Source organism: Rothia sp. 27098_8_161, from assembly GCF_041432905.1.
In the GTDB taxonomy this organism is placed as follows: Bacteria; Actinomycetota; Actinomycetes; order Actinomycetales; family Micrococcaceae; genus Rothia.
In genome coordinates this window covers 1-56,606 of record NZ_JAPWAL010000012.1, presented here as the reverse complement: position 1 = coordinate 56,606, position 56,606 = coordinate 1, and the positions used below count along the sequence as shown (strand labels likewise).

Here is a 56,606-nt window from a genome sequence, read left to right as displayed (position 1 = left end):
ACTTCTGACTCTGGTCTAGGCCTTCCACCTCTATAACAGACATATGAACAAGCTGAAAGGGGCGGTACCCATCGCTTTGATGGGTACCGCCCCTTTCAATGTCTACCGGCCGTTTCAGAGGATAAATCGGGTTCTTAAATATCCTGCAGATCCCGCCCTACCTCTTTAGTTACTACAGAGCGGTAGTATCGTGGGCTACCGTGGGGTACGGACTATGCCTTGCGACGACGTGCTACAAGCACAGTTGCGCCAACGATCAGGGCAAGAACGCCAACTCCAGCTGCAACGACGACGCCCGAAGCACCGGTGTTAGCCAGTGAAGATTTCGAGGGGTTCGAAGAGGTGGAGCCGTTGCTGGAAGAGGTAACATTCTGCGACAAAGAGCCGGAGGTCTTCGGGGCGGTGCTGTCCTTCTTCTGCGCCTCGGACTTCAAAGAATCCGCGGGAGCCTTGGACTGATCATTAGCAGGCTGCTCCTTTGCCTGTTCCTTGGCATCTGCAGGTGCAGACGGAGCATCAGAGGGGTTGGTTACAGGTGCGTTGGCCGACTCGGATGCCTTCGGCTCCGATGCCTCAGGTGCAGGTACCTTATTTTCGGTGCTGAAGGTGTACTCTACAGCAACGCCGCCACGTGCGTTATCGTTCTCTGCCAGGGAACCGGAAAGCAGATAGATAGCAACGCTATCGCCGGTCTTCAGCTCTTCAGACAGGTTAGAGTTCGCTACAGTGGGGCGGTCGATGGTTGCGGTGAAGTTACCGTTTTCATCCGCCTTGATATAAGCCCAGATGCCTGCGCTATTGCCTTCAACACCTTCAAGCTTAGGCTCTTCCTTTGCAGAGATAGCGCCCTTGTTCAGCTTGACAGCGATAATGGAGCCCTTGCCATCCCGAGTCTTGAAGCCTTCACCGCGGAAGGTCAGCTTCTGGCCGTCCCAGGTCTTGGGGAAGTAGACCTTTGCGCCATCCTTGTACTCGTGCACAATCTCGTTGGATTCTGCACTTTCGGAGGGTGCCGGGGTACTCGGTTCGGGCTTAGCAGACTCGCTCGGAGCCGGAGTAGTCGGCTCGGGCTTAGCAGACTCGCTCGGAGCCGGAGTAGTCGGCTCAGGCTTAGCAGACTCACTCGGAGCCGGGGTGGGCTTGTTGCTATCAGGCAGACTCAGCTTAGTACCGACGGGATAAGTGGTAGTCACGCCAGAAGGAGCAGCGGCGACCTGGGTGGTTTCTGCCGGTGCGCAGGTCTCAGTGGTGTCTGCCTTCTTCTCTGCAACAGTTGCGGAGAGCGCTTCACCACCACGTGCGGTATCACCTTCAACCATGGAGCCGGAGAGCAGGAAGACCGATACCTTATCGCCGTTCTTCAGGTTTTCCGTCAGGTTGGAGTTCTCAGTGGTCGGGTACGGCAGTTCAGCAGTGAAGTTACCATTCTCATCTGCCTGAATGTACGCCCAGACACCCGCACTGTTGCCGTCAACGCCGTTGAACTTCGGCTCTTCCTTGGCAGAGATGCGGCCCTTGTTGAGCTTGACTGCAAGTACGGAGCCCTTTGAACCGTCCTGAATCTTGAAACCTTCACCACGCAGCTTCAGAGTTTCACCGGTGGTCCAGTCCTTCACAGCGTAGAGCTTAGCGCCGTCGGCGTAGGTCTTCACCAGTTCTTCAGAAGAAGTCTGCGCGGTAGGCTTCGCGGTAGTTTCAACGGTGGTGTTGATCTTCACCATAACGCCGGGAACGATCGGGGAATCTGCGTTGTCCTTGCCCTTGGGCTCCGTGCTAGAGGTGCGATATTCGCCGGTGGTCTTATCGATGGTGTAGTCGGTTTCTATAGCGGAAGTGCCTTCGATGCTGCGGGCTACAGCGTATGCGCTGCCATCTGCGGTGACCAGAACATCATTTGCACCGCTAGTTGCGCCGGTAGACACCTGAGAAACAACGGTACCAGTTCGTGCATCAATAACACCGACATTGCCGGTACCGTAATCGGTCACGTACAGCAGGTCACGGGCTTCATCGGAGGCGAGGGCGAGGGCCTGGGTACCGAAAGGAATGGTCTTCTTGTAGGCACCGGTTTCCAGGTCGTAGGTGGTGATACCGGAGTTAGTGCCCTTACGGTCACCCTGGGAGCTGACGTAAATTTCCTTCAGGGACTTGTCTACAGTGACGTCCGATGCGTTCAGAGCAGCTTCAGCATTTTCCTTGTGCAGCTGAATGGTCTTCTCGACCTCGTAGCTCTTGGTGTCAATCACCTTCACGGTGCCGGCGCTCAGGGAGGGCACGTAGAGCTTGCCATCGGCGGAGTCCACGTGCATGTTCATTGCGATGTCCGATTCTCCCTTGGCGTCGGTGAACTCAATCTTCTTGACCAGGGTGTGCGAGGTAGTATCGAAGACGCTAATGCCGCCAGAGCCAGATACAAAGACCTTGCCACTAGAGGGGTCGATGCGTACCTCACGCGGGTGATTGACGTCGCCTTCTGCGCTACTCCAAATAATCTTATTGGTCGCGGGATCGAAGATAGATACCTTGTTGACACGGGTCTGGGTCACCCATACGTATCCGGTTGCTTCGTCGTAGGCAATACCGTAGGGAGATTCGATCTGCTTACCGGTCGGTGCAGTAGCACCACGTCCAATAAAGTCCGCGGTCGGGAACTGGTAGACAGTAGAAAGGCTCGGGGTGGATGCAACGTTCCAGGTGCCGACGCCACCAGTCAGAATCGGCGGGCGTCCGGAAGAGAATGAAGTGTAGAGGGAGGAGGTTGCTGCCGAGTATGCCAGCTGGTACTGGCCGGGCAGACCCTGGTACTGGGTAGCGCTCACTGCAATGTGACGGCATTCCTCAGTAGAGGTCTGGGAGTTTCCGCCGGGAACGGATGCGGAAACGTTTGCCGCAAAGGTAGCGGGAACGGTAGCGAAAGAGCCTGCAACAACGGAAAGTGCGCCTGCAATGGCGAGCAGCTTACGTGAGGGCTTGGGCGAAGAAATCATGCTGATCCTCGATAATATGTAGTGGTACTTCTCCAAAGGTCGTGCAACCTCTGGAAGATGCAAAGCCACCCCACTGATTATTGGGCAAGGTTATGCTAAGCAACTATAAAGTTGATATTAAGTGCCTAGTTAGGTTATTTCAAGTGCTTTTCATCAGGTGTCATAGTTCCTAGACACCTTACTCCCGCATTATTCTTCATTTTTTCATCACAATTCCGTCTCCACATGCGCTTTCTTCTCTAGCAGCGTCTACGCATGGATTGCACCATCAAAACAAGAGAAAAATATTGCTCTCTCGTATGACGTATCAAGACATTTATGACAAACATTGTCTTAGCGTCTGTTATTAGCCCATGCCATAGGGCGCGCCCCACCACAGTTCTTCTCGCACGAAGGTTACGAAAAGAACCCCTCTCCTACCTAGGTAGGAGAGGGGTTCTTTTACTGCTCTAACAGAGAATCATGAAAAGGGCTTACTTAGCCTTCTCGATGATCTCCACGATACGCCAGCGCTTGGAAGCGGACAGCGGACGGGTCTCTGCAATCAGAACGAGGTCACCGATGCCAGCAGCGTTCTGCTCATCGTGTGCCTTGATCTTGGAGCTACGGCGAACGACCTTACCGTACAGTGCGTGCTTCACGTGATCCTCGACCTCGACGACAACGGTCTTGTCCATCTTGTCGGAGACAACGTAGCCGCGGCGGGTCTTGCGGTAGCCGCGCTCTTCGTTCTTTACTTCACTCACTTGGACTCACCTTCAGTTGCGGGACGAATACCGAGCTCGCGCTCACGCAGCACGGTGTAGATACGTGCGATGTCGCGCTTGATAGTGCGGCGACGACCTGCGTTAGCCTGACCGGTGACTTCCTGGAAGCGGATGTTGAAGAGTTCCTTCTTCGCTTCGCTCAGCTTTGCAGCCAGCTCTTCGTTGGAGAGCTCTGCGAGCTTATCGATGCTCAGGTCCTTGGATCCTACTGCCATCTCGCTTATTCACCACCTTCGCGGCGACGCACAACACGTGCCTTCATCGGGAGCTTGTGGATTGCAAGGCGCATTGCCTCGCGAGCCACTTCTTCGGACACACCGGAGAGTTCAAACATGACTCGACCCGGCTTGACATTTGCGACCCACCACTCGGGCGAACCCTTACCGGAACCCATACGGGTTTCAGCGGGCTTCTTGGTCAGCGGACGGTCGGGATAAATGTTGATCCAGACCTTACCGCCACGCTTAATGTGACGGGTCATTGCAATACGTGCAGCCTCAATCTGGCGGTTGGTCACGTATGCGGGCGACAGGGCCTGAATGCCCCACTCACCGAAGCTAACCTCGGTGCCGCCCTTTGCGAGACCATTACGCTTGGGGTGGTGCTGCTTGCGGTACTTTACTCGACGGGGAATAAGCATTTATGCCTCACCGTTCTCTGCAGTCTTGGCCTCGACCTTTGCCGAAGCGTTCTCGTTGCGGCGCTCGCGACGAGGACCACGGTTGCCCTGGCGGCGGCGGTCACCATCGCGGCGGTTGCCACGGCGGTTGTTTGCTGCCTGCTGAGCTGCCAGCTCCTTGTCGGTCAGGTCGCCCTTGTAGATCCAGACCTTCACGCCGATGCGACCGAAGGTGGTCTTAGCCTCGAAGAAGCCGTAGTCGATGTTCGCACGCAGGGTGTGCAGGGGCACACGGCCTTCGCGGTAGAACTCGGAACGGGACATTTCAGCGCCACCCAGACGGCCGGAGCACTGGATACGGATACCCTTTGCACCTGCACGCTGTGCGGACTGGATTGCCTTCTTCATGGCACGGCGGAATGCAACACGCGATGCGAGCTGCTCTGCGATGCTCTGTGCAACCAGCTGAGCGGAGAGGTCGGGGTTAGCAACCTCGAGGATGTTCAGCTGAATCTGCTTGTTGGTGAGCTTCTCGAGCTCGCCGCGGATGCGGTCTGCTTCTGCGCCACGTCGGCCAATCACGATACCGGGACGAGCGGTGTGGATGTCCACACGCACGCGGTCACGGGTGCGCTCAATCTCGACCTTTGCAACGCCTGCGCGATCCAGGTTCTTTGCCAGCAGCTCGCGGATCTTTACGTCCTCGCGGACGAAGTCAGCGTAACGCTCGCCGGGCTTATTGGAATCAGCGAACCACTTGGAGACGTGGTCAGTGGTGATGCCCAGTCGGAAACCGTTCGGGTGAATTTTCTGACCCATTTAGCGGCCCTCCTCCTTCTCCGGGGTAGCAACTACCACGGTGATGTGGCTGGTGCGCTTGTTGATTCGGTATGCGCGACCCTGAGCGCGGGGCTGAATGCGCTTCATGGTCGGGCCCTCGTTCACGAATGCTTCGCTGATGAACAGCTCTTCCTCGCGGAAGGGCAGACCCTGCTGGGTTGCCTTCTGACGAGCGTTAGCTACTGCCGAAGCAACGATCTTGTATACCGGCTCCGAAGCTGCCTGGGGGGCGAACTTCAGAATCGCCAGAGCCTCTTCCGCCTGCTTACCACGGATCAGGTTGACGACACGGCGGGCCTTCATAGGCGTAACGCGAACGAAACGCGCTGATGCCTTGGCTTCCATTGCCTATCTCTCTTTCGTCTATTGCCGAAAGGGAAACGTTAGCTTATCGGTGTGAACCGATTAGCGACGCTTGCCCTTACGGTCGTCCTTCACGTGGCTGCGGAAAGTGCGGGTCGGAGCAAACTCACCGAGCTTGTGACCAACCATCGACTCGGTGATGAACACCGGCACGTGCTTGCGACCGTCGTACACTGCGATGGTGTGACCGAGCATGTCGGGGATAATCATCGAGCGACGCGACCAAGTCTTGATTACGTTCTTGGTGCCCTTCTCGTTCTGAGCTGCAACCTTCAGGTAGAGGTGCTGATCAACGAAAGGGCCCTTCTTCAAACTACGAGGCATGTTTCAGGCTCCTTAGCGCTTCTTGCCAGTACGACGGCGACGAACGATGAGCTTGTCGCTTTCCTTGTTGGGACGGCGGGTACGACCCTCGGGCTTACCGTTGGGGTTAACGGGGTGACGACCACCGGAGGTCTTACCCTCACCACCACCGTGCGGGTGGTCAACCGGGTTCATGACCACACCACGGACGGTCGGGCGGATGCCCTTCCAGCGGTTACGGCCTGCCTTACCCCAGTTGATGTTGGACTGCTCAGCGTTGCCAACTTCACCAACGGTTGCGCGGCAACGAACATCCACGTTGCGGATTTCGCCGGAGGGCAGACGGAGCTGACCGTACTTGCCTTCCTTAGCAACCAGCTGTACAGAAGCACCTGCGGAACGAGCCAGCTTTGCGCCGCCACCGGGACGGAGCTCGACACAGTGAATCACGGTACCAACGGGGATGTTGCGCAGGGGCAGGTTGTTACCGGGCTTGATGTCAGCTGCGGGGCCGGACTCGACGATGTCGCCCTGAGCGAGCTTGTTCGGAGCGATGATGTAGCGCTTGGAACCATCGAAGTAGTGCAGCAGCGCGATGCGAGCGGTACGGTTGGGATCGTACTCGATGTGTGCAACGCGTGCGTTAACGCCGTCCTTGTCGTGACGACGGAAGTCGATGAGACGGTACTGGCGCTTGTGGCCGCCACCCTTGTGACGGGTGGTGATGCGGCCGGTGTTGTTACGGCCGCCGGTCTTGTGAAGCGGACGAAGCAGGGACTTTTCCGGGGTGGAGCGGGTGATCTCGGAGAAATCAGCAACGCTCGAACCGCGGCGACCCGGGGTCGTCGGCTTGTACTTACGAATACCCATTTAGATATTTCTTCCTTCGTTAAAGTGGTCTCCGCGGGACTTATGCCTGCGGACCGCCGAAGATGTCGATGGTGCCTTCCTTGAGGGTCACAATCGCACGCTTGGTGTTCTTGCGAGCGCCCCAACCGAAACGGGTGCGCTTGCGCTTGCCCTGACGGTTGATGGTGTTGACGGAAGCAACCTTGACGTCAAAGATCTTCTCGATGGCCTGCTTGATTTCCAGCTTGTTGGAATCGGTTGCGACCTCGAAGGTGTACTTACCTTCGTCGAGCTGACCGTAGCTCTTCTCGGAAACGACGGGAGCGAGGATCACGTCGTATACAGACTTGGTGGAAACGCTCATTACTTAGCGCCCTCCTTCTTCTGAGCTGCAGCAACGAATGCGTCGAATGCTGCCTTGGTGAAGACCACGTCGTCTGAAACCAGCACATCGTAGGTGTTGAGCTGATCTGCGTACAGAACGTGGACGTTCTCCAGGTTACGTGCGGACAGAGCCACAACGTCCTCTGCACGAGCAATCACAAGAAGGATGTTCTTGCGCTCGGTGATAGCTGCGAATGCAGCCTTTGCAGCCTTGGTCGAGGGGGTTTCACCGGAGATGAAGTTCTCGACAACGTGGACGCGGTCGTGACGAGCGCGATCGGAGAGAGCACCGCGCAGTGCAGCGGCAATCATCTTCTTGGGGGTGCGCTGTGCGTAGTTACGCGGGGTCGGACCGTGAACAACGCCACCGCCGGTCATGTGCGGTGCGCGGATGGAGCCCTGACGTGCGTTACCGGTACCCTTCTGCTTGAAGGGCTTACGGCCTGCACCGGAAACCTCGCCGCGGTTCTTGGTCTTGTGGGTGCCCTGGCGTGCAGCAGCGAGCTGTGCAACGACAACCTGGTGCAGCAGGGGCACGGATGCCTGCGCGTCGAAAATCTCTGCGGGCAGGTCTACCTTAAGGGTCTTAACAGCCATGATGTATTAGGCTCCCTTCACAGCGGTACGAACCAGAACAACGCCGCCCTTGGGACCGGGGATCGCGCCCTTGATCAGCAGGACATTGTTCTCTGCGTCCACACCCTGGATAGTCAGGTTCAAGGTAGTGTGACGTGCTGCGCCCATACGGCCAGCCATGCGCATACCCTTGAACACGCGTGCGGGGTAGGATGCGCCACCGATGGAACCGGGCTTACGGTGGTTCTTGTGCTGACCGTGAGACGCGCCAACACCCTTGAAGCCGTGACGCTTCATAACACCTGCGAAGCCCTTACCCTTGGTCTTACCAACGACGTCGACCTTCTGGCCTGCTTCGAAGAGCTCAACGGTCAGTTCCTGACCGAGGGAATACTCAGAAGCATCTGCGGTACGCAGCTCGACGATGTGGCGACGGGGGGTAACACCGGCCTTCTCGAAGTGACCAGCCAGGGGCTTGGTAACCTTGCGAGAGTCGATTGCACCGAAACCAATCTGAACAGCTTCGTAGCCGTCAGTTTCCTGGTTACGGATCTGGGTAACAACGTTAGAATCAGCCTTAACGACGGTGACGGGCACAAACTTGCCGTCCTCGTCCCAGACCTGGGTCATGCCGAGCTTGGTGCCCAACAGGCCCTTCACCTGGCGCTCGAATTTATTAGTCATTAGATGCGATCCTCTACAGCTTGATCTCGATGTTTACGTCTGCCGGCAGGTCGAGACGCATGAGGGCATCAACAGCCTTGGGGGTCGGATCAACAACGTCGATCAGACGCTTGTGCGTACGCATCTCGAAGTGCTCGCGGCTGTCCTTGTACTTGTGGGGAGAACGGATAACACAGTAAACGTTCTTCTCGGTCGGCAGCGGCACGGGGCCAACTACAGTTGCGCCTGCGCCCTTTACCGTTTCGACGATTTTCCGTGCCGAAGAATCGATGACCTCGTGGTCATAGGACTTCAGACGGATGCGGATTTTCTGTCCCGCCATCTGTCGGACTCTCTTTCTTGATGTATTCCCTGTATCGGAGCTTTTGCCCCTTTGTTATAGCGCTTAAGGAACGCGATATATTCATCACGTGCGCCACTCAGAACGGACTGAATCCGGCTTTGCCGGGTTCCTCACCCCGCCTGAGTACCGACCCCCGAACTCGGGCGTGTCGCCTATTTTCTAGACAGACTCATCCCGTCATCCTTCGGACCGGGTCATACGTGGGCCTACCTTTAGTGCAGGTAGACGCTTTGACAACGTCGTCAATTCTCTCAGAGATAGAGCGCTTGCGCAATACAAACACGAGTTAAGTGCTTAAGAACACTTAACTATCTCTATCAGCCGGGGGGGGTGCCCCCCCCCGATGTAGCTCTCAGGGAGCTTTCAATCTATTTTCAGTAAGTTCCATGCGCTTTATTGCCCGCAATAAAGGTTTTAGTGCTGAAAGCTCTCGTATTGTAGAAGTATCACTACAGCCTAAGGAGAAACTATGTCTCAGCCGACACAACCTCATCAGGCGCCCTCTAGCTCTCACTCATCAACCCAGAGCCCTCAGCATGTTCAGCAACCGGCTCTTGGTACGCATACTCCCTCTACGGTAGCGGGCGTATATTCTCAGCCTCCTGTACAACGACGCCGAGTCAATGAAGACATCTTCCTCAATATTGTTCTGTACATTGGCTCGCTCTTGCTTATAGGTGCCGCTGGTCTTTTCGTCACCTCGGTTACCTCTTCTAAGGATGAGACTGCTATTGTCCGCGTCGTCGCATTGGGTCTCGGAGCCGTCCTCTTCTATTCTGCCGGTCTGCTCACCTACCGTTTCGTTGAGCGTTTACGTATCGCCTCCTACTCTTTTGCAGCGACCGGTCTGGCGTTTATCCCTCTGACCGGTATCGCCGTCTATGTCCTTGAGATTTGGACAGAGGGACGTTACATCTGGTTTCTCACCTCCCTAGTTGGCACAGCCGCCATTGTGGGAGCCTGTACTCTCATGCGCAACCGCGTGATGGCGTACCTGCTGATTTCGTTTATCGTTTCGGACTCTCTGTCAGCAACAAAAGTCGCCTACCTGCCTTTTGTCTGGTATTTCGTCTCGTTGACCGTTGTTGCCACCGTACTGGGACTGATTTTGCACTTTGCGCCGAACGCTGCGCCGAAGGGCATCCGCGAAGGTCTCGTTGATTCTTCTCGTATTTTCGTTCCGGCTACGGCCATCGCTATTTTCTTCTTCACTAACGATCTGAGCTACACGGACGCGGGTATTGCTTTTGCGCTTATGTCTGTGCACGCCATTCTGTTCACCTGGCTGAACGGTACAGCGGATAACTACGCTCAGGCTCGTATCTACCCCATTGCTTCAGTCCTGTGCTTCGTTCTGGATTTGAATCACGGCCCATGGTTCCCGAGTATTTTCTTTGTTTCAGTTCTGCTTGTGAACATAATTTCCGTATACGCTTTTGTCCCGCGTTTGCAGCAGAACATTGGTGAGATGGTTGACTCTCACGAGTATTATGTCGCTCCGAATCAGCAGATGCCCCCTATTCCCTGGGCTCAGGATGCTCTTCAGCCTCGTACTGGCAAGAAGGCATGGCTACCTGCCGTTGACGCGTGCATCGGTGTTTTCTTCTCCTTCTTGACGGTCCTGGATGCATTCTACGCAACTTATGCGACTCACAGCTCGGCACATGTAACACGCTGGAGCACTTTCCTTCCCTATGCAGAAGGCCAGCAGGGGCTCTTCCCCGCTCCCTGGGTTATTGGCGTCCTGTGCATTGTGAGTTTCTTGCTCTACCGCAAGGCAGTTCAGCCTCTGGTGCTCATGATTTTTGCGGCAGTCATTCCTGTGATTGCCATGTATCTCTCCCCCAATAGTCAGGGCACCTTCTATCTCTTCTTTGCCGCTGCTATTGTTATCTACCTGCTCAGTGCTAAAGCCCCTGAGATGCGAACTGCTGGAGCTGTGCTCAGCAATATTGGTTATGCCATCGGCATGATTCAGCTCTTCCTTGCTCTCATTCCCGAGATGCAAACTTCTGAATCGCCTCTGATGTTTGCTATGGTCTGCTCAGCTATCGCGCTACTGACCTTTGCGTTCTCTCAGAATGGGGCAGCGCAGAATGCGAGCTACCGACTCAATGAGATGGCGGCATACCTCATCTTGGGCGTCTTCGCGTTGTTTGCAGGATATAGCATCAGCATTATTGACGGTGCCGTACATGACCGCTTCCGGATCATTTTCTCCCTGTTCGCTGGAGCCGTTCTTTTCGTCAGCACTCTGAGCGCTCTTCTGCTGGGTCGGGCCCTGCAACTTCCGGATATTGTTGGTTCTGTCCGCTCCACCGTGGTCAGCGCCGTGCGTATCGCGCTCTACACAGCCCTCGCCATCGCTATGATTGGCTCTCGACACTATCTGCTCTTCGGTCCGCAGAAAGAATATGTTGCAGTAGCTTTGCCTGCCGTTCTGACGGTCATTTACGTGGCACTTGGCCTTTTCATTGCTGCAGGTTCTTCGGTCCGTTCCGAGCTACTCACTATTGCTCGTTTCCCCATCTGCTGGTCTGTTGTTCTGCTCGCCATCAGCGGCAACGTGAAGGATTCTATAGTCAACTTCCTGTTCATTGTTCTGCTGGTTGGTCAAGCTCTGTGTAGCGTACTGCTCTACGCACGTTCCAAGCGAATCTACGAGGCGTACGCAGCAGCGAGCTTCTTCACCCTTGGCGCTGTACTGAGCGCAGTCCACACTATGGCAGATATTGATCAGCTTCTGCTTTCAGTAGCTACTCCGGCTCTCCTGATTGTTCTCTGGGCGGTGGCAATCTTCTTCAAGGCGCCTTACATGCAGATTGGCGCTTCCATCAGCGTTACCATTTTCTGCATTGGCTCCCTGTGGAATCTCTTCCACGCTAAGAAGAGCATCATGGAAGTCACTCTTCTGGGGTACTACACGCTCTTTGCCGTTATTATCCTTTTCGTTCTGAAGGTGATGCTCCCGGTCGAGGTCTCTGGTGCAAAGGCTACTATTCGCCCGTACATCTCTGTCCCGGCCGGTAATAGGACGCTTAAGCTGCCGATGCACGGTCCGCTCGGTTCGCCCTATCCGCGTTTTACGCCGCGCCGCTCCCTGGCCCAAGCGATCTACGCTCCGGTCAATACGTTGCTGATGATTCCGGCGCTGTGCGTGTTGGGATTCATGACGTTCTTCGGCTTGATTTTCGATTACGAGCAGGTGGAGCTCAACGCCCTTCTTTGGGGTTTGTTTGCTCTATCCTTCGTATCGGTCTCTAAGCCTAAGAGTCTGCCAGCTATTGGCACTGTTGCGTTCAGCCTTTTCATTGCCCGTCTGGTCCTTGATTACTTAGACTACAACCCGCTGAGTGTGATTCTTGAGGTTATTCTTCTGGCGCTCCTGGCGTTCACCGCTGCGAAGGTCCTCAGCAACCTCATTGTAAAGAAGCCGTTGGATACGCAGGTATCGGACGCTCCCTTGTACTGGGCTTTGGGTCTGCAGGTATTCCTCACCCTGGTAACGTGGGCAGTTCCTGCTGACGGTCCGGATATCGTGGTCCTGGTACTCGGTATCGCGTTGACTCTTCTGAGCGCTCTGCTGCTCGACCGAGTCTGGACCTATATTGCGGCCGCCCTGGTCACCCTCGACCTAGCGATTTTGCTCACCGGTCTGAACCCGCTCACCCTGTTCATCATCTCTATTCTGCTCATCGCAGGCGTTATCTGGCGTCTGCTGGCTCGACAGAATAAGCAGGATGCTGTCGCATCCCAGCAAGGTCCCGCTCAGGTTGTTGGCTACCCCCAGGAGCCCCAGACTGAAGGTACCTACCCTCAGAACCAGGTGGCTAACGCTCAGGTGCAGCAACGCCAGGTTTCTCCGCAGGGCTACCAGCCTCGTGACGAAGAAAATATCTAGCCTGCTGCAGATATAGGCTATGCTACTGCAGCATTCTGTAGTAGGACTACCTATGTCCCTTCCGAGGGGGCAGTCATTCGAATTGCGGTTCCCAGCCTTCGGGCTGGGAACCGTTTTTCTTTACTCTCAAGCAACCAGCTTTAGTTTTTCTCCGCACCAAGAAATAAGCTTTTGTTCTTCGCTCCTCAGATCCTCTATCTTCACCCTCTCCGTTTGTGCTCGGCAAGAGCGCTTGCATGGTTCCTGAGTGTCACTTATAGGGGGATAGTATTCTTTGCGCGTAGGGCCCTGTGAGGCTTCGCAGTAGGAGGAAAATAAGAAGATTCGGTACGGCTTGTAACTGCAGCCTCGGCGTCGGAGCCAGGGCTGTAGGAGGCCTTTGGTAAGTCCTTAAGAAGAAATATCAGCCGTACAGCATAGATGGCTCTCGCAACCCTTAGCTTTGGCGTTTTCTACCATGGCATTCGGTTTTATTCTCTAGCTCCTCTCAGAGGTTTCTCAGCGGATCCCAGTGGCTTTTAGCGGCCGCTATAAGCCCATAACCGCTGTCGTGTATGGGTTCCACCGCTAAAAATCAGACGGCGCTTCGGCCTCCTTAGTTCTTCAAAAGGGCATAACAAAAGGACCCCCGCAGATGCGGGGGTCCTTGAGTATCGCTACCTGATGGAGAGTTTCCGCTCCGGCAGATCTTTAGCGAATTGTCGTAAATTTACGGCAATTACTTGATGATCTTGGTAACACGACCCGAACCAACGGTGCGGCCACCCTCACGGATAGCGAAGCCGAGGCCCTCTTCCATTGCGATTTCCTGGATCAGGGTAACGGTCATCTCGGTGTTGTCACCGGGCATAACCATCTCGGTGCCCTCGGGGAGGGTGATAACGCCGGTCACGTCAGTGGTACGGAAGTAGAACTGAGGACGGTAGTTGGAGTAGAAGGGGTTGTGACGGCCACCCTCATCCTTGGAGAGGATGTAGACGTTTGCCTCGAACTCGGTGTGGGGGGTGATGGAGCCCGGCTCCACGACAACCTGACCACGCTCAACATCGTCACGCTTCAGACCGCGCAGCAGCAGACCACAGTTCTCGCCTGCCCATGCTTCGTCGAGCTGCTTGTGGAACATCTCGATACCGGTAACGGTGGTCTTCTGGATCGGGCGGATACCGACAATCTCGACCTCGGAGTTGATCTTCAGGGTACCGCGCTCTGCACGACCGGTAACAACGGTGCCACGACCGGTAATGGTGAAGACGTCCTCGATGGGCATGAGGAAGGGCTTGTCCTTCTCACGAACGGGGTCCGGAATGTAGGTGTCGACTGCGTCCATGAGTTCCTCGACCTTAGCAACCCACTCGGGATCGCCTTCGAGAGCCTTCAGTGCGGAAACGCGAACAACGGGAGCATTGTCGCCGTCGAACTCCTGCGAGGAGAGGAGGTCACGGACCTCCATCTCGACGAGGTCGAGGAGCTCTTCGTCGTCAACCATGTCTGCCTTGTTCAGTGCAACCAGCAGGGTGGGGACGCCAACCTGGCGAGCGAGCAGAACGTGCTCGCGGGTCTGTGCCATGGGGCCGTCGGTAGCTGCAACCACGAGGATTGCGCCGTCCATCTGAGCCGCACCGGTGATCATGTTCTTGACGTAGTCAGCGTGGCCGGGAGCATCAACGTGTGCGTAGTGGCGCTTCTCGGTCTGGTACTCGATGTGAGCAATGTTAATGGTAATACCGCGCTGGCGCTCCTCGGGAGCGGAGTCGATCATACCGAAGTCGCGCTTCTCGTTCAGGTCCGGGTACTTGTCAGCCAGAACCTTGGAGATTGCTGCGGTCAGGGTGGTCTTACCGTGGTCAACGTGACCAATGGTACCGACGTTAACGTGAGGCTTGGAGCGCTCGAACTTAGCCTTAGCCAAGAGTGTTCCTCCTAGAACGATTGAAAACATGCACGCGGATCTTCGCTCCGGCGCATCCCGTTATAAAACGGTCTAGCGTCTACAATAGCGGATTACGCCGCAGAGATGAAACTGTTCATGCTCTCAATAATGGATTTAATTGAAAATTTTGGTGTGGGCCACAGGTTTTTAGCCCGTGGCCCACGGATAAGACGCGGAAATTACTCGCCGCGGCTCTTCTGAATGATCTCGTCAGCGACGTTCTTGGGAACCTCGCCATAGCTATCGAATGCCATCGAGAACACTGCACGACCCTGGGTCTTGCCGCGCAGGTCGCCAATGTAACCGAACATTTCGGTCAGGGGCACAATAGCCTTGATAATCTTAACGCCGGATGCGTCCTCCATAGAACGAACCTGGCCACGGCGGGAGTTCAGGTCGCCGATAACGTCGCCCATGTACTCCTCGGGGGTACGAACCTCAACGTCCATCAGCGGCTCGAGCAGGACCGGGTTAGCGCGCTTAGCGCCTTCCTTGAAGACCATCGAACCAGCGATCTTGAACGCCATTTCGGAGGAGTCGACGTCGTGGTACGCACCATCGATCAGGGTTGCCTTCACGCCTACCATCGGGTAGCCAGCGAGGACACCGAACTTCATAGCGTCCTGGATACCAGCGTCGACCGAAGGGATGTACTCGCGAGGAACGCGGCCACCGGTGACCTTGTCCTCGAACAGATACAGCTCTTCGCCATCCAGGGGCAGGGGCTCGAAGGAGACCTGCACCTTTGCGAACTGACCGGAACCGCCAGTCTGCTTCTTGTGGGTGTAGTCGACCTTCTCGACTGCCTTCTTGATGGTCTCGCGGTAAGCAACCTGAGGCTTACCAACGTTAGCCTCAACCTTGAACTCACGCTTCATACGGTCAACGATGATGTCCAGGTGCAGCTCACCCATACCACCAATTTCGGTCTGACCGGTTTCTTCGTTCAGCGAAACGGTGAAGGTGGGGTCCTCAGCGGAAAGCTTCTGGATAGCGGTGGACATCTTCTCCTGGTCACCCTTGGTCTTGGGCTCAATAGCCACGAAGATCACAGGATCGGGGAAGGTCATCGACTCAAGAACAATCGGGTGTGCGGGGTCGCACAGGGTGTCACCAGTAGTGGTGTCCTTCAGACCAATCGCAGCGTAAATGTGACCTGCGGTGATCTCTTCAACAGGGTTCTCCTTGTTGGAGTGCATCTGGAAGAGCTTACCGATGCGCTCCTTCTTACCCTTGGTGGAGTTCAGGACCTGCTGGCCCTGAGCTGCAACACCGGAGTAAACGCGGGTATAGGTTAGCTGACCGTAGAACGGGTGAGCTGCAACCTTGAACGCCAGCGCTGCGAAGGGCTCATCAGCAGATGCCTTACGGGTCAGCTTCTCTTCCTCGTTGGAGGGGTTGGAGCCGACAACGTCCGGAACGTCCAGCGGGGAGGGCAGGTACTCGATCACAGCGTCCAGCATGGGCTGAACACCGCGGTTCTTGAATGCAGAACCGCAGAGAACGGGGAATGCCTCGCCGGCGATAACCAGCTGACGGATACCCGACTTAATCTCGGGGATGGTCAGCTCGCCCTCTTCGAGGTACTTCTCCATGAGCTCTTCGCTGGACTCAGCAACAGCCTCAACCAGCTCAGCTCGGTACTGCTCAGCCTTCTCAACCAGGTCAGCAGGAATGTCCTGAACCTCGTAGGAGGAGCCCATGGTCACGTCGCCCTTGGCGTCGCCGGGCCAGACGTATGCCTTCATTTCGAGCAGGTCGACAACACCAAGGAAGTCGCTCTCAGCACCGATGGGGAGCTGAATAACCAGCGGGCGTGCGCCCAGGCGATCGATGATGGTCTGAACGGTGAAGTAGAAGTCAGCACCCATCTTGTCCATCTTGTTGACGAAGCAGATACGGGGGACATCGTACTTGTCAGCCTGGCGCCAAACGGTCTCAGACTGGGGCTCAACACCTTCCTTGCCGTCGAACACAGCAACTGCGCCGTCGAGGACGCGCAGGGAGCGCTCAACCTCAACGGTGAAGTCGACGTGACCGGGGGTGTCGATAATGTTGATCTGGTTGTCCTTCCAGAAGCAGGTGGTTGCTGCGGAGGTAATGGTAATACCTCGCTCCTGCTCCTGAGCCATCCAGTCCATAGTGGAAGCGCCGTCGTGGGTCTCACCGATCTTGTGGTTAATACCGGTGTAGAACAGAATGCGCTCAGTGGTGGTGGTCTTACCGGCGTCGATGTGCGCCATAATACCGATGTTGCGGACCTTGTTAAGGTCGGTGAACACGTCAAGTGCCACGTTATTCTCCCTAAATGAGATACTCCGAAAGCCTGCCGACTCGAATTGACTCGGCAGGCTCTAAACGGAGAATTACCAGCGGTAGTGTGCGAAGGCCTTGTTGGACTCGGCCATCTTGTGAGTGTCCTCGCGACGCTTCACAGCGGCACCAAGACCATTGGATGCATCCAGGATCTCGTTCATCAGACGCTCAGTCATGGTCTTCTCGCGGCGCTGCTTGGAGAAGCCAACGAGCCAGCGAAGAGCCAGAGCGGTGGAACGGCCGGGGCGAACCTCAACCGGAACCTGGTAGGTTGCACCGCCGACGCGGCGGGAGCGAACCTCGAGAGAAGGCTTGATGTTGTCCATAGCCTTCTTCAGAGTTGCGACCGGGTCAGAACCGGTCTTCTTCTCGACGCCCTCGAGGGCACCGTAGACGATGCGCTCTGCGACGGACTTCTTGCCGTCCAGCAGAACCTTGTTGATCAGCTGGGTGACCAGAGCAGAACCGTAAACAGGATCGTTTACGAGGGGACGCTTGGGAGCGGGACCCTTACGAGGCATTACTTCTTCTCCTTCTTAGCGCCGTAGCGGGAGCGAGCCTGGCCGCGACCCTTAACACCCTGGGTATCCAGAGCGCCACGAACGATCTTGTAGCGAACACCGGGGAGGTCCTTCACACGACCACCGCGAACGAGCACAATCGAGTGCTCCTGCAGGTTGTGACCCTCACCGGGAATGTATGCGGTAACCTCGACGCCGCCGTTGAGCTTGACACGAGCGACCTTACGCAGTGCCGAGTTCGGCTTCTTCGGGGTGGTGGTGTACACACGGGTGCACACGCCACGCTTCATGGGGTTGCCCTTCAGTGCGGGCGCCTTGGTCTTAACGACCTTGGGAGTCCGGCCCTTACGGACCAGCTGCTGAATAGTAGGCACGTTTTCTCCGTTGCTTGATCGGGTTCCTCGTTAGAAAATCCCGTATAAACTTACTGGCCCCCATCACGTTGGATGGGTGCTCTCGGTTATCAGAAACGCTCGGATGCATATCCGGTTGGTTTCTATAGGTTCCTCGACATCTCGGCGAGTTCTCAGGGCTAAAATTCCCCACCTTCAGAGGTGAAAAAGTTTTTGGGCACGCTTAAAAATGGCATTTAGGCGTCAGCAAAAAGCAACACCAAAGGACGGTATCCATACTGCCATTGATTCATCATGCCCGTACCCTCGGGAAATATCCCGCGTAAACCCACCGGGGGTGGATCCTTGTGCACCGAGCTCAAGTACTTCGCATAAGACTATACAGGTTAAATCCCACTTAATCTAGCGCCAGAGCGGGGATTCTTTGCTTTTAAGCCCCTACCTAAGAGCAAAAGCTGATGATTTGCCTCACTTAAATTACATTATTGGGATTTACTGCTCCCCCACTGCCTCTTCGGCTCGCTCTGTTTCTTTTGCCTCCTTGGAGTAAGTTAAAGCAGAAGAGCACCCAGAACCCTCTCGATGATTCTCGGCAGCATCAACAGATGCGGGAGGCGAGCGCGTAGCTACATCCGCCTCCCGCAAGGGAGTATCCAGTTATAGGTCCACCACAGCGGCTGCTGGGCTACGCCACCTGGAAGACTCGAGTCTGGCCCTCAAACAGGGTAATAGTCTTCGAATTTTTATTGGCATTGCCGTAGTAGCGGATGCGGTACTACCCCTTATGAGTATTAGCCGACACCTTCCAGTGAACCGTCACCTGGGACGCCGAAGCTCATAATCTGCACTGGATACTTTTCCTGAATGACCGTTCCATTTTTTGCAGAGAAGAGAATGCCCTTCGGCTGCTGGCAACTCGTCTGCGCTGCACTCGGAGTGAACACCAAAGTAACCAGCATAGAGGGGCAACCAGAGCCTTCCCTATAGGCATCCCAGCCACCACCGCCATCCTCAGTGGAACCAGAACCAAACGAAGTACTCAAGAAACCCTGACAGGTGCGCTCATTATGGCCACCACCGGTGTACTTGGCATCCACGTTCATACCCGAGAAATTGAAGTACGAAATACGCAAATCCAGCCCCTTACCCACCGGAGTACCCGCACTCTTGAGCTGAGAACGCACAGCATTAGACTGCTTCTCACCCTGAATCTTCACATTCTTGAACTGGTCATTAGTGGGACCCTGACCAGGCTTCAACCAAGTATTCGGGGAAACATCACCAGCATTAGCATTGAGCACCTCCTGATGGAAGCCCAGGGTCGTAATGTTGTACAGGCTCTGGTGCGTAATACCACCGGGGGGGGCGTGTGGGTATGAGTCACGGTAATCATAATGTTCGACTCATCGTATGCGAAGCCAAACTATGCACGGATACTCTTGACCAGTTCATCACGCAGCGACTGCCAGCCAGTCAGAGAGTCCAGGACAACAATGAGGTTGCGCTTACCGGAGGCGCGATCCACCGTATGAAAAGCGCAAGCATACTGACGATTATGCACACCGCTGCCCTTCTGGAAAGAGTCGTCATAACCCATGAAGCCGACTTCACTGGGCTCACCGATAACATCCGCCGCACCCGCATCTACCAGGTAGGGGGTAGCACTAGCGCTCTGAGAAACAGGGGCCGCGGTCGCAACCTGACCGGTAGAAGAACTGCGGAAGCCACAATAAGGTATGCTACACCAATGCAAGCAAGAGAGTGGGTGGGCGCCTTAAAACGCGAAAAACAGAGGAGTGCTTTCGCTCCCCTGCAGACATAGAAGAATCCTGTTCAGACATCTGAGATTGAGATGCTCCGGAAAGCAGTCGGGTACCGCGAAAATCACCCGTACGGAAGTGATTGGAGCGATATGCATGCCTTCAAGACTATAACCTAACCAAAAGGCTTTCCAGTTGAATTCGCATTGCTCAAATCAAGAATGTTTATTCTACATAAACTTCAAATAAAAACGAGTCAACATTCTATATATTGCAGTCCTGGTGTGTCTTCTAGGGAGATGGGGAATATTTGACTGACACCTAATTTCTTGCGCAGTCAAGTAATTTTCCCATTATAAAAAATAATGCACTTCAATATTTTTATAAATAAATTCACCCACTAGGCATAGAATATACAACCTCATATTGAAGGATAAAGAGTATTATAGCCACGCTTAAAAGAATCCTCCACCCCTCATAAAACAAAACGCGGATACCCGAGACAAACTCGAGTATCCGCGTTTCTAATGAAGACCAGGCCGGGAGTCTAAACCCTCAACCTGCCCCTCACGGCAGCAGCCTTAGTCCAGACCACGACCGTACTCATCCAGCGAAACAGCCATGAAGCCGCCGTTGCCGTAAGTGTACACCTCGTTATCCATCTGGAACGCACTCTGGTAACCACCGAAAGTGTCCAGAGTCTGCATACGCTCAGCAGTAGCCTGAGCGCTGGGCTCAACCTCAATATTGTTGTAACGTGCCAGACCGGTACCGGCGGGAACCAGCTTACCGATAATCACGTTCTCCTTCAGGCCGAGCAGCGGGTCAGTCTTCGCTTCCATAGCAGCCTGAGTCAGGACGCGGGTGGTCTCCTGGAAGGAGGCCGCCGACAGCCAGGACTCGGTAGCCAGCGAAGCCTTGGTAATACCCATCATTTCCGGACGACCAGCTGCGGGCTTCTTACCCTCAACCAGTGCCTTACGGTTAGCAGTCTGGAAAGCAATGTTATCAACCAGCTCACCAGGCAGCAGATCGGTATCACCGGATTCAATCACGGTCACGCGACGCAGCATCTGGCGAACAATAACCTCAACGTGCTTGTCGTGGATTTCCACACCCTGCGACTTGTACACACCCTGAACCTCGCTCACCAGGTGCTTCTGAGCCTCACGAGGACCACGAATACGCAGAACCTCCTTCGGATCAACAGAACCGGTAGCCAGCTGATTGCCAACCTGAACGTGGTCGCCATTCTGCAGCTTAGAGGCCGCACGACGCAGAACAGTGTAGGACTGAGGCTCAGAACCATCGTCCGGGGTCACCACAATCTTGTAGGACTTCTCGGTATCCTCAATGGTCACGCGACCGGAGACCTCAGAAATCGGGGCAACACCCTTGGGAGTACGAGCCTCGAACAGCTCCTGAATACGGGGCAGACCCTGAGTAATATCATCAGCCGAAGCCACACCACCGGTGTGGAAGGTACGCATGGTCAGCTGGGTACCGGGCTCACCAATCGACTGAGCCGCAATAATACCAACAGCCTCACCAATGTCCACCAGAACGTTCGAAGCCATCGAACGACCGTAGCACAGTGCACACACACCAATAGCAGACTCACAGGTCAGAACCGAACGGACGCGAACTTCCTTCACGCCTGCCTTGAAGAGCTTCTCAATGAGCTCATCAGAGACATCGGAACCCGCGGCAGCCAGAACGTTACCAGACTCATCCTTCACATCCACCGCAAGGGTACGACCGTGAATCGAAGTCTCGACGTCCGGGTGCAGACCGCCGTCCTCATCAATCAGAGGCAGAACCAGACCACGGCGGGTGCCACAGTCGTGCTCACGAACGATAACATCCTGAGAAACGTCCACCAAACGACGGGTCAAGTAACCCGAGTTAGCGGTACGCAGCGCGGTATCAGCCAGACCCTTACGTGCACCGTGGGTTGCGATAAAGTACTCCAGAACCGACAGGCCTTCACGGTACGAGGACTTAATCGGGCGAGGCATAATCTCACCCTTCGGGTTCGACACCAGACCACGGATACCCGCAATCTGACGGACCTGCATCCAGTTACCACGTGCACCGGAGGTCACCATACGGTAAATAGTGTTCAGACCACCGTGAGAGCTCAAGTTCTCACGCATAGCCTCTGCAACCACGTCGGTAGCCTCGGTCCAAACCTTGATCAATTCCTGACGACGCTCTTCGTCATCGATGGTACCGATCTCGAAGTCATCCTGAATTGCAGCAGCCTGCTTCTCGTAGCGCTCCATAATTGCCGGCTTCTCAGAAGGAGTAGCAATATCGGAAACAGCCACGGTCACGCCTGAACGGGAAGCCCAGTAGAAACCGGAGTTCTTCAGGTTGTCTAGCGCACGAGCCACAACATCCATCGGGTAACGCTCAGCCAGATCATTAATCAGGCTACCCAGGCCCTTCTTATCTGCCACGCCAGAGAACCAGGGGTAATCCTTCGGCAGAGCCTGGTTGAACAGAACCTGACCAACGGTGCAGTCCAGCAGCACAGAATCGCCGGGCTGGTAGCCCTCCGGTGCTTCCCAATCCTCGGGGGCAACGAACTGGTCACCATCAAGGCGAATCTTCACCTTGGTGTACAGCTCAATCTCGTGACGATCCATCGCCATCAGAGCCTCAGCCACCGAGGAGAATGCGTGACCCTCGTTCTTCTGACCGTCGCGGGAGCTAGTCAGGTGGTACAGACCAATGATCATATCCTGCGAAGGGACAGCCACAGGGCGGCCATCCGAAGGCTTCAGGATGTTGTTCGAGGACAGCATAAGGATACGAGCCTCAGCCTGAGCCTCGGGAGATAGCGGCAGGTGAACTGCCATCTGGTCACCATCGAAGTCAGCGTTGAACGCGGAGCAAACCAGCGGGTGCAGCTGAATAGCCTTACCCTCAACCAGCTTCGGCTCAAACGCCTGAATACCGAGACGGTGCAGGGTAGGTGCACGGTTCAGCAGAACCGGGTGCTCAGCAATAATCTCTTCCAGAACGTCCCAAACCTGCGGACGGAAACGCTCAACCATACGCTTAGCGCTCTTAATGTTCTGAGCGTGGCTCAGCTCCACCAAACGCTTCATAACGAAGGGTTTGAACAGCTCCAGTGCCATCTGCTTGGGCAGACCACACTGGTGCATCTGCAGCTGAGGACCAACCACAATCACGGAACGACCCGAGTAATCAACACGCTTACCGAGCAGGTTCTGACGGAAACGACCCTGCTTACCCTTCAGCATGTCAGACAGAGACTTCAGGGGGCGGTTACCGGGGCCGGTCACCGGGCGACCACGACGACCGTTATCGAACAGCGAGTCCACAGCTTCCTGCAGCATACGCTTCTCGTTGTTCACGATAATCTCGGGAGCACCCAGCTCCAGCAGACGCTTCAAACGGTTGTTACGGTTAATCACACGACGGTACAGGTCGTTCAGGTCGGAAGTCGCGAAGCGGCCACCGTCCAGCTGAACCATCGGGCGCAGTTCCGGCGGAATAACCGGAACAACATCCAGGACCATACCCAGCGGGGAGTTATTAGTGGTCAGGAAGGCGTTAACAACCTTCAGACGCTTCAGAGCGCGGGTCTTCTTCTGACCCTTACCGGTCTGAATGATCTCCTTCAGAGCCTCAGACTCAGCCTCCAGGTCGAAGGACTCCAGACGCTTCTTAATAGCCTCTGCGCCCATTGCACCCTCAAAGTACAGGCCGTACTTATCAATCATGGAACGGTACAGAGCCTCGTCACCCTCAAGGTCAGCGACCTTCAGGTTCTTGAAGCGATCCCATACACGATCCAGGTGCTCAGCCTCACGCTCGTAACGCTTACGCACCGACGCGAGCTGACGCTCAGCGTTATCACGCAGCTTACGCTTCTCAGCAGCCTTGCCGCCCTCTGCCTCAATACGAGCCAGCTCCGCCTCAACCTCACGGCTAATAGCGTTCACATCAGCGTTCAGAGCAGCCTCAAGCTCTTGCTTCTCGCGGTCGTGAGCAGCCTGCAGCATCGGCAGGTCCTCGTGACGAGCTTCCTCATCAACCTTAGTGATCATGTACGCAGCGAAGTAAATGACCTTCTCCAGGTCCTTCGGAGCCAGATCCAGCAGGTAACCCAGACGGGAAGGAACACCCTTGAAGTACCAAATGTGGGTAACAGGAGCAGCCAGCTCAATGTGACCCATACGCTCACGACGTACCTTAGAGCGGGTCACCTCAACACCACAGCGCTCACACACAATGCCCTTGAAGCGTACGCGCTTATACTTACCGCAGTAGCACTCCCAGTCCTTGGTGGGGCCGAAGATACGCTCGTCGAAGAGACCGTCCTTTTCGGGCTTCAGGGTACGGTAGTTGATGGTCTCGGGCTTCTTAACCTCACCAAAAGACCAACGACGGATGTCGTCGGCGGTGGCGAGGCCAATTCGCATCAAACCAAGCGAAGATTCGTTGGACATATCGGTCCTAATCTCTTTCTGTAAGTTTCTGAAGACTTAGGTTAGCGGGTGGGAACCCCACAACGCACGCGAGCGCATACGGGGTTCCCCACCCTAGAAGGAGGCGGTGCTTATGCCTCGTCGACGGAGCTAGGCTCGTCGTGGGTCAGGCTTACGCCCATATCTTCTGCTGCCCGGAAGCCTTCTTCCTCCGAGTCGCTCATCTCAATAGTCTTGCCGTCGGTGGAGAGCACCTCGACGTTCAGGCACAGAGACTGCATTTCCTTGATAAGAACCTTGAAGGATTCGGGGATACCCGGCTCAGGGATGTTCTCGCCCTTCACAATAGCCTCGTAAACCTTCACACGGCCCGCCACGTCATCGGACTTGACGGTCAGGATTTCCTGCAGGGTGTATGCGGCGCCGTATGCCTCCAGCGCCCACACTTCCATCTCACCGAAGCGCTGACCACCGAACTGCGCCTTACCACCCAGGGGCTGCTGGGTAATCATCGAGTACGGACCGGTGGAACGAGCGTGAATCTTGTCATCCACCAGGTGGTGCAGCTTCAGGATGTACTGGTAACCAACCGAAATCGGGTCCGGGAACGGCTCACCGGAACGGCCGTCAATCAGACGTGCCTTACCGGAGCGGTTGATCAGACGGTCACCATCGCGGTTCGGGTTTGAGTGATCCATGAGGTCAAACAGCTCGTCCTCGTGGGCACCGTCAAACACCGGGGTTGCCAGGCGGGTCGGGCCGGATTCCTTCGGGAAGTTCGGCATGTGCTTGAGCCACTCGGGCTCGCCTTCAATCTTCCAACCCTGCTTAGCCAGCCAACCGGTGTGGACTTCCAGAACCTGACCAATGTTCATACGACCGGGCACACCCAGCGGGTTCAGGATAACGTCCACGGGGGTACCGTCTTCCAGGAAGGGCATATCCTCGATCGGAAGGATCTTGGAAATAACACCCTTGTTACCGTGGCGGCCTGCAAGCTTGTCGCCGTCGGTAATCTTACGCTTCTGAGCCACGTACACACGGACCAGCTGGTTCACACCCGGGGGCAGATCGTCCTCATCATTGCTCTCGCGGTCGAAGATGCGGATACCAATGACGGTACCGGACTCGCCGTGAGGGACCTTCAGAGAGGTGTCACGAACCTCGCGAGACTTCTCACCGAAGATTGCGCGCAACAGGCGCTCCTCGGGGGTCAGCTCGGTCTCGCCCTTAGGAGTGACCTTACCAACGAGGATGTCGCCAGCCTCAACTTCAGCACCGATGTGAATGATGCCGCGCTCGTCCAGAGCCGAGAGAACGTCCTCGGACACGTTCGGGATGTCGCGGGTAATCTCCTCGGGGCCCAGCTTGGTGTCGCGAGCGTCGATCTCGTGCTCCTCAATGTGGATCGAGGTCAGCACGTCCTCAGAAACCATGCGTTGGGAGAGGATGATCGCATCCTCGTAGTTCAGGCCTTCCCACGGCATATATGCCACGAGCAGGTTCTTACCCAGTGCCAGCTCACCACCGTCGGTGGAGGGGCCGTCAGCAATAACGTCGCGGTATTCGACGCGCTGGCCTTCCTTCACCACAACGCGCTGGTTGTAGCAGTTACCCGGGTTCGAACGGGAGAACTTCATAATCGGGTAGGTGGAGACAGAGCCGTCGTCGTTACGGACGATAACGGTCTTAGCGTCAACGGAGGAAACCACACCGGGCTTCTTCGCGAGCACAGAGTCACCGGAATCCAGTGCTGCATACTTCTCCATACCGGTACCAACCACGGGAGCCTCAGACTCCAGCAGGGGCACAGCCTGACGCTGCATGTTAGCACCCATCAGTGCTCGGTTAGCGTCATCATGCTCCAGGTAAGGAATCAGGGCGGTAGCCACAGACACCATCTGACGCGGGGAAACGTCCATGTACTGCACGGCGCCGGGAGCAACCATAACAGCTTCACCAGAACCGTCACCCGCACGGCAGAGAACCTCATTCTCAGCGAAGGTGCGGTCGGGGTTCAGCGGTGCGTTTGCCTGTGCGATAACGACGGACTTCTCGTCGTCAGCGGTTAGGTAGCGGACCTCGTCGGTCACGCGGCCGTCAGTTACCACGCGGTAGGGAGTCTCAATGAAACCGAAGGAGTTGATACGACCGTAGGTTGCCAGCGAACCAATCAGACCAATGTTCGGGCCTTCAGGAGTTTCAATGGGGCACATACGACCGTAGTGCGAGGGATGGACGTCTCGAACTTCCATGCCTGCACGGTCACGGGACAGACCGCCCGGGCCCAGTGCGGACAGACGACGCTTGTGGGTCAGACCTGCCAGCGGGTTGTTCTGGTCCATGAACTGCGACAGCTGAGAGGTACCGAAGAACTCCTTGATAGCTGCCACGACGGGGCGGATGTTCACCAGGGACTGCGGGGTGATAGCGTCCACATCCTGGGTGGTCATGCGCTCACGAACCACGCGCTCCATACGAGACAGACCGGTACGGATCTGGTTCTCAATAAGCTCACCCACGGTGCGGATACGGCGGTTGCCGAAGTGGTCAATATCGTCGATATCGATCTTGAGGGAGATTTCCTCGCCGTCACGGACGCCGGGGATGGTGGTCTCACCTGCGTGCAGAGCGCAGAGGTAACGAATCATCTGAGCGATGTCGTCCTGGCTCAGAACGGAAGCCTCGGGGGAATCCATGGGAACGTCCACACCGAGCTTACGGTTCAGCTTGTAACGACCAACCTTCGCCAGGTCGTAGCGGCGCGGGGTGAAGTACATGTTGTCCAGCAGACCCTGAGCCGCTTCAACCGTCGGGGGTTCGCCCGGACGCAGCTTGCGGTAGATATCCAGCAGAGCCTCGTCGCGGTCCTTAACGGAGTCCTTCTCCAGGGTTGCACGGATGGAGTCGTACTGCCCGAACTCAGCCAGAATCTTAGACTCGGTCCAGCCCAGAGCCTTCAGCAGAACAGTCACAGACTGCTTACGCTTACGGTCCAGACGCACGCCTACCTGATCGCGCTTATCAATCTCAAGCTCGAACCATGCACCGCGGGAAGGAATCACGCGGGCAGAGTAAATGTCCTTATCTGAGGTACGGTCCGGAGCCTTCTCAAAGTAAGCACCGGGGGAACGCACCAGCTGAGAAACGACCACACGCTCAGTACCGTTAATAACGAAGGTACCAGCCTCGGTCATCAGGGGGAAGTCGCCCATGAACAGGGTCTGCTGCTTGACCTCGCCAGTAGCGAGGTTCATGAATTCAGCCTTAATGTACAGCGGAGCCGAGTAGGTTGCGTCGCGGTCCTTGCACTCCTCAACAGAGTACTTGGGGTCAGCAAACTCAGGCTCAGAGAAGGAGAGCTGCATAGTCTCCTGGAAGTCACGAATCGGGGAGATTTCTTCAAAAATCTCAGCCAGACCGGACTGAGCGGGGACAGAATTGTCACCTGCAGCCTGTGCTTTTTCCAGACGCTCCACCCAGCGCTCGTTACCCACGAGGCGGTCGAAGCTATCGGTCTGGATAGCAAGCAGGTTGGGAACCTTCAGTGGTTCATTAATCTTCGCGAATGAAATTCGGCGGGAGACGTTCTCCGCACCGTTAGCGGCATCATGATTCGAGGTGCTCGAAGCGACCAAAATGGGGATCCTTCCACAGACATGTCTGTTAGCAATCAGCCTCCCGGCGACATTACCGGCGACACGACAACCTCAGCCCCCGATATAAACGGTGCTAGAAGCTATAGAGTCGGACGGAAAAACGTCACCTTCAGCCCGTGCCCACCGCTATATGAAGGCACAAAGGTTAGGGAAAGCGTAAATACTAACAATACAGGAAGAAAGCCCATCTGTCTACCACACCCGCATCAGGAGTGCAAACCTGCCACGGCATGCACCTAGCATTCCACTACATTCACCGCCAAACCGCCCATAGACGTCTCCTTGTAACGGTGAGACATATCCAAACCGGTCTGACGCATCGTCTCAATCACCTGATCCAACGACACACGGTGCGTACCATCACCACGCAACGCCATACGTGCAGCCGTCACTGCATTCGACGCCGCCATCGCATTACGCTCAATACAAGGGATCTGCACCAAACCACCCACCGGGTCACAGGTCAGACCCAAGTTGTGTTCCATCGCAATCTCAGCAGCATTCTCAACCTGCTCAGGAGTACCACCCATCACCTGTGCCAAACCGGCAGCAGCCATCGAGGAGGCACTACCCACCTCACCCTGGCAACCAACCTCAGCACCAGAAATCGACGCACGCTTCTTATACAGCACACCCACAGCAGAAGAAGCCAAGAAGAAATCAACAACCGCCTGATCACGAGCAGCCTGACCGCAATGTCGAATACCCTGCGTGTAGTTCATCGCATAATGCAACACCGCCGGAATAATGCCCGCAGCACCATTCGTCGGAGCGGTCACCACACGACCACCAAAAGCGTTCTCCTCATTGACCGCCAAAGCAATCAGATTCACCCAGTCAATAGCGAACTCAGGAGACTTCGAAGGATCCTCCACCATCAAATCGCGATGCCACGCACCCGCACGGCAACGCACCTTCAGCGGGCCCGGCAAATACCCCACACGTGCCAGAGAAGAGCCAATGCACTCCTTCATCACACGGTAGATATGCAAGATGCCATCGCGGACCTCTTGCTCAGAACGCAAAGAACACTCATTCGCCATTTTCAACTGCGCAATCGACAACCCAGCCTCATTCGCCATCTCCAGCAGCTCAGTAGCCGAACCGAACGGATACGGAGGGTTCATCAGCGACGCACCACCGGTCGCCTCCTCATCACCCTCAACAATGAAGCCGCCACCAATGGAATAGTAGGTACGCTCCAACAGCAGCTGCTCACCCGCAAACGCCGCGATCTTCATGCCGTTCGTATGGCGCGGAAGAACCGTCAGCGGACGCAGAGTCATATCCAGCTCACGGTACTTCACCACCGGACCATACACCTTCTGCTCCTCGCCACCAGGCGCAGTCACACCATAAGCAGAGGAGGGGTAACCTGCCAGAGGCAACGTGCCGTCCACACTATTACGCTCAATCATCGCCTCAGAATCAGCGATATTAATCGTCTCCGGAACAAAACCGCACAAACCCTTCAACACAGCGCTCATCGTGCCGTGACCAGCGCCCGTAGCCGCCAACGAACCATACAGGTCAACATGTACGCCCGTTACACAGTCCAGCATGCCCTCATCAATCAGCTCCGCCACAAAACGGTTCGAAGCGCGCATCGGCCCCACGGTATGTGAGCTCGAAGGACCCACACCAATGCTGAACATCTCAAAAACACTGATGTCGTACGGCAGAGCCTCTGCCTTCTTCTGGGCACTGCTGGGTGCACTCTGGTTAATAGCCATGTTCTGTCCTTCAAATAAAAATGTCTGTGCACCGCACCAAAAGATACGTGCACCTCAACAGAGGAAGCACACATCAATCTGCGGTCTCTACGCGCGGACAATCACCCTTGACTGACCGCTCTAATCCTAACGCACTTCAGAACCATCACAAACTAAGGCCTAGAACACCTCGACACTCCCCCACCACTCAGCACCGCAGCACATCGAATAAAAGGCGCCGTGCCTACACAGGGCACGACGCCTCTCCCCTACAGATTATCTGCAGAAAAACTCTTACTTCTCACGCTTGTAGAACGGCAGAGCCACAACATCAAACGGAGCACGCTTACCGCGGATATCAACATCCACAGTAGAGCCAACCTCAGAGAACTCACGGTTCACCAGTGCCATAGCAATCGGGAAACCCAAAGTCGGGGAAGGAATACCGGAGGTAACCTCACCAATCTCATTACCTTCAGCGTCCACCAGCTTAGAACCGGCACGAGCAGGACGTTTCGCCTGAGCCTTCAGACCAACCAGGATACGCTTCGACTCATTCTTAGCCAACTCAGTCAGAGCTTCACGACCCACAAAGTTAGTAGCCTTCTTCTCCAGAGCAATCTCAACCAGGCGGCCCAAACCGGACTCAAACGGAGTAATCTCAAGACCCAGCTCGTGACCGTACAGCGGCATACCAGCCTCAAGACGCAGGGAGTCACGAGAAGCCAGACCGGCAGGAATCATACCGAAAGGCTCACCAGCAGCAGCCAGCTTATCCCACAGCTCAACAGCGTTCTCATTCGGAACGAACAGCTCGAAGCCATCCTCACCGGTGTAACCGGTACGAGCCAGCAAAACATCAACGCCGGCAACAGTCAGCGGTACCGAAGCGTAGTACTTCAGCTCACGGACAGCCTCATCATCAGACACGCCAGCAGCCAGCAGAATCTCCTCAGCACGAGGACCCTGAACAGCCACCAGAGAAGTCTGCTCCGACTCATTCACAAACTCAACATTGAAATCACCCAGGCGCTCGCTCATCGCCGCAAAGTCAGTCTCAATATTCGAAGCATTCGGAACAACTAGGAACTCTTCATCGCCCAGACGGTAAGTAATCAGGTCGTCAATCACGCCGCCCTTGTCGTTGACCAGGATCGAGTACTTTGCCTTACCAACCTTCAGGATGGACATATTCGACACCAGAGCGTAATCCAGGAACGCGCCCGCATCCGGACCGGTCACGCGGAACTCACCCATATGAGACAAGTCGAAAATACCGGCACTAGTACGGACAGCCTCATGCTCAGCAACGTCATTAGCGTACTTCAGGGGCATATCCCAGCCGCCAAAGTCGGTGAAAGAAGCACCAAGCTTCTCGTGGACAGAGTACAGAGAGGTCTTCTTAGGGGACATTAGATTCTCCTCACGCACAGCCTTGTGCTGTTATCGTTCAATCGTCATAGATTTCATTCACCCCCACAGACACGAGATACGCTGCGGAGGCGACCCCCACCCGCCCCAGAAATCTGAGAACGGGTGAGGCAGGTAGACCGCTACAGTCTACCCAGGAGCGTTATAGGCTCCTTATGCTTCCAGGTCGAAAGCCTCCATCGGGGGGCATTCGCACACGAAGTTACGGTCACCGCCAGCGCCGTCGATACGACCCACCGAAGTGAAGTACTTATTAGCACGCAGACTCGGGACCGGGAAAGCTGCCTGGGTACGGCTGTAGCGGCGATCCCACTCATCGGCACTCACCACATCAACGGTGTGCGGTGCGTTGCGCAGAACCGAATCCTCCACAGCGACCTTACCCTCAGCCACCTCGATGATCTCGTCGTAGATGGTCTCCATTGCCTCAATAAAGCGGTCCAATTCTTCCTTCGACTCAGACTCAGTCGGCTCAACCATCAGGGTGCCCGGAACCGGGAACGCCAGGGTCGGAGCGTGGAAGCCGAAGTCCATCAGACGCTTGCAGACATCCTCAGCTGTCACGTGAGTCTGATCGGTCAGCTGACGCAAGTCCAGGATGCACTCGTGAGCGACCAGACCGCCGGGGCCGGTGTACAGCACCGGGTACTTGTCATTGAGCTTCTTCGCAATGTAGTTAGCGTTCAGAACCGCGTACTGCGAAGAGTCCTTCAGACCCTGAGCACCAGTCATCGCAATGTACATCCAGCTAATCGGCAGAACGCCTGCAGAACCGAAGAACGCCTGCGAAATCGGCAGTGCAACGTCATTGGGGAGCTTACCCTCAGCATCAGCATGGTATGCGTCACCGGGCAGGAACTTCGCCAAGTGGTCACGAACAGCCAGAGGGCCCACACCGGGGCCGCCACCACCATGAGGAATGGAGAAGGTCTTGTGCAGGTTCAGGTGCGAAACATCGCCACCAAACTTACCGGGCTGAGCGAAGCCCATCTGAGCGTTCAGGTTCGCACCATCCAGGTATACCTGGCCACCTGCCTCGTGAACCAACTGGCAGACCTCAGCAACCTGCTCCTCAAACACACCGTGGGTAGAGGGGTAGGTAATCATGATGCCGGCAACCTTGGGGCCGTACTTCTCAATCTTTACCTTCAGGTCGTCAACATCAATCGAACCGTCAGCCGCAGTTGCCACACCGGCAACCTTCAGACCAGCCAGAGCGGCAGATGCTGCGTTGGTACCGTGAGCAGACAGCGGAATCAGTACAGTGTCACGCTCGTGGTCACCATTAGCCTCGTGGAAGGAACGGATAGCGCGCAGACCAGCGTACTCACCGGTTGCACCCGAGTTCGGCTGCAAGGAGATAGCATCATAACCGGTAATAGCAACCAGCCACTCGCTCAGGTCCTTAATCAACTCGTGCCAGCCCTCTGCCTGGTCCTCCGGGACCAGCGGGTGAATGTTTGCGAACTCAGGCCAGGAGATAGGCTCCATCTCAGCCGCTGCATTCAGCTTCATGGTGCACGAACCCAGCGGAATCATGGTGCGGTCAAGCGCCAGGTCCTTATCAGCGAGGTGACGCAGGTAGCGCATCATCTCGGTCTCAGAACGGTACTTGTGGAAAATCGGGTGCTGCATGTAGTCATCGGTACGCAGCAGCTCAGCGGGCAGATCATACTGTGCATCTGCCTCGCCCAGGGTGCCGCCCAGAGCCTCAACCAGGCTCTTGAGCAGTTCCTCACCGTGAGACTCACCCACAGAGATACCAACACGGTTCTCGTCGAAGCGGCGGATGTTCACGCCAGCTTCCAGAGCCTTCGCAACCAGCTCATCGGCACGGCCAGCAGCCTCCACCACGACGGTGTCGAAGAAAGTATCGTGAGCGATACCGTAGCCCGCAGCCTTCAGCGCGGTAGCAACACGAGCGGCGTTGGTGTGCAAGCGGTTCGCGATAGCGCGCAGACCCTCAGGACCGTGGTACATCGCGTAAGCACCAGCAACAATCGCCAGCAGAGCCTGAGCAGTACAAATATTGGAAGTAGCCTTCTCACGGCGAATGTGCTGCTCACGAGTCTGCAGAGCCAGACGGTACGCAGGCTTACCGGCAGAGTCCTTAGAAACACCCACCAGACGGCCAGGCATGGTACGCTCCATGCCCTTGTGAACAGCCATGTACGCAGCGTGGGGGCCACCGAAGAAGAAGGGCAGACCGAAACGCTGAGTGTTACCCACAGCGATATCAGCACCCAGCTCACCCGGAGACTTCAGCAGGGTCAGAGCCAACAGGTCAGCGACCACAGTGACCAGGGCGTTACGCTCCTTAGCGGCCTTAATCAGCGGCTCAATATCGCGAATATCGCCTTCATTGCCGGGGTACGCCAGGACGATACCGTACAGGTCGCCCTCGGGCAGACCCTCAGAGAAATCAGTAATGACGAAGGGAATGCCGAGCATCTCTGCACGGCCACGAGTCACCGAAATAACCTGAGGCAGGCAACGGGAGTCAATCGCGAAGAAGCCATTCTTCACCTTGCGGTTCGCACGGTGCATCATGACAGCTGCCTCAGCTACTGCGGATGCCTCATCCAGCAGGGAGGAGTTTGCAATCTCCAGGCCGGTCAGCTCCATCACGGTGTTCTGGAAGTTCAGCAGAGCCTCCAGACGGCCCTGAGAAATCTCAGCCTGGTACGGGGTGTAAGAAGTGTAGAAACCGGGGTTTTCCAGAATGTTACGGCGCAGAACCGCGGGAGTTACTGCATCGTAGTATCCGGCACCAATCATCTGGGCGAGAACCTTATTCTTCGCAGCATAGCCGGCAATCTTTGCCTGAGCCTCATGCTCCGACAGCGGAGCAGGCAGCTGCAATTCGCCGTCAAGGCGAATCTGGGAGGGGACGACAGCGTCCATCAGCGCATCCAGGGAAGAGTATCCCAGGGTTTCGAGCATCTGCTCTGCGTCTGCGGAACGGGGGCCGAGATGACGATCAATAAAGGACATAGGATTCTCCTATTGGTCGGCGCAAACCGTAGAGGGGTCACGTCGCGCTATTGCGACGAGTCGAACGCTTTAAGTGTCCCACATCTCCGCAAAGTTTCGCTAGCTTTACCAACATTTGACATGCCCAAACATCAGACTCTTCTGCCCCGACAAAGCTCACCCCTGTTAGACGAAAAACAGTAGAAAAGCACAAAGCCCGGCTCGTCCTCTCCGAAGAGAAAACGAGCCGGACTCAGTCAAAGCAAACTTCATATACACCCTGCAGAAGGATGTACTAGAAGAACCTACTTAGCGTGCTTAGCGTGATCCGGCTTGCCACCGTGCGGCACGAGGAATACCGACAGGAAGGCGAGGAACGCGGTCACGGCCAGCAGCATCAGACCGATGAAGTAGTTGTTGTGCTCCTGGTTGTAGGTTGCACCCATCACCAGCGGCGGGAAGAAGCCACCCAGCGCGCCAGTAGCAGCAATCACACCGGACACCGCACCAACGTTCTTCGGGTCAGCAACGCGACCCAACCAGCCGAAGACCGAGCCGTGGCCCAGACCCAGCAGAGCACCCATCAGGATGAAGACAGCACCGTACACGTGCTCAGCATTAGGCTGGAATGCGGTAATAACTGCCAGAATCACCACACCGCCCAGGGAGATGAGGGAGATAATCTTCGGACCGAACTTATCAGCCAGAACACCACCGAAGGGACGAGCCACCACAGCGGCAGCGGTAAAGCCAGCCGCACGCAGACCAGCGTCATTAGCGTCGAAGTGGTAGATGTTGCTCAGGTAAGTGGGCAGGTAGTTCGAGAATGCCACGAAGGCACCGAACACAACTGCGTAGAGGAAGCAGAGTTGCCAAGTGGTCTTCACCTTGAATGCGCGAATAATCTTCGGCATCAGCGGGGTGACCTCACGGCCAATGGTTGCCGGGGAATCCTTCAGGAACACGAAAGAAATCACGGCGGTTACTGCACAAATCACAGCAATCAGGATGTGAGTCGGGAAGTAACCGATACCCTGCACCAGGCGGGGGGTAGCGAATGCGGAAACCGCGGTACCCACCATGCCTGCACCGAACACGCCGGTTGCGAAGCCCTTCTTCGATGCGTCATACCATGCCGAGCTGAAGGGAATACCTATAGCGAACACGGTACCCGCAATACCCAGGAAGAAGGAGACAATCAGCAGCATGGGCAGAGAGTTCATCTGACCAGCCACGCCCACCAGCAGAACCAGCGGTGCGCTGACAGCCAGAACAATGGTGAACATAATACGACCACCGTAACGGTCAGTCAGACCGCCGACGGGAATACGGCCGATAGCGCCGATGAAAATCGGCATAGCCACCAGGAGGCTGGTCATACCAGCGTCCAGGTGCATCTGCTTCGCGTACATCTTGGCCAGCGGGCCAACGATGGTCCATGCCCAGAAACCAATGGTAGAGGCGAAGGTTGCAAGCAGAACGTTACGGAGCTGACCATTCTTCAGGTCGTAGCTCGGTGCAGCAGGGGTGCTCATATTTCCTCTTTTGCAATATGGATATGTGTATTAGCGGTCGGCGCGCTCACGCGGGAGAGTACCAACCGGATCCCAACCTCGACGTGCACCAACACGCTGGCCACCACGAGAGCGGTACACGGTGTAGGGGCGGAAGAGGTAGTGCAGGGGCACAGTCAGTGCATGCACCAGGCGGGTAAACGGCCAAATGATGAACAGAACCATAGCCACCACAATGTGAATCTTGAAAGCCACAGGAATATTCACCATCAGAGCCACCTCAGGGTGGAAGTAGAACAGCGAACGGAACCACACAGAAATGGTCTCACGGTAGTTGAAGTGAACCTCGTGACCATTCACCGGAGGCAAACCACCCGAGGGGTTCACTGCCGAAATTAGAGTAGCCGCAGTACCGGCGAGAATCACCAGAACCAAAACGACATACATGAAAACGTCATTACGAGTGGTAGCCGAACGCACACGAGAGTTCGAAGCGCGGCGACCAATCAGAACGAACATACCAACAATGGTTGCGACCGCAGCAACAGAACCGCCAACCAGCGCCACAATGTGGTAAGTGTCTTCCGAAACGACCAGGTCGGTGAATGCCTTAGGCACCACCAGACCACCAACGTGGCCAAGGAAAACGGCCGCAAGACCGTAATGGAACAGGGGCGAAGCGATGCGCAACAGCTTCGATTCATAGACCTGGGACGAGCGGGTAGTCCATCCGAACTGGTCAGTACGGTAACGCCAAATGGTGCCACCAATCAGAACGACCAGTGCAACATAGGGCAGAACGCCCCACAGCAGGATGTCAACAATACCCGGATCGACTACAGCCTGTGCAGCATGTCCTGCGTTCTCAGAAGCAAGTACGTACACGTGTTGTCTCCTCACAAGGGATAAAACTAGTTAGAACGAGCCGAAGCCTGCTGGAGCAGCTGGTAATCAGCGTAACCATTCAAGCCAACAGTCTCGACGGGAGGGCCGTAGCCAGCCATCTTCTGGACCTCTTCCTGAGTCTGCGGAGAGACGCCAGGAAGGGTATCGCAGATGCTCTGCAACAACCCGTAGTGGGGCAGATTTCCGTCCTTCATGGACAGACGAAGAAGCTCAAGGGACGGACGGTACGCCTGCAAAGCGGAACGGCCCTTACGGCGATCCACCAACGCACAAAACTCCAGCACCAGCGGCAGGTAGTCCGGAAGCTCACCATTCAAAACGGTCAACATACCGGAGTCGCGGTACATCTGCTTGAAACGCAGAAGAGTCTCACCACGGCGGCGGGTATCGCCATCGGTCCAATAGGACAGGTGCAGAGAATGACGACGCGAAAGGTCGTACTCCTGCACGTACTCGGACTGCACATCCTCCAGGTCCTTAGAAGTCAGCCACTGCTGAACCGCATCAACGGCCGCAATGAAAGCCTCGTCCTGGGTGGAAGCGGTAATCTCCACCAGTTCAGGCAGAACCTTCAGAGTCTCCTCATCGGGGTAGCCCAGGAGCATACCGCTCACCTGGTAAATCACCGAGTCCTTATCCTCGCCGGGACCGTAATCGATATCAAACGGGTTCTCCGGCTGAGCCGGCTCCGAGACAGTAGCCTCGGAACCGGCCTTGCCCATGAGCTTGGAAAAGAATCCAGCCACTTATTACTTCTTTCCGGTGGTATTCGGGAAGAGGCCGTCAGGACGGGAAGAACCGTCCCAGCTGAACAAGCTGACCTTGTTGTTAGCCTCGTAGACACCGGTGGACACGGGGGTCGGGCGACCCTCCATGTCGTTGAACGCATCGCCGTACATGCCGGGTCCGCCATCCACGCTCAGGGAGCAACCCATTTCCTCAAGGTTGTGGGCGTCTTCCATGTGAGCCTTCGGAATGACGTAACGCTCGTTGTACTTAGCGATAGCCATCAGGCGGTACATCTCGTACACCTGCTGACCAGTCATGCCAACTGCCTGAGCAATCTTCTCGTTGCCTTCGCCACCGAGGTTGATGTCACGCATGTACGAACGCATCGCAGCCAGGCGGCGCAGAACGTTAGTAATAACCTCAGTGTCGCCTGCGGTGAACAACTCAGCAAGGTACTCAACCGGAATACGGAGAGACTCAATAGCACCGAACAGGTTGTTGCTGTTCTCCGCATCGTGGCCCTGCTCCTTGAGCAGGTCAACAATCGGAGACAGCGGGGGTACGTACCAAACCATGGGCATGGTGCGGTACTCGGGGTGCAGGGGCAGAGCCACCTTCCACTCCTTCGCCAGCTTGTACACGGGCGACTTCTGAGCCGCAGTAATCCACGCATCGGGGATGTCGTTCTTACGAGCCTGCTCAATCACAGCAGGATCCGAAGGATCAAGCATCAGCGACAGCTGAGCCTCGTAGAGGTCCTTCTCATCCTCAACCGAAGCAGCTTCAGTCACGCGGTCTGCGTCGTAGAGGAAGATGCCGATGTAGCGCATACGACCAACACAGGTCTCAGCACATACAGTCGGGATACCAGCCTCAATACGGGGGTAGCAGAAGGTACACTTCTCAGCCTTACCCGTCTTGTGGTTGAAGTACACCTTCTTGTAAGGGCAACCAGTGATGCACTGACGCCAACCACGGCAACGGTCCTGGTCGACCAGCACGATACCGTCCTCAGCGCGCTTGTAGATAGCGCCGGAGGGGCAAGAAGCCATGCAGGAGGGGTTCAAGCAGTGCTCACAAATACGAGGCAGGTAGAACATGAAGGTCTGCTCGAACTCGAACTTAATCTTGTCCTCAGCCTTCTTACGGACCTTCTCCACCAGCGGGTCCAGATGACCGTACTCGGTCGCACCAGCCAGGTTGTCGTCCCAGTTCATACCCCACTCAACCTTGGTGTCCTCACCGGTGATGAGGGAGACCGGCTTAGCAGCCGGGAAATCATCACCCAGAGGAGCACTGGTCAGGTTCTGGTAGTCGTAGGTCCAGGGCTCGTAGTAGTCGTTCAGCTCGGGCTGAATCGGGGAAGCGAAAATCGTGAAGAGCTTCTGGAAGCGGTTACCGCTCTTGAGCTCCAGACGACCGCGCTTGTTCAGCACCCAGCCGCCCTTCCACTTCTCCTGATCCTCGTAACGGCGGGGGTAACCCTGACCGGGACGAGTCTCAACATTGTTGAACCAGACGTATTCGGTACCGGCTCGGTTCGTCCATGCCTGCTTACAGGTCACGGAGCAGGTGTGGCAGCCGATGCACTTATCGAGCGCCATCACCATAGCAACTTGTGCCATAACGCGCATTAGAAAGTTACCTCCTGGGACTTACGGCGACGGATGTACGAGACGATGTCTCGCTGGTTACCGGTCGGTCCAAGATAGTTGAAGGCGAACGCCTGGTGAGCGTAGCCACCAATCATGTGGGTGGGCTTCAGAAGAATACGGGTCACCGAGTTGTGAATACCACCGCGCTTACCAGTGACTTCAGACTTCGGGCTAACCATACGCTCCTGAGCGTGGTAAACGAAGCAGACGCCCTCGGGCATACGGTGCGAAACAACCGCACGGCCCACGAAGACACCGTTGGTGTTCACACACTCAATCCACTCGCCGTCCTTGACGCCAATCTTCTCAGCATCCTGCGGGCTCATCCACGCAGTCGGACCGCCACGGAACATGCTGAGCATGTAGTGGTTGTCGAAGTACTGCGAGTGAATTGCCCACTTATTGTGCGGGGTCAGGTAGCGAACAGCAACTGAAACACCGTCGGTAGTACCGAGCTCAGGCTCGTTGTACAGGCCAGTCATATCCAGCGGCGGACGGTAAATCGGCAGAGCCTCGCCCATTTCGTGCATCCAGTCATGGTCGAGGAAGAAGTGCATACGGCCGGTCAGAGTGTGGAACGGCTTCTTCTTCTCGATGTTGACGGTAAACGGAGCGTATCGGCGACCACCGGTCTCCGAACCGGACCACTCGGGGGAAGTCATCACGGGCTGCGGTGCGGCCTGGGTCATGGGGAAGGTAATACGACGTTCCTCGTTACCTTCTGCCAGGTCCATCAGGTGCAGACCGGTCTGCTTCTCGAGCTCCTTGAAGCCCTTAACAGCAACCTCACCGTTAGAGGTACCGGAAATCATGAGGATTGCTTCAGAAATCTTCACGTCGGTATCCAGTGCCGGACGGCCTGCGCCCTTACCGGAGTCCATCACACCGAATTCCTTAGCCATCTTCGCGACTTCGTCCTTCAGATCGTAAGTGATGAACTTGGTGGTGGCACCGAGCTTATCGAGCAGCGGGCCAACGGTGGTGTACATATCGTACAGTGCGCCGTAGTCACGCTCGACGGTGACGAAGTTCGGCATGTTCTTGCCGGGCACGCCCACCATACCGGGGGTGTTCTTCCAGTCGGGTGCGTGACCGCCAGGCTGAGCAATCTGGCCGGGAGTGTCGTGCAGCAGCGGAACCGAAACGATGTCCTTGCGGACGCCGAGGTGCTTCTTAGCCAGGCGAGTGAACTCGTATGCCAGAGCCTTGAAGGTCTCGTGGTCGGTCTTTGCCTCCCACGGCGGATCAATTGCCGGGGAGAACGCGTGCAGGAACGGGTGCATATCGGTCGAGGAGATATCGTGCTTCTCGTACCAGGTAGCAGTCGGCAGAACGATGTCAGACAGCAGGGTCGAGGAGGTCATACGGAAGTCCGAGGTGACCAGCAGATCCAGCTTGCCCTGAGGTGCGTCGTCGACCCACTTCACTTCGTTCGGGTGCTTCTCCGAGTCGGAACCCTGAACGTTGTCCATGCTACCGACCAGGTGCTTCAGGAAGTAGCTCTCACCCTTAGCGGAGGAACCGAACAGGTTCGAACGCCACAGGGTCAGGGTACGAGGCCAGTTGATGGGGTTGTCGACGTCCTCAACGGAGAACTCCAAGTCACCGGAGTTCAGGCGCTGTGCAATGTAGTCCGCGTTCGAGGAAGCCTCGCCGCGTGCCACTGCCTGCTCTGCCTTATCAGCCAGTTCCAGCGAGTTCTCGGGGAACTGCGGGAAGAACGGCATCCAGCCCATGCGCACGGAGCGTGCCACAACGTCAGCAGTGTGAACATCGCGCAACTCACCCTTAGCCAGCGGGGACTGCAGGTAATCGGTGGAGTATGCATCCTGACGGAACTGGTCAGTGTGCATGTACCAGAAGCCGGTACCGATCATGTGACGCGGCGGGCGGCTCCAGTCCAGAGCGTTAGCAATGTTGGTCAGACCAGTCAGCGGACGTGCCTTCTCCTGGCCCACGTAGTGAGCCCAACCGCCACCGTTACGGCCCTGGGAACCGGTCAGGTTCAGCAAGGCGAGGATAGCGCGGTAGGTGGTATCAGCGTGGTACCACTGGCAGATACCTGCACCGAAGATAATCATGGAGCGGCCACCGGAATCCAGGGCGCTCTTAGCGAACTCGCGGGCAACGCGGATAACAGCCTCGGCGGGGACAGAAGTAATCTGCTCCTGCCATGCCGGGGTGTTCTGAACGTTCCAGTCCTCGTAGTCCTTAGCCCAGGTACCGGGCAGGCCCTCGCGGCCCACACCGTACTGTGCCAGCATGATGTCGAAGACAGTGGTGACTTCGTGGCCTTCAACGTATGCTACAGGCACACCGCGGGTAATGACGTCGCCGTGACCCTTCGGGTTATCGAAGGTCGGCATCTTAATCTCTGCAGCTGCTGTCTGGCCCTGGGGCAGGTCGCGAATCGACAGAATCGGCTTACGACCCTGCAGATCCAGGTTCCACTTGCCCTGGTCTTCCCGAGCGTAACGGTGACCCATGGTGCCGTTGGGCACGAAGACCTCACCGGTCTCGCGGTCCATCAGCACGGGCTTAAAGTCAGCGTTCGGCTGCTCAGCCTCACCAGCGAGCTTTGCTGCGGTCAGGAACTTGGAGGGGACCTTCACGCCGTCCTCACGGGTTTCCAGGGTGACCAGGAAGGGAAGATCGGTGTAGGTCAGGGAGAAGTCCTCGAAGAACTCGACACGCTGGTCGACGTAGTTCTCCTTGAGGATAACGTGACCCATCGCCATAGCCAGTGCTGCGTCGGTACCTGCCTGGGCGGGCAGCCACTCGTCAGCGAACTTGGTGTTATCGGCGTAGTCGGGGCTCACGGTGACAACCTTGGTACCGCGGTAGCGGACCTCAGAGACCCAGTGAGCATCCGGGGTACGGGTCAGCGGAACGTTTGCACCCCACATGATGAGGTATGCAGCGTCCCACCAGTCGCCAGACTCGGGCACATCGGTCTGGTCGCCGAAGACCTGCGGGGAAGCCACGGGAAGGTCGGCGTACCAGTCGTAGAAGCTGGTCATCACGCCACCGGTCAGCTGGATGTAGCGAACACCCGCACTGAAGGAGGTCATGGACATTGCCGGAATCGGGGTGAAGCCGGTGTTACGGTCGGGGCCGTAGTACTTGATGGTGTGCACGTGAGCAGCAGCCATCAGTTCGAGAGCTTCAGCCCAGGTCGAGCGCACCAGACCACCCTTACCGCGTGCGTTAACGTAGCGTGCACGCTTGGCGGGGTCAGACACGATGGAGTGGAAGGCGTCCACGGGATCATTGTGGATTGCCTTCGCTTCGCGGTACATCTCCAGCAGGAGACCGCGAACGTAGGGGTACTTAACGCGGGTGGGAGAGTAGGTGTACCACGAGAATGAGGCACCACGGGGGCAACCACGGGGCTCGTACTCGGGGCGATCGGGACCAACCGAGGGGTAGTCGGTTTCCTGTGCTTCCCAGGTGATAATGCCGTCCTTGACATACACCTTCCAGGAGCAGGAGCCGGTGCAGTTCACGCCGTGGGTAGAGCGAACTTCCTTATCGTGGCTCCAACGGTCGCGGTAGAAGGCGTCACCCTCGCGGCCGCCTTCACGGAAGACGGCGCGGCCGTCTTCAGTCTCATCCCAGCGGGAGAAAAACTTACCGAACTTGATCAGCTGATCGGTAAGGGGGCCGTCCGGGCCCTTAATCTGTGATGCTTGTTCCATACTGCCCAATATATCTGATATTTGGCATGGAAAATACAAGATAAAAACCTTACTTAATTCATGTGAGATAAGGGTGTTTTAGACCGTAAGCCAGGCAGAAATTCCACCCTCCAACATATACACAGAAGGCCCTACCAAAGGGGCAATTTCGCGAGCCGCCTCAACCGTTCTAGCGTATCCAGTGCAGTAAATAACAATTTTCTGGGCATTTGCAGGGATTTTACGCTCAATCAGGGCCTTTAAACCACTATTTCGACTGGCCTCCAGCAACTCAGTCAGAGGAAGATTAATAGCGCATTCAATAGCAAAAGCTTTGAATTCCACCTGCTCACGAACGTCCAAAAGGGCAATATTTTCATCCGATGACAGCTTTTTAAAGTCCTGGGCACTTATGGGACGAGGCATCGAATCCGTCGAAGAGCTAGCAAAATCCTGAGAAATATTACGAATTGTTACAGAATTTTTGGGCATATAACTCGTTTCTTGGGACAAAACGACACTTTTCTTAGGTACAGCTTGCACACTAGCCACAAGAGGTATATATTCCCACCTCCCACTTAACGCCGAATATAGGCCAACCTCACCCATGAGCGGCTCCCCCACCCCGGTCAGCAGCTTCACTGCCTCCATAGCCATAGCAGCACCCACCACACCAGCCATAGCACCCACCACACCAGCGGTACTACACGAAGGCACACTACCGGCAGCAGGAGCATGAGGGTACAAATCCTCATATACCGGACCGTGCCCCGCCCAAAACACACTCAACTGCGCATCGAAACCAAGAATCGCAGCCCACACATGCGCAATCCCAGCACGCGCAGCCGCCGCCGACACCACATAACGCGATTCAAAATTATCGCTACCATCCAGCACCAAATCAGCGTCAGACAAAAGCGCATCAACATTCGCCTCTGTCAAACGCTCACGCACCGGTACAACCTCAATAAAAGGATTTAGCGAGCGCAAAGACTCAGCGGCAGACTCAGCCTTAGAATTACCCACCCTGGCGTGCGTATGAATCACCTGGCGGTGCAGATTCGAATCATCCACGACGTCATCATCAACCACCACAATCTGACCGACACCAGCACCCGCCAGGTACAACAGCGCGGGAGCACCCAAACCACCAGCGCCCAACACCACAACACGTGCACCCTTGAGTGCCAGCTGAGCCTCATACCCCATTTCGGGCAGAATCAGCTGACGAGAGTAGAACGCACGCTCAGCGGCAGAGAGCTCGCTCGCGCTACGAGAGGTGTGAGAAGACATGGGGGGAGTTCCTCGCATCAAATAGTAGAGGTGACTTGAACTTTATTAGGGATCCAAGCATCAAGGAGAATAAGCCTGCCCGAGAGAAATCCCCCTGACAGGCTTATATTCAGAATATTCAGAAGACTAAGCAGGCGAAGTATCCACACCAACCCACTCGATGCTTCCATCGAGCAGTTCCTGTTCCTTCCAAATCGGCACACGAGCCTTCACCCGATCAGCCACCAGCTCGCAGGCATCAAATGCACGGCCACGGTGAGCCGCCGCCGCCATTACGGTCAGAGCCGACTCGCCAATAGCAATCGGACCCACACGGTGCACAGCCCACAGACGTACACCGTCCAGCTCGGTAGCAACCTCGGCGGCAACCTCCGCAATATACTCACGAGCCTGCGGATGCGCGCTATAGGACAACCCACGCACCGCGCTACCGTGATCATGGTTGCGCACAATGCCGTCAAAAATTACCAGGGCACCCATGGCATCAGTCATGACCTCAGCTTTAGCCGCCGCGTACAGCGGTTCCAGGGGCGCCTCCGTAATATCGGTGAACACCACGGTCGAGCCGCTCGGCTCGGCACCGTGCGCGCCCGAGTGGTCCAGTGATTCTTCGTTCTGCGACTTAGTGGTCATGGTAGTCCTCCATCTGACGGCAAATGTGCTCAACGAGCGGATCGAGGGTTGCCACGCCGTCCTTCACGCCACCGCGCGAACCGGGCAGAGTCATCACGAAGGTACGGTCAATCACGCCCGCCACGCCGCGTGAAAGCACCGCCGCGGGAACATTTTTCAGACCGTTCATCCAGAAGGCATGCATAATGCCGGGCACTTCCTTATCCAGGTGGGGACGAACCGCCTCCACGGTCTGGTCGTCAGAGTTCAGACCGGTACCACCGCTGGTCAGAATGAACGTCGGCAGGTTACCGTTCTTCTTACCCTCGGCCACTAATGCGTTGAAGTACTCGATAATATCGCGGTCTTCAATGACCACTGCGTCCGGGGTGTCAAAGCCGCGCGAGCGCAACCACTCCACAGCGATAGGGCCGGACTTATCCTCATATACGCCGCGGGCTGCGCGGGTGGAGGCGACAATAACGAGGCCGGTGAGGTTCTCCTGCATGGTGTAGTCTTCGCTACTCATTGGAATTCCTTTTCTATATCTGTCAGGTGACGGGGGGGTGCGCCGCCGCAGCTTAGGAGTCCTTGCAGACGGACCAGTCGCCGGACTTGCCGCCGCTCTTCTCCAGAACACGAATGTCGGTGATGACGGCGTACTTATCGACTGCCTTGATCATATCGAAAACAGTCAGTGCCGCCGAGGAAACGGCGGTCAGTGCTTCCATCTCCACGCCGGTGACGCCACGGGTCTTCACTGAAGCCTCAATACGCACGAAGTCGGTGCCGCGCTCAAAGTCCACCGTAATCTTGCCCAGGGGCAGCGGGTGACAGAGGGGAATGATTTCCGGGGTGCGCTTAGCGCCCATGATGCCGGCAACACGTGCAACCGGAAGCGCATCACCCTTGGGAAGGTCAGCGTCAAAAATCATGGCGATAACGTCTTCGCGGGTGCGTACGATTGCCTCAGCCAGGGCAGTGCGGGTGGTGACCGACTTCTCCGTAACGTCCACCATGTGTGCTGAGCCGTCGGCGCGCACGTGGGTCAGTTCCTGGTTGGGCTGCGAGGTAGAGGTCATCGTTTCTCCTGGCTTCTGCGCGGTATTCTTCTGCCGCGAATCATTACTTAGTATGAGTCTCAATTATTCCTTGTCGTTCACGCAAGGAACAATGCGGGGGGGGGTATTTCGCTAGTGATCGGTGAGGCGAATACGGTGGTAGGGTACTGCCTCTCCCCCGGTGTAGGTAGTTCCGGGTGCCAGCTCAATGAGCACATCTGCTTGTGCTGCGCGGTGCAGCAGATGCGAGCCTGAGAGGACATCCGGATAGAGCTCCACCCGGTAGGTTCCGGGCTCGACCTCGACCATGGCGAGGGTGCCGCGCAGGAACTGGCGCTTGGTCGCCGGAGCGGTAAGCGGGGTTTCGGTGACGAGCACGCCTCGCGGTGCGTTATTCAAGGTCGCTTGTTCGGAGGCAACCGCGTAGGGCACACCGTAGGGGCCGCCGGCACGCAAGTAAGGGCGCAGAATTAGCGCGTACGAGATGAGCGTGCTCACTGGGTTTCCGGGGAAGGAAATCATGGGCACACGGTGCCCCTTGAAGTCGAGCAGGTTCACGCCTTGGGGGCCGCCGGGCTGTTGGCTGACGTGTCCAAACCAAGAGACGGGCACCAGAATGTCCGCTTCGTGCACCTTGGCGATGGCGTTGCGGACCACCTCATACTTGCCGTGGCTGATACCACCCGAGGTGATGATGATGTCCGGTTTGAAGCTTTCGTATTCTGCCGTGAGGCGGTGCAGTAGCTCAATAGGGTCATCACCGATAGCAATACGGCGTACTTGAGCGCCATCTTCGCGGAGCATAGCAGTGAGCATGGGGCCATTGGCGTCAAAAATCTGGCCTTGAGCGAGTTCCTGAGTGGTGGCGTTTCCATCTTCTTCAACGCCGGAGAGAATCTCATCGCCGCCAGTGCACACGAGCACACGGGGACCCGCCGCGACGGTCAGGCGTGCGTATCCCTGGGAGGCTAGCGCACCAAGCAGAGCGGGAGTAATGCGTTCACCGGCGCGTGCAAGGACCTGGCCGGTGACGACATCTTCGCCGCGGCGGCGCACGAATTGTCCGGGTTTACCGGGAGCAAGTTTGACCTTTTCACTGGAGCGGCCAAAGGATTCGGGTAGATTGGGGTATTCGATGCGTTCGGACTGTTCAACAGGGATGACTGCGTCGTATCCCTTGGGGATGGGTGCGCCGGTCATGATCGGGTAGGTCAGGTCGTCGGAGGATCGGGAACGCTGGAGGGGGCGTCCGGCGGGAATTTCGCGCCCGACGGTGAAGATGCGGTCTTCGCGGTCTGCGGCTTCGGCGGTGAGTGCGTAGCCGTCCATTTGGGAGTTGTCGAAGCTGGGTACATCCATGCGTGCGGTGATGTCTTGGGCGAGGATGCGTCCTGCCGCGTGGTAGAGGGGAACCGTTTCTGCGGTGCCGATGAAGACTTCACGCAGCAGTAGCGCCAGGTAGGCGCGGTATTCCTCGGTGCTGGGGGTTCCGTTGAATTCGGGGGAAATCATGGCGATTCCAATCGTGCGGCGGTGGTTATGACTAGTGTAGGTGTGTTTTTGTGGGCTGGTAAATGCAGTTTTGCCTAAGGACCGGTGTGTGTCGGGTGGCGTGCGGTGCAAGCGGCGGAGCAGCTTATCGAGTGCTTTCGCGTAGTTTTTTTAGAGCGCGAATTAGGCCGAGGACCCCGAAGATTCCCAAGTAGAGGCTAATGAGAATCAGGGCGCTTCCGAGGGCGCTGGGAATGTCGCTGCTGTTAATGGCTAGGTCGATGGCCAGGGGTATGGTTTGGGTTTTACCTTGGACGTTACCAGCGAAGGTGACGGTTGCACCGTATTCGCCGAGCGCTCGGGCGAAGGAGAGCAGGAATGCGGTAACGAGACCGGGAGCGGCGAGGGGTAGTAGCACTTTGAAGGTGATTTCTGCGGGTTTAGCGCCTTCAACGAGGGCAATTTCTTCGTATTCGCGGGGAATAGCCTGCAGGGTGGTGACCGCGGTGGCAACGAAGAAGGGTAGGGCGACGAAGACCTGGGCGATAATCACCGCGTTGGGGGTGAAGGGGATGGAGATTCCTGCCTGGTAGAGGTAGGTGCCAATCATGCCTTTGCGTCCCCAGAAGAAGAGTAGCCCGAGGCCGGAGACCACCGGGGAGAGAATGACCGGGGTGTAGATGATGGCGTAGAGCACCGACCCAAACCGGTGTAGCCGTGAGCGGTTGAGCACTTTGGAGAGCACAAGCGCCAGAGGCGCACCGAAAAGCCCGCAGATGAGGGTGGAGGCGGCGGCGGTGCTAAGGGAGAGATTCGCCGCCCCGAGCACCTGCGGGGTGAAGATACTACCGAGCTGGCTCCAGGGGATGTTAAGGAAGAGCCCGAGGAGCGGTCCGGCAATGAGAAAAATACCCAGCGACGCCGGAACCAGGGAGAGCACAGGCACGGAGGCGAAGAGTCTGCTTCCGGGTGTGCGTGAGGTTCCGGCATTGCGATGGGTAGCGGTGGTGTCTGTCATGGGTGATGAGACTCGGGTTGTTCCCTACTGAGTTGAATTACTTTGCGGTGCTGAAGCCGTACTCGGTGAGAATCTTCTTCGCCTCGTCGGAATTCTTCAACCATTCGTTGAACTTCTTCGCGGTCTCGGAGGAGGAGCCGGTCTTGCTCAGCGCTGCGGGGTATTCGTTGCGTTCCACGTCGGTTAGTTCGACCGAGCCGAGGTTGGCGCCCTTCTTCTTGGCTGCGGCGAGGTCAGTGGTGTAGATGAAGCCCGCATCGGCGTTGCCGGTGGTGACCTTGGTTGCTACGTCGGTGACCTTACTTTCGGTGGTTGCGTTCTTGAGGGTAATGTCGTGCTTCTTCAGTTCCTGGTGGGCGATGGTGCCGCAGGGAACATCTTCTTTGCAGATGGCGACGACACCTTCGGTGGTCTTGAGGTCTTCGAGGCTGTTGATTTTGCCGGGGTTACCTTCGGCGGTGACGAGCACGAGCTTATTGGTGACCAGAACGTTGGTTTCGGAATTGGAGAACTGGTCGAGCTTCTTTGCCTTGTCCATGTTCTTGGTGTCTGCGGTAATGAGCAGGTCGGGGGTTGCACCCTGCTCGATCTGGTTGACGAGCTTTGCGGAGCCTTCGTAGACGAAGGTGATGTCTACGCCGGGGTTGGCGGCTTCGTACGCCTTTTCGAGGTCTGCACCGGCGTTGTTCAGGGAGGCTGCGGCAAAGACCTCAATCTTGCCGGAGGCAGTCTGGCTGGTCGTTGCAGATGCGGAGGAGGAGCCCTGGGTGGCGCCGCATCCGGTGAGGGCGAGGGTTGCAGCAGCGAGCGCACTGAGAGCTGCGAGGGGGGTCTTCATGAAATTTGTTTCCTTAGTGGTTCGTACTCTTGCGGTGGTGAGGTGTTTCCCCGTCCGGGCTCTGTGCGAGGTTTTGCGTACGTCCCTAGCTTGTACGTGTTGTTTTCCTCGTGATGGTCTGCGGTGGCGCAGTTGTAACTTACCCTGCACACACTATGTACCGGGCGCCGGAACATGGAATAATCATATTGTCACCTGAAATATGCAAATTTTCCACATAGGTTTTACATGGCGTACACGGCAAATTCGGCCTCTTCTGAGCTCATTGCGGGCCCAATGTTAAGCACCTTATCTTCTGCGGAGGATAATGGGACTGCTTTTGTGACGCCCAAAAAATCTGAGAGTGGCGTCAAGGTACAGCGTAAGCTCCCGAATATTACGAATAGCGGTCCGCTCTTGGACCGTTGGGGTCGTGTGGCGACTGATCTTCGTATCTCTCTGACCGATAAATGTAATCTTCGTTGCATTTATTGCATGCCGGCGGATGGTTTACAGTGGCTCCCGAAGGAGAATCTGCTCTCCGCCGAGGAGATTGCGCGCCTTGCCGACATTGCGATTATTGAGCTGGGCGTTGAGGAGATCCGCTTTACCGGTGGCGAGCCGCTGGTGCGCGCCGATTTAGTGGATATTATTTCCCGCATCCATCAGGCGCATCCGGATGTTCCGCTTGCTATTACGACGAACGGTATTGGTTTGGAGAAGCGTGCCTCCGCGCTGGCGGAGGCTGGTCTGACTCGTATCAATGTTTCTCTGGATACGATTTGCCGTGAGACCTTTGCCGAGCTGACCCGCCGAGATAAGCTCGACGCCGTGCTCAAGGGTATTGACGGTGCAGCGGAGGCTGGCCTGTGGCCCATCAAGATTAATGCTGTGCTGATGCCGGGTCTGAATGATGACCAGGCTCCGGAGCTTCTGCGCTGGGCGTTGGCGGGCGGCTATCAGCTGCGTTTCATTGAGCAGATGCCGTTGGACGGTGATAACCGTTGGACCCGTGAGGGCACGATTACTGCCGCTGAAATTCGCGAGAAACTCTCGGCTGAGTACGTTCTGGGTTCGGTGGCGGAGGCGCGTGGCGACTCCCCCGCCCAGCTGTGGGAGGTATACCCGCTCGGTACTGCCCTGGATGAGGCTGGCTTCCCGGCTGACGGTACCGAGTCGCTGGGGCGTGTGGGTATTATTGCCTCGGTGACGGAGTCGTTCTGCAATGCGTGCACACGCACCCGCCTGACGGCGGACGGTAAGATTCGCTCCTGTTTGTTCTCCGACACCGAGACCGATTTGATGCAGCTTCTGCGTTCTGGTGCCAACGATAAGCAGCTAGCTCTGCGTTGGCGTGAGGGCATGTGGTTTAAGCCGCGCGCCCACGGTAAAGAAGACGCTGACTTCGATATTGAGGAGTTCGCTAAGGCGAGCCGCTCGATGAGCGCTATTGGTGGCTAGAAAAACCGCTGATTCATCAACCGAAGGTGCCGGATAAGGCTTTTTACCGGCATCTTGCACCCGTGATTTTCGGCTGTTCCCTGACTTAGGATTGAGGAGCATTATGCAGGTTCATTTTTTTGCTGCCGCACGTTCAGCGGCGGGTATCGCGCAGCTGTCGGTGCCCCTGGCGCAGCTGTCGTCTGCGACTCTTGGTGCGCTGATTGAGTATCTGGGTCAGAGTTTGGAGGGTACGACCCCTTCGGGTCTGACTCTTGCGCAGGTGATGGAGCAGTGCTCGTTCCTGGTCAATGGTGCCCGTTCGGATACTCAGGCGCCCCTACAGGATGCCGATCGTGTGGACGTTCTGCCTCCCTTTGCGGGTGGATAATGCGGGCGGATAAGATGCCCGGTTCTGTACTTCCCGCTGAGGGCGATTTTTCATGCGCCGCAGTCGTTGTCGCCGGAGGCGCTTCTCGCCGCCTGAACCACGTGCCGAAGGCGTCCTTGTCTGATGGTACGAGCACTCTGCTGGATTGTGCTCTGAAGGCGGTGGCCGCCGCATCCCCACGCGTGGTGGTGGGCCCTGAGAGCTTGCCATTGCCGTCGGGGGTGTTACGTACTCGTGAGGATCCGCCGTTTTCCGGGCCTGCCGCGGCGATTCATGCCGGTTTGGAGTGTATTGCGGCCGATTGTGAGCGCTCGCAGATTCCTGTGCCCGACTGGTGTCTGATTTTGGGTGTGGATACTCCGCGTATTGCCCCGGCGGTTCAGCAACTAATCACTGCGGCGCAGAGTGTCGAGCAGGCTTATGCAGAACAGTCAGCTCTCTCCCTCACTGATTCTGAAACATCGGCAGGTTTCTGGGGGGTTTCTGAGGGTATCTATCAGCCGCTGGTTGGTATTTACCGTTTTGGGGCGATTCGCTCGGTGTTTTCGGCCGGCACCACCGACGCTTCTGTTCGTTCTTTTTTGCGTCGTCTGAACCCTACTGCGGTTCAGATGTCTGCCGCTGATACCGCCGATGTTGATACGTGGGAGCAGGCGCAGGCGCTGGGTTATACGACGTCGCTCTGGTCAAGCTATTAGCAGCTGAGATACCGCAGTGTGATATTAGGGTCTGACTACGAGTACCCTAGGTGATAAGTCTTGGCTTTAGATGCCGTGTACTTGTAGCGTTTTTGAGCTCGCGCGCTGTTGCGCGTCCCGCACACACTTTTACGAGGTACGATGTCTCACCATATTCCTTCTGTTTCGTGGCAGCAGGCCCGCCAGATTTTGCATGAGCAGGGCCTGGAGATTGCTCACCATGTGAAGACGGAGTCTTTACCGCTGCTGGCGACGATTGGCCACTATTTGGCGGATGATGTTTATTCGATGATGCCGGTGCCCCACTACAGCTCTTCGGCGATGGACGGTTACGCTGTGGCGGGTACGCCTCCGTGGCGTCTGGTGACCCCGGCGTATCCGGAGGATTCTCGCGCAAATATTCACCGTCTGACAGTTCCTATTGCGCCGGGGGAAGCCACCCCGATTCTGACGGGTGGGTTAATTCCTGAGGGTACTGAGGCAATTGTGCGCGAGGAGCATTCGCGCCTGTATGAGGGTGCGGAGGCTTCGTCTCGCCCTGGTGTAGCTGCTCATTTGGAGACTCAGTCCAGTATTCATTACCTGGATATGGCGGAGGGTTTTGAGCCTCCGGCTCCTGGTACTGATATTCGCCATGCTGGTGTTGAGTTGGAACGTGGCGAGTTGTTAGCTCGCCATGGTGACCGTATTTCTGCGCGTATGGCGGCGTTTTTGGGCATGAATGGTTTTGATGAGTTGCCGGTGTACGCCCCGATTCCGGTGCGTTGTGCGTTTACGGGTAACGAGGTTATTACCTTTGGTGTGCCTGCGCCGGGTCAGGTACGTGATGCTTTTGGCGGCTTTATGGAGCATGCGATTATTTCTGCAGGCTGTGAGGCACGCCCTTCAACTCGTTTGGCGGATGTTGAGTCTGAGTTCCGCACGTTCTTAGCTACATCTACGGCTCGTGTGCTGGTGTTTACAGGCGGGTCAAGCACCTCGGGTGTTGATTTGGTGCGTAAGGTGCTCAACGATATGGGTGCGACGTACCTGTTTGAGTCGGTGGATGTGCGTCCGGGTCATCCTGCTTTGGCCGCGCGCTTGCAGGTTCCGGAGACGGGCCCAAATTCTGGTCGTGAGCGTTTTGTGTTGGGTCTGCCGGGTAATCCTTTGGCAGCATACACGGCTTTGTATTCGTATTTGCCACCGCTTTTGGCTGGTATGAGGGACATGTCCCTACCGGAGCTGGATTCGGCTGTTTTGGGTGAGCCGGTTGATACTTTGCGTAAGCCAGCGGGGGTTCGTCTGTTACCGGTGTTGGTGCGTGATGGTGTGGCGTATCCTCTACCGAAGTCAGCGTCGCATATGTTGTCGTCGTTGGCAGCAGCTACTCATTGTGCGGTGTTAGATGATTCTTCGGTCTGCGGTTCTGCCCATGAGGTGGGGGCTCGAGTGCCGATTATTCCGGTACTGTAGACCGGGGTTGCCAACCGGTGGGGTGGAAGGCACAGTAGAAAAGCGCTTTTTCATGCTTTCTGGGCTCAGGTAGATTCTGTGGAGAGGGTATAGTAGAGAGAGATATGTCAATCGTTTAGCACACCGAAGGGAGCCCCTGTGGCTAAGCCCAAACTCAGCGATGTTGCAGCCCGCGCAGGGGTCTCTCCCACCACTGTATCCCGCGTCCTCAATAACCGCGGCTACCTCAGCGAAAGCACCCGCACCAAAGTCCACAACGCAATGCGGGAACTCGGCTACCGGCCCAACGCTATCGCCCGCAGCCTGCAGGGTCAGCGCTCACAGACGGTCGGCCTCATCTTCCCGACGGTCGCAAACCCCTTCTACGGGGAGATGGTGTACCGTCTCGAGAGCTACCTGGCCGAAGCAGGCTACCGGGTCATTCTCTGCAATAGCGATGACCACCCCGAACAAGAGAAGCGCTACCTGGAGATGCTCTTCTCCAACCAGGTAGACGGCATTATCAGCGGCGCCCATTCCGATGCGCTGGTGAACATTCCCCACGCCCAAGCTCCCCTGGTGACCGTAGACCGCCTTGAAAGCGGCTTCTACCCGAACATCCGCTCCGATAACTACGGAGGTGCTCGCGCCGCCACGGAGCATCTGATCGCCACAGGCGCGCAGAGTATTGTGCACGTGACTTCGACCCTGGGTGAACACAATGAGCGTCAGCGCGGCTACCGTGAGGCAATGCTTGAGACTAATCTAATGCCGGAGTTCGTGGAGCTGGGCTTCCGCCCCTCACTGGGCATCAAGCGTGAGGTGCTCTACCGCTACCTGGATGAGCGTGCGGAGAGCCCCGAGTCAGTGGAGGCGGTCTTCGCCTCGAACGATAATTACGCCGCTCTCACCCTGGGCTGGGCGCGTGCGCGCGGAATCCGCGTTCCCGAGGATTTCCAAGTGATTGGCTACGACGGCACTCAGAGCATTCAGCTGCTCATGCCGGAGCTTGCGACCGTGGTTCAGCCGATTGAGGGTATAGCGAAGCGTACCGCACAGCGTCTGTTGGAGCTCATTGAGCTACAGCAGAGAGAATCTACTGAGGCAGACACTCCCCCAATCAGCCAGCCTGAAGATATACTTCCCGTTGAGCTCTACCTGGGAACAACGGTGCGTTCTATCCCGAATCTGGATCAGATTCAGCCTGATATGTCTGCCCCTGATGAGCTCCAATAAGAAGCTCCTCCATCCTTTAAAGATAAAAATCCGCCCCACCGTGCGAGTGCTCACAGTGGGGCGGATTTTATATATACATTTATCGGTTCTGCGCGCGTCCGGAAGTTTAGGAGGTGCGCTGCACAATCTCGGTGGGACCGGTGCCGGGGTAGACCATGCCGACGGCGTGTGCCTTGGAGAAGATTCCGTGGAGCGGGCCGAGGGAGAAGAATCCGCGGCGCTCGTAGAGGCGGGCACTGTCGTAGGTCGATGCTTCGAGGTAGGCGGGGTAGTCGCCGATGCGTTCGGTACCGTAGTCGAGTAGCTGGGAGCCAATGCCCCGGCCTCGATACTCTTCGAGAACACCAATGTTGAAGAGGTACCAGTGCTTGTACGCGGGGCGGTACTTGAGCAGGTGTAGCTCCATCATGACTGCCCGTAGCAGGCTCTTACAACCGAGGGCCTTGTAGTAGGCGCCAATCTGCTTGAGTTCGTTCAGGAAGGAACCTTCGTGGGATTCGGGGGTGCTCCAGAGGCAGACACCCACAATCTTGCCGCTAGAGCCATCAGTAGCAATGTCGATACGTCCGCAGCCTTGGAAGTTACCGTAGATCTGCAGGGTCATGATAGCGCGGAGCTTGACAAGTTCCTATTGACGGCTACCGCCTGCAATGACTGTCATCATGTCAGAATCTCCATCAAATGCGGCAAAATGCGGCAATCAGCACCTCGAGCGCATTTGCATATTCATGAGGCTCGGCGGTGCGGACGGTATAGGAAGCTGAGGTCATATTCACCCTTTACAAAAGCTTGAAACTATACATAAATATTAGCTGGATTATTCACTCCTGGCTAATAGATTGTGCCTTATCAAGACATTTTTCATGACCATGCACCATTGTGCGCTAGCTAATATTGCACCATTATGCATAATTTTTACGCATATTTATTCACGCACTTTTTTCACGCTTTTGCAGGAAAAATTGAACACCCCGCACCAGCTCTAGGAAGAGTGGTACGGGGTGTACATCACATTGAGGTTATCTACTCACTAAGAGTGCAGACTATGCGTTAGCCTTTGCCTTCAGTGCAACCTTCAGGAGCGAATCTGCGTTGGTGACAGATGCGCCCGAAGCCTGGACATCTTCAACCGAAGCAGCAGCCTTCTTGGCGTTGGTGATCACCATGGGGGTTGCCAGCGGGTAGCCAGCCGCCTTGATGGCGGGGATATCAAACTCAGCGATGACGTCGCCGCGCTTGACGGTATCACCCTTAGCAACCTTGGGCTCGAAGTGCTTGCCGTCGAGCTCCACGGTGTCCATACCGATGTGCATCAGCAGATCCAGGCCGTCTTCGGTGCGCAGACCGTATGCGTGGCCGGTGGGGAATGCAACGGTGATCTTGCCGTCAGCCGGTGCGTAGAGCTTACCTTCGGTGGGCTCCACTGCGGTGCCTGCACCCAGTGCGCCGGAGGAGAAGGTGGGATCCTTGACGTCAGCCAGCAGAACCACGGAACCGACCATGTGGGAACCGATTTCGACGCTCTCGCCAGCCTCAGATGCTACAGCGGCGGCGGGAGCTGCGGCAGCAGCTACGGTGGCAACGGGAGCGGCTGCAGCGGGTGCCTCAGCTTCCTCAGTGTTGCCGGCTTCGACCTTCTTACCCCAGATGAAGGAGGCAACGAAGGCGATGACGGTGGTCAGGACGAGGCAGCCCAAGAAGCCCGGGATACCGGCGCCGACGGTTGCTTCAATCGAGGGGAAGCCAAGGTAACCAGCAGCGCCCAGCTTACCTGCCTTAATTCCAAGGATAGAGGTAACCATCGAGCCAATACCCGCGGAAACGATTGCGATGTAGAAGGGCCAGCGCAGAGCCAGGTTCACACCGAACATTGCGGGCTCGGTAATGCCCAGGAATGCGGAGGGTGCGGCTGCCGAAGCAATACCCTTAATCTTCTTGTTCTTGGTGGTCAGTGCGACACCGGCTGCGGCAGCACCCTGAGCCACGTTAGACATGGAAGCAACGACGAAGATGAAGGAACCGCCGGTTGCCCACAGGCTCATCTCGATGGGCGGGAATGCCTGGTGCATACCGGTCATCACGATGAATGCGTAGAAGGTACCGAAAATCAGACCACCCAGCGGACCGGCAACGGTGTAGAGCCAGTTGATACCTTCACCCAGCCAGGTACCCAGCTGGAACATCGGCGGGCCGACCAGCAGGAAGGTCAGGAAGCCGGTGATGAGGATGGTGAGGGTCGGGGTGAAGATGAAGTCGATGGTGCCCTTGAGGATCTTATGGAAGAACTTCTCAATGTGGGAGAGGATGAAGGCAACCAGCATGATGGGCAGCACGGTGCCCTGGTAGCCCGCCTGCTGAACCTGCAGACCGAAGAGGTTCCAGTACTTCATGGGGTCGGTACCCTCGGCACCTGCCAGGGATGCTGCGACGTTGTAGCCGTTCATCAGTGCCGGGGAGACCATTGCGGCACCCATGGTCAGACCGAGGTAGGGGTTACCGCCGAAGACCTTGGTGGCGGAGAAGCCAACCAGCACGGGCAGGAAGGCGAAGGGAGCAGCGGAGAGCAGGTTGACAATGTCTGCAAAGTCAGCCCATTCGGGGAAAAGTTCAATAACAGCCTGAGGACCGAAAATACCCTTAGAGGTCAGGAGGCTATTGAGCGCCATCAGCATACCGCCGCCGACCAGCACCGGGATCAGCGGCACGAAGATGTCGGCAATGGTCTTGATGAAGCGGGAGACAATGTTACCCTGCTTCGCAGCGATGCTCTTGAGGTCATCCTTGGATGCCTCGGGTGCGCCAGCGGCAATCAGGTGCTTGTGCACCTCGTTGACGTCGCCGGGGCCAACGATGATCTGGAACTGGCCAGCGTTGAGGAAGCTACCCTTGAGGTCCTCGTC

43 protein-coding genes are annotated in these 56,606 nt (G+C 56.5%); 6 read left to right on the top strand and 37 right to left on the bottom strand.

Translation table 11 applies throughout. The annotated features are described in order from the left end of the window. Positions 1 to 212: 212 nt before the first annotated feature. From O3648_RS05635 to rpsJ, 12 genes are all read right to left on the bottom strand, one after another. On the bottom strand, positions 213 to 2,987 hold the full coding sequence (locus O3648_RS05635) for an LPXTG cell wall anchor domain-containing protein (protein ID WP_371569001.1): 2,775 nt from the start codon (positions 2,985 to 2,987) through the stop codon (positions 213 to 215). A gap of 473 nt (positions 2,988 to 3,460) precedes the next feature. After that, a complete protein-coding gene (gene rpsQ / locus O3648_RS05630) occupies positions 3,461 to 3,733 on the bottom strand; it encodes a 30S ribosomal protein S17 (protein ID WP_005508401.1) in 273 nt (90 codons plus the stop codon). Beyond that, positions 3,730 to 3,969, bottom strand: a complete 240-nt coding sequence (rpmC, locus tag O3648_RS05625; RefSeq protein WP_005504969.1) for a 50S ribosomal protein L29 — start codon at positions 3,967 to 3,969, stop codon at positions 3,730 to 3,732. The genes rpsQ and rpmC overlap by 4 nt, the downstream gene beginning before the upstream one ends. Positions 3,970 to 3,974: 5 nt before the next feature. Continuing rightward, on the bottom strand, positions 3,975 to 4,394 hold the full coding sequence (gene rplP, locus O3648_RS05620; RefSeq protein ID WP_044150210.1) for a 50S ribosomal protein L16: 420 nt from the start codon (positions 4,392 to 4,394) through the stop codon (positions 3,975 to 3,977). Continuing rightward, positions 4,395 to 5,192 carry a 30S ribosomal protein S3 gene (gene rpsC, locus O3648_RS05615; protein WP_005504966.1) on the bottom strand — a complete coding sequence of 266 codons (798 nt, stop codon included), beginning with the start codon at positions 5,190 to 5,192 and terminating at the stop codon, positions 4,395 to 4,397. Continuing rightward, positions 5,193 to 5,558 carry a 50S ribosomal protein L22 gene (gene rplV / locus O3648_RS05610; RefSeq protein WP_279741282.1) on the bottom strand — a complete coding sequence of 122 codons (366 nt, stop codon included), beginning with the start codon at positions 5,556 to 5,558 and terminating at the stop codon, positions 5,193 to 5,195. Between the two features lie 60 nt (positions 5,559 to 5,618). After that, entirely contained in the window at positions 5,619 to 5,900 is a 282-nt protein-coding gene (gene rpsS / locus O3648_RS05605) for a 30S ribosomal protein S19 (protein WP_004005282.1), read from the bottom strand. Positions 5,901 to 5,912: 12 nt separating this feature from the next. Next, positions 5,913 to 6,749, bottom strand: coding sequence for a 50S ribosomal protein L2 (gene rplB, locus O3648_RS05600; protein WP_005504961.1), 837 nt, complete (start codon positions 6,747 to 6,749; stop codon positions 5,913 to 5,915). A 40-nt stretch (positions 6,750 to 6,789) separates the two neighbouring features. Then, the gene (gene rplW, locus O3648_RS05595) at positions 6,790 to 7,092 is read right to left on the bottom strand and encodes a 50S ribosomal protein L23 (RefSeq protein WP_279741285.1); all 303 of its coding nucleotides are present in this window, start codon (positions 7,090 to 7,092) and stop codon (positions 6,790 to 6,792) included. Further along, positions 7,092 to 7,709, bottom strand: a complete 618-nt coding sequence (gene rplD, locus O3648_RS05590) for a 50S ribosomal protein L4 (protein ID WP_005504957.1) — start codon at positions 7,707 to 7,709, stop codon at positions 7,092 to 7,094. Before rplD ends, rplW begins: the two co-directional genes overlap by 1 nt. A 6-nt stretch (positions 7,710 to 7,715) precedes the next feature. After that, complete coding sequence (gene rplC, locus O3648_RS05585) at positions 7,716 to 8,372, bottom strand: 50S ribosomal protein L3 (RefSeq protein ID WP_005504955.1); 657 nt, start codon at positions 8,370 to 8,372, stop codon at positions 7,716 to 7,718. A 13-nt stretch (positions 8,373 to 8,385) separates the two neighbouring features. Next, positions 8,386 to 8,694 (bottom strand): 30S ribosomal protein S10, encoded by a 309-nt coding sequence (gene rpsJ, locus O3648_RS05580; RefSeq protein WP_004005287.1) that lies wholly within the window; start codon positions 8,692 to 8,694, stop codon positions 8,386 to 8,388. A 490-nt stretch (positions 8,695 to 9,184) separates the two neighbouring features. Between rpsJ and O3648_RS05575 the strand changes: the two genes are divergently transcribed. Then, positions 9,185 to 12,616, top strand: coding sequence for a Fe2+/Zn2+ uptake regulation protein (locus tag O3648_RS05575; protein WP_371568997.1), 3,432 nt, complete (start codon positions 9,185 to 9,187; stop codon positions 12,614 to 12,616). Positions 12,617 to 13,334: 718 nt separating this feature from the next. On the opposite strand, the gene tuf is transcribed toward O3648_RS05575, so the two are convergent. The 23 genes from tuf to modA all read right to left on the bottom strand — a co-directional run bounded on the left by tuf (position 13,335) and on the right by modA (position 48,528). After that, positions 13,335 to 14,525 (bottom strand): elongation factor Tu, encoded by a 1,191-nt coding sequence (tuf, locus tag O3648_RS05570; protein ID WP_005504946.1) that lies wholly within the window; start codon positions 14,523 to 14,525, stop codon positions 13,335 to 13,337. A gap of 200 nt (positions 14,526 to 14,725) precedes the next feature. Beyond that, positions 14,726 to 16,840: an elongation factor G gene (gene fusA, locus O3648_RS05565; RefSeq protein WP_279741289.1), complete on the bottom strand. Its 2,115-nt coding sequence runs from the start codon at positions 16,838 to 16,840 to the stop codon at positions 14,726 to 14,728. Between the two features lie 72 nt (positions 16,841 to 16,912). After that, positions 16,913 to 17,383 carry a 30S ribosomal protein S7 gene (rpsG, locus tag O3648_RS05560; RefSeq protein ID WP_005504941.1) on the bottom strand — a complete coding sequence of 157 codons (471 nt, stop codon included), beginning with the start codon at positions 17,381 to 17,383 and terminating at the stop codon, positions 16,913 to 16,915. Next, positions 17,383 to 17,757, bottom strand: a complete 375-nt coding sequence (gene rpsL, locus O3648_RS05555) for a 30S ribosomal protein S12 (protein WP_005504939.1) — start codon at positions 17,755 to 17,757, stop codon at positions 17,383 to 17,385. Before rpsL ends, rpsG begins: the two co-directional genes overlap by 1 nt. 770 nt (positions 17,758 to 18,527) lie before the next feature. Further along, positions 18,528 to 19,037, bottom strand: a complete 510-nt coding sequence (locus O3648_RS05550; protein ID WP_371568995.1) for a neutral/alkaline non-lysosomal ceramidase N-terminal domain-containing protein — start codon at positions 19,035 to 19,037, stop codon at positions 18,528 to 18,530. 122 nt (positions 19,038 to 19,159) lie between these two features. After that, positions 19,160 to 19,489, bottom strand: a complete 330-nt coding sequence (locus O3648_RS05545) for a neutral/alkaline non-lysosomal ceramidase N-terminal domain-containing protein (RefSeq protein WP_371568993.1) — start codon at positions 19,487 to 19,489, stop codon at positions 19,160 to 19,162. A 588-nt stretch (positions 19,490 to 20,077) separates the two neighbouring features. Beyond that, complete coding sequence (locus tag O3648_RS05540) at positions 20,078 to 23,980, bottom strand: DNA-directed RNA polymerase subunit beta' (RefSeq protein ID WP_371568990.1); 3,903 nt, start codon at positions 23,978 to 23,980, stop codon at positions 20,078 to 20,080. A gap of 110 nt (positions 23,981 to 24,090) precedes the next feature. Then, positions 24,091 to 27,597, bottom strand: a complete 3,507-nt coding sequence (rpoB, locus tag O3648_RS05535) for a DNA-directed RNA polymerase subunit beta (RefSeq protein WP_279741297.1) — start codon at positions 27,595 to 27,597, stop codon at positions 24,091 to 24,093. A gap of 257 nt (positions 27,598 to 27,854) precedes the next feature. Further along, the gene (locus O3648_RS05530) at positions 27,855 to 29,351 is read right to left on the bottom strand and encodes an L-serine ammonia-lyase (protein WP_279741299.1); all 1,497 of its coding nucleotides are present in this window, start codon (positions 29,349 to 29,351) and stop codon (positions 27,855 to 27,857) included. Positions 29,352 to 29,624: 273 nt separating this feature from the next. Beyond that, entirely contained in the window at positions 29,625 to 30,743 is a 1,119-nt protein-coding gene (gene gcvT, locus O3648_RS05525) for a glycine cleavage system aminomethyltransferase GcvT (protein ID WP_279789288.1), read from the bottom strand. Positions 30,744 to 30,914: 171 nt separating this feature from the next. Beyond that, entirely contained in the window at positions 30,915 to 33,755 is a 2,841-nt protein-coding gene (gene gcvP / locus O3648_RS05520) for an aminomethyl-transferring glycine dehydrogenase (protein WP_371568988.1), read from the bottom strand. Positions 33,756 to 34,039: 284 nt separating this feature from the next. Further along, on the bottom strand, positions 34,040 to 35,269 hold the full coding sequence (locus O3648_RS05515) for a nitrate/nitrite transporter (RefSeq protein ID WP_371539831.1): 1,230 nt from the start codon (positions 35,267 to 35,269) through the stop codon (positions 34,040 to 34,042). A 30-nt stretch (positions 35,270 to 35,299) separates the two neighbouring features. After that, entirely contained in the window at positions 35,300 to 36,133 is an 834-nt protein-coding gene (gene narI / locus O3648_RS05510; protein WP_049327557.1) for a respiratory nitrate reductase subunit gamma, read from the bottom strand. Positions 36,134 to 36,159: 26 nt separating this feature from the next. After that, positions 36,160 to 36,900, bottom strand: coding sequence for a nitrate reductase molybdenum cofactor assembly chaperone (gene narJ / locus O3648_RS05505; RefSeq protein ID WP_371568985.1), 741 nt, complete (start codon positions 36,898 to 36,900; stop codon positions 36,160 to 36,162). 3 nt (positions 36,901 to 36,903) lie between these two features. Next, positions 36,904 to 38,517: a nitrate reductase subunit beta gene (gene narH / locus O3648_RS05500; protein WP_371568983.1), complete on the bottom strand. Its 1,614-nt coding sequence runs from the start codon at positions 38,515 to 38,517 to the stop codon at positions 36,904 to 36,906. Then, positions 38,517 to 42,236: a nitrate reductase subunit alpha gene (locus O3648_RS05495; RefSeq protein ID WP_371568980.1), complete on the bottom strand. Its 3,720-nt coding sequence runs from the start codon at positions 42,234 to 42,236 to the stop codon at positions 38,517 to 38,519. Before O3648_RS05495 ends, narH begins: the two co-directional genes overlap by 1 nt. A gap of 78 nt (positions 42,237 to 42,314) precedes the next feature. After that, a complete protein-coding gene (locus tag O3648_RS05490) occupies positions 42,315 to 43,508 on the bottom strand; it encodes a ThiF family adenylyltransferase (RefSeq protein WP_371568979.1) in 1,194 nt (397 codons plus the stop codon). Between the two features lie 126 nt (positions 43,509 to 43,634). Further along, positions 43,635 to 44,141 carry a molybdenum cofactor biosynthesis protein MoaE gene (locus O3648_RS05485; RefSeq protein WP_279741314.1) on the bottom strand — a complete coding sequence of 169 codons (507 nt, stop codon included), beginning with the start codon at positions 44,139 to 44,141 and terminating at the stop codon, positions 43,635 to 43,637. After that, the gene (locus O3648_RS05480) at positions 44,131 to 44,649 is read right to left on the bottom strand and encodes a MogA/MoaB family molybdenum cofactor biosynthesis protein (protein ID WP_279741316.1); all 519 of its coding nucleotides are present in this window, start codon (positions 44,647 to 44,649) and stop codon (positions 44,131 to 44,133) included. The genes O3648_RS05485 and O3648_RS05480 overlap by 11 nt, the downstream gene beginning before the upstream one ends. A gap of 52 nt (positions 44,650 to 44,701) precedes the next feature. Further along, the gene (gene moaC, locus O3648_RS05475; protein ID WP_279741317.1) at positions 44,702 to 45,202 is read right to left on the bottom strand and encodes a cyclic pyranopterin monophosphate synthase MoaC; all 501 of its coding nucleotides are present in this window, start codon (positions 45,200 to 45,202) and stop codon (positions 44,702 to 44,704) included. 111 nt (positions 45,203 to 45,313) lie between these two features. Next, a complete protein-coding gene (locus O3648_RS05470) occupies positions 45,314 to 46,693 on the bottom strand; it encodes a molybdopterin molybdotransferase MoeA (RefSeq protein WP_279754873.1) in 1,380 nt (459 codons plus the stop codon). 124 nt (positions 46,694 to 46,817) lie between these two features. Beyond that, complete coding sequence (locus O3648_RS05465; protein WP_371568975.1) at positions 46,818 to 47,690, bottom strand: ABC transporter permease; 873 nt, start codon at positions 47,688 to 47,690, stop codon at positions 46,818 to 46,820. A 37-nt stretch (positions 47,691 to 47,727) separates the two neighbouring features. Beyond that, positions 47,728 to 48,528: a molybdate ABC transporter substrate-binding protein gene (gene modA, locus O3648_RS05460; RefSeq protein WP_279791164.1), complete on the bottom strand. Its 801-nt coding sequence runs from the start codon at positions 48,526 to 48,528 to the stop codon at positions 47,728 to 47,730. A gap of 228 nt (positions 48,529 to 48,756) precedes the next feature. On the opposite strand from modA, the gene moaA reads away from it, so the two are divergent. From moaA to O3648_RS05435, 5 genes are all read left to right on the top strand, one after another. After that, the gene (moaA, locus tag O3648_RS05455) at positions 48,757 to 49,968 is read left to right on the top strand and encodes a GTP 3',8-cyclase MoaA (protein WP_371568972.1); all 1,212 of its coding nucleotides are present in this window, start codon (positions 48,757 to 48,759) and stop codon (positions 49,966 to 49,968) included. A gap of 103 nt (positions 49,969 to 50,071) precedes the next feature. After that, positions 50,072 to 50,338: a MoaD/ThiS family protein gene (locus O3648_RS05450; protein WP_279741326.1), complete on the top strand. Its 267-nt coding sequence runs from the start codon at positions 50,072 to 50,074 to the stop codon at positions 50,336 to 50,338. Continuing rightward, positions 50,338 to 51,036, top strand: a complete 699-nt coding sequence (locus O3648_RS05445; RefSeq protein WP_279741327.1) for a molybdenum cofactor guanylyltransferase — start codon at positions 50,338 to 50,340, stop codon at positions 51,034 to 51,036. The genes O3648_RS05450 and O3648_RS05445 overlap by 1 nt, the downstream gene beginning before the upstream one ends. Positions 51,037 to 51,177: 141 nt before the next feature. Continuing rightward, complete coding sequence (locus O3648_RS05440) at positions 51,178 to 52,491, top strand: molybdopterin molybdotransferase MoeA (RefSeq protein ID WP_279789273.1); 1,314 nt, start codon at positions 51,178 to 51,180, stop codon at positions 52,489 to 52,491. Between the two features lie 138 nt (positions 52,492 to 52,629). Further along, positions 52,630 to 53,706, top strand: a complete 1,077-nt coding sequence (locus O3648_RS05435; RefSeq protein WP_279789271.1) for a LacI family DNA-binding transcriptional regulator — start codon at positions 52,630 to 52,632, stop codon at positions 53,704 to 53,706. 106 nt (positions 53,707 to 53,812) lie between these two features. Here O3648_RS05435 and O3648_RS05430 read toward each other — a convergent pair whose 3' ends face one another. Beyond that, the gene (locus tag O3648_RS05430) at positions 53,813 to 54,310 is read right to left on the bottom strand and encodes a GNAT family N-acetyltransferase (RefSeq protein ID WP_371568968.1); all 498 of its coding nucleotides are present in this window, start codon (positions 54,308 to 54,310) and stop codon (positions 53,813 to 53,815) included. A gap of 439 nt (positions 54,311 to 54,749) precedes the next feature. Then, on the bottom strand, positions 54,750 to 56,606 hold a 1,857-nt coding region (locus O3648_RS05425; RefSeq protein WP_371568966.1), incomplete at its 5' end, for a glucose PTS transporter subunit IIA.

Coding starts and splice junctions, on each gene's coding strand:
- narH (WP_371568983.1), bottom strand. CDS start 38,517: ATGCGCGTTATGGCACAAGTTGCTATGGTGATGGCGCTCGATAAGTGC.
- O3648_RS05540 (WP_371568990.1), bottom strand. CDS start 23,980: ATGTCCAACGAATCTTCGCTTGGTTTGATGCGAATTGGCCTCGCCACC.
- moaC (WP_279741317.1), bottom strand. CDS start 45,202: ATGACCTCTACCTCGCAGCCCAACCAGGAACTGACCCACGTGCGCGCC.
- rpmC (WP_005504969.1), bottom strand. CDS start 3,969: ATGGCAGTAGGATCCAAGGACCTGAGCATCGATAAGCTCGCAGAGCTC.
- rpsG (WP_005504941.1), bottom strand. CDS start 17,383: ATGCCTCGTAAGGGTCCCGCTCCCAAGCGTCCCCTCGTAAACGATCCT.
- O3648_RS05445 (WP_279741327.1), top strand. CDS start 50,338: ATGCGGGCGGATAAGATGCCCGGTTCTGTACTTCCCGCTGAGGGCGAT.
- rplB (WP_005504961.1), bottom strand. CDS start 6,749: ATGGGTATTCGTAAGTACAAGCCGACGACCCCGGGTCGCCGCGGTTCG.
- O3648_RS05530 (WP_279741299.1), bottom strand. CDS start 29,351: ATGGCTATTAACCAGAGTGCACCCAGCAGTGCCCAGAAGAAGGCAGAG.
- O3648_RS05480 (WP_279741316.1), bottom strand. CDS start 44,649: ATGAGTAGCGAAGACTACACCATGCAGGAGAACCTCACCGGCCTCGTT.
- O3648_RS05490 (WP_371568979.1), bottom strand. CDS start 43,508: ATGTCTTCTCACACCTCTCGTAGCGCGAGCGAGCTCTCTGCCGCTGAG.
- modA (WP_279791164.1), bottom strand. CDS start 48,528: ATGAAGACCCCCCTCGCAGCTCTCAGTGCGCTCGCTGCTGCAACCCTC.
- gcvP (WP_371568988.1), bottom strand. CDS start 33,755: ATGTCCTTTATTGATCGTCATCTCGGCCCCCGTTCCGCAGACGCAGAG.
- O3648_RS05440 (WP_279789273.1), top strand. CDS start 51,178: ATGTCTCACCATATTCCTTCTGTTTCGTGGCAGCAGGCCCGCCAGATT.
- O3648_RS05470 (WP_279754873.1), bottom strand. CDS start 46,693: ATGATTTCCCCCGAATTCAACGGAACCCCCAGCACCGAGGAATACCGC.
- O3648_RS05450 (WP_279741326.1), top strand. CDS start 50,072: ATGCAGGTTCATTTTTTTGCTGCCGCACGTTCAGCGGCGGGTATCGCG.
- O3648_RS05430 (WP_371568968.1), bottom strand. CDS start 54,310: ATGACCCTGCAGATCTACGGTAACTTCCAAGGCTGCGGACGTATCGAC.
- O3648_RS05635 (WP_371569001.1), bottom strand. CDS start 2,987: ATGATTTCTTCGCCCAAGCCCTCACGTAAGCTGCTCGCCATTGCAGGC.
- rplP (WP_044150210.1), bottom strand. CDS start 4,394: ATGCTTATTCCCCGTCGAGTAAAGTACCGCAAGCAGCACCACCCCAAG.
- gcvT (WP_279789288.1), bottom strand. CDS start 30,743: ATGTCCCCTAAGAAGACCTCTCTGTACTCTGTCCACGAGAAGCTTGGT.
- rpsC (WP_005504966.1), bottom strand. CDS start 5,192: ATGGGTCAGAAAATTCACCCGAACGGTTTCCGACTGGGCATCACCACT.
- O3648_RS05485 (WP_279741314.1), bottom strand. CDS start 44,141: ATGACCACTAAGTCGCAGAACGAAGAATCACTGGACCACTCGGGCGCG.
- rplD (WP_005504957.1), bottom strand. CDS start 7,709: ATGGCTGTTAAGACCCTTAAGGTAGACCTGCCCGCAGAGATTTTCGAC.
- moaA (WP_371568972.1), top strand. CDS start 48,757: ATGGCGTACACGGCAAATTCGGCCTCTTCTGAGCTCATTGCGGGCCCA.
- rplW (WP_279741285.1), bottom strand. CDS start 7,092: ATGAGCGTTTCCACCAAGTCTGTATACGACGTGATCCTCGCTCCCGTC.
- O3648_RS05515 (WP_371539831.1), bottom strand. CDS start 35,269: ATGAGCACCCCTGCTGCACCGAGCTACGACCTGAAGAATGGTCAGCTC.
- rpsJ (WP_004005287.1), bottom strand. CDS start 8,694: ATGGCGGGACAGAAAATCCGCATCCGTCTGAAGTCCTATGACCACGAG.
- rpsS (WP_004005282.1), bottom strand. CDS start 5,900: ATGCCTCGTAGTTTGAAGAAGGGCCCTTTCGTTGATCAGCACCTCTAC.
- O3648_RS05495 (WP_371568980.1), bottom strand. CDS start 42,236: ATGGAACAAGCATCACAGATTAAGGGCCCGGACGGCCCCCTTACCGAT.
- rplV (WP_279741282.1), bottom strand. CDS start 5,558: ATGGAAGCCAAGGCATCAGCGCGTTTCGTTCGCGTTACGCCTATGAAG.
- O3648_RS05575 (WP_371568997.1), top strand. CDS start 9,185: ATGTCTCAGCCGACACAACCTCATCAGGCGCCCTCTAGCTCTCACTCA.
- rplC (WP_005504955.1), bottom strand. CDS start 8,372: ATGACTAATAAATTCGAGCGCCAGGTGAAGGGCCTGTTGGGCACCAAG.
- O3648_RS05465 (WP_371568975.1), bottom strand. CDS start 47,690: ATGACAGACACCACCGCTACCCATCGCAATGCCGGAACCTCACGCACA.